Annotated in this window: 53 protein-coding genes (2 of these 53 only partly in view); 26 read left to right on the top strand and 27 right to left on the bottom strand. The window is 70.1% G+C overall.

All coding sequences use genetic code 11. The features are described 5' to 3' along the window. Together N8I84_RS17540 and N8I84_RS17535 are read left to right on the top strand one after the other, a co-directional pair. Window positions 1–819, top strand: partial view of an SDR family oxidoreductase gene (locus N8I84_RS17540; RefSeq protein WP_263230413.1) — the 3' portion only. It extends 66 nt beyond the left edge of the window; only the last 819 of its 885 coding nucleotides appear in the window; its start codon lies beyond the left edge, outside the window; the stop codon is at window positions 817–819. Window positions 820–895: 76 nt separating this feature from the next. Then, entirely contained in the window at window positions 896–1090 is a 195-nt protein-coding gene (locus N8I84_RS17535; protein WP_263230412.1) for a hypothetical protein, read from the top strand. A gap of 135 nt (window positions 1091–1225) precedes the next feature. On the opposite strand, the gene N8I84_RS17530 is transcribed toward N8I84_RS17535, so the two are convergent. After that, a complete protein-coding gene (locus tag N8I84_RS17530) occupies window positions 1226–4606 on the bottom strand; it encodes a S41 family peptidase (RefSeq protein WP_263230411.1) in 3381 nt (1126 codons plus the stop codon). A gap of 212 nt (window positions 4607–4818) precedes the next feature. Here N8I84_RS17530 and N8I84_RS17525 point away from each other — a divergent pair, with 212 nt between their 5' ends. From N8I84_RS17525 to N8I84_RS17490, 8 genes are all read left to right on the top strand, one after another. Then, window positions 4819–5418: a TetR/AcrR family transcriptional regulator gene (locus N8I84_RS17525; protein WP_263230410.1), complete on the top strand. Its 600-nt coding sequence runs from the start codon at window positions 4819–4821 to the stop codon at window positions 5416–5418. A gap of 100 nt (window positions 5419–5518) precedes the next feature. Further along, window positions 5519–7756: an MMPL family transporter gene (locus N8I84_RS17520; RefSeq protein ID WP_263230409.1), complete on the top strand. Its 2238-nt coding sequence runs from the start codon at window positions 5519–5521 to the stop codon at window positions 7754–7756. Window positions 7757–7854: 98 nt separating this feature from the next. After that, a complete protein-coding gene (locus tag N8I84_RS17515; protein ID WP_263230408.1) occupies window positions 7855–8400 on the top strand; it encodes a YbaK/EbsC family protein in 546 nt (181 codons plus the stop codon). After that, window positions 8397–9242, top strand: coding sequence for a DMT family transporter (locus N8I84_RS17510; protein WP_263234795.1), 846 nt, complete (start codon window positions 8397–8399; stop codon window positions 9240–9242). Before N8I84_RS17515 ends, N8I84_RS17510 begins: the two co-directional genes overlap by 4 nt. 43 nt (window positions 9243–9285) lie before the next feature. Next, window positions 9286–9825, top strand: a complete 540-nt coding sequence (locus N8I84_RS17505) for a hypothetical protein (RefSeq protein ID WP_263230407.1) — start codon at window positions 9286–9288, stop codon at window positions 9823–9825. 36 nt (window positions 9826–9861) lie between these two features. Continuing rightward, window positions 9862–10635 (top strand): enoyl-CoA hydratase-related protein, encoded by a 774-nt coding sequence (locus N8I84_RS17500; RefSeq protein ID WP_263230406.1) that lies wholly within the window; start codon window positions 9862–9864, stop codon window positions 10633–10635. Between the two features lie 229 nt (window positions 10636–10864). Further along, window positions 10865–11755, top strand: coding sequence for an NAD(P)-dependent oxidoreductase (locus N8I84_RS17495; protein ID WP_263230405.1), 891 nt, complete (start codon window positions 10865–10867; stop codon window positions 11753–11755). A 95-nt stretch (window positions 11756–11850) separates the two neighbouring features. Further along, window positions 11851–12126: a DUF1876 domain-containing protein gene (locus N8I84_RS17490; protein ID WP_263230404.1), complete on the top strand. Its 276-nt coding sequence runs from the start codon at window positions 11851–11853 to the stop codon at window positions 12124–12126. A gap of 94 nt (window positions 12127–12220) precedes the next feature. On the opposite strand, the gene N8I84_RS17485 is transcribed toward N8I84_RS17490, so the two are convergent. The 6 genes from N8I84_RS17485 to N8I84_RS17460 all read right to left on the bottom strand — a co-directional run bounded on the left by N8I84_RS17485 (window position 12221) and on the right by N8I84_RS17460 (window position 17026). Further along, window positions 12221–13378: a serine hydrolase domain-containing protein gene (locus N8I84_RS17485; protein ID WP_263230403.1), complete on the bottom strand. Its 1158-nt coding sequence runs from the start codon at window positions 13376–13378 to the stop codon at window positions 12221–12223. Between the two features lie 87 nt (window positions 13379–13465). Next, window positions 13466–13912 (bottom strand): organic hydroperoxide resistance protein, encoded by a 447-nt coding sequence (locus tag N8I84_RS17480; RefSeq protein ID WP_263230402.1) that lies wholly within the window; start codon window positions 13910–13912, stop codon window positions 13466–13468. Between the two features lie 106 nt (window positions 13913–14018). Continuing rightward, window positions 14019–14480, bottom strand: coding sequence for a MarR family winged helix-turn-helix transcriptional regulator (locus tag N8I84_RS17475; RefSeq protein WP_313884266.1), 462 nt, complete (start codon window positions 14478–14480; stop codon window positions 14019–14021). Next, the gene (locus N8I84_RS17470; RefSeq protein WP_263230401.1) at window positions 14477–15235 is read right to left on the bottom strand and encodes an energy-coupling factor ABC transporter ATP-binding protein; all 759 of its coding nucleotides are present in this window, start codon (window positions 15233–15235) and stop codon (window positions 14477–14479) included. Before N8I84_RS17470 ends, N8I84_RS17475 begins: the two co-directional genes overlap by 4 nt. Beyond that, entirely contained in the window at window positions 15223–15984 is a 762-nt protein-coding gene (cbiQ, locus tag N8I84_RS17465; RefSeq protein WP_263230400.1) for a cobalt ECF transporter T component CbiQ, read from the bottom strand. Before cbiQ ends, N8I84_RS17470 begins: the two co-directional genes overlap by 13 nt. Before the next feature lies 1 nt (window position 15985). After that, on the bottom strand, window positions 15986–17026 hold the full coding sequence (locus N8I84_RS17460; RefSeq protein ID WP_263230399.1) for an energy-coupling factor ABC transporter permease: 1041 nt from the start codon (window positions 17024–17026) through the stop codon (window positions 15986–15988). 186 nt (window positions 17027–17212) lie between these two features. Here N8I84_RS17460 and N8I84_RS17455 point away from each other — a divergent pair, with 186 nt between their 5' ends. Further along, window positions 17213–17557: an SsgA family sporulation/cell division regulator gene (locus N8I84_RS17455; protein ID WP_263230398.1), complete on the top strand. Its 345-nt coding sequence runs from the start codon at window positions 17213–17215 to the stop codon at window positions 17555–17557. Window positions 17558–17657: 100 nt separating this feature from the next. On the opposite strand, the gene N8I84_RS17450 is transcribed toward N8I84_RS17455, so the two are convergent. The 15 genes from N8I84_RS17450 to N8I84_RS17380 form a co-directional block, all read right to left on the bottom strand. Beyond that, entirely contained in the window at window positions 17658–19328 is a 1671-nt protein-coding gene (locus N8I84_RS17450; protein ID WP_263230397.1) for a penicillin-binding transpeptidase domain-containing protein, read from the bottom strand. Window positions 19329–19422: 94 nt separating this feature from the next. Continuing rightward, a complete protein-coding gene (locus tag N8I84_RS17445; RefSeq protein WP_263230396.1) occupies window positions 19423–21051 on the bottom strand; it encodes a penicillin-binding transpeptidase domain-containing protein in 1629 nt (542 codons plus the stop codon). A 416-nt stretch (window positions 21052–21467) separates the two neighbouring features. Continuing rightward, entirely contained in the window at window positions 21468–21995 is a 528-nt protein-coding gene (locus tag N8I84_RS17440; RefSeq protein WP_390898907.1) for a restriction endonuclease, read from the bottom strand. Window positions 21996–22155: 160 nt separating this feature from the next. Continuing rightward, a complete protein-coding gene (locus N8I84_RS17435; RefSeq protein WP_263230395.1) occupies window positions 22156–23418 on the bottom strand; it encodes a tyrosine-type recombinase/integrase in 1263 nt (420 codons plus the stop codon). Between the two features lie 85 nt (window positions 23419–23503). After that, window positions 23504–23770 (bottom strand): helix-turn-helix domain-containing protein, encoded by a 267-nt coding sequence (locus N8I84_RS17430; RefSeq protein ID WP_263230394.1) that lies wholly within the window; start codon window positions 23768–23770, stop codon window positions 23504–23506. A gap of 26 nt (window positions 23771–23796) precedes the next feature. Beyond that, on the bottom strand, window positions 23797–25236 hold the full coding sequence (locus tag N8I84_RS17425) for a DNA primase family protein (RefSeq protein ID WP_263230393.1): 1440 nt from the start codon (window positions 25234–25236) through the stop codon (window positions 23797–23799). Continuing rightward, window positions 25233–25571 (bottom strand): hypothetical protein, encoded by a 339-nt coding sequence (locus tag N8I84_RS17420; protein WP_263230392.1) that lies wholly within the window; start codon window positions 25569–25571, stop codon window positions 25233–25235. The genes N8I84_RS17425 and N8I84_RS17420 overlap by 4 nt, the downstream gene beginning before the upstream one ends. An 86-nt stretch (window positions 25572–25657) precedes the next feature. Next, window positions 25658–26563 carry a bifunctional DNA primase/polymerase gene (locus tag N8I84_RS17415; RefSeq protein ID WP_263230391.1) on the bottom strand — a complete coding sequence of 302 codons (906 nt, stop codon included), beginning with the start codon at window positions 26561–26563 and terminating at the stop codon, window positions 25658–25660. Window positions 26564–26647: 84 nt separating this feature from the next. Next, window positions 26648–27112 (bottom strand): hypothetical protein, encoded by a 465-nt coding sequence (locus N8I84_RS17410; RefSeq protein ID WP_263230390.1) that lies wholly within the window; start codon window positions 27110–27112, stop codon window positions 26648–26650. A gap of 204 nt (window positions 27113–27316) precedes the next feature. Next, entirely contained in the window at window positions 27317–29443 is a 2127-nt protein-coding gene (locus tag N8I84_RS17405) for an FtsK/SpoIIIE domain-containing protein (RefSeq protein ID WP_263230389.1), read from the bottom strand. 133 nt (window positions 29444–29576) lie between these two features. Then, a complete protein-coding gene (locus N8I84_RS17400; protein ID WP_263230388.1) occupies window positions 29577–29894 on the bottom strand; it encodes a hypothetical protein in 318 nt (105 codons plus the stop codon). Then, window positions 29894–30235 carry an RRQRL motif-containing zinc-binding protein gene (locus N8I84_RS17395; protein WP_263234793.1) on the bottom strand — a complete coding sequence of 114 codons (342 nt, stop codon included), beginning with the start codon at window positions 30233–30235 and terminating at the stop codon, window positions 29894–29896. The genes N8I84_RS17400 and N8I84_RS17395 overlap by 1 nt, the downstream gene beginning before the upstream one ends. Further along, a complete protein-coding gene (locus N8I84_RS17390) occupies window positions 30235–31095 on the bottom strand; it encodes a protein spdB (RefSeq protein ID WP_263234792.1) in 861 nt (286 codons plus the stop codon). The genes N8I84_RS17395 and N8I84_RS17390 overlap by 1 nt, the downstream gene beginning before the upstream one ends. 8 nt (window positions 31096–31103) lie before the next feature. Further along, a complete protein-coding gene (locus N8I84_RS17385) occupies window positions 31104–31373 on the bottom strand; it encodes a DUF6284 family protein (protein ID WP_263230387.1) in 270 nt (89 codons plus the stop codon). Between the two features lie 87 nt (window positions 31374–31460). After that, window positions 31461–31640, bottom strand: coding sequence for a hypothetical protein (locus tag N8I84_RS17380; RefSeq protein ID WP_263230386.1), 180 nt, complete (start codon window positions 31638–31640; stop codon window positions 31461–31463). 397 nt (window positions 31641–32037) lie between these two features. Here N8I84_RS17380 and N8I84_RS17375 point away from each other — a divergent pair, with 397 nt between their 5' ends. Together N8I84_RS17375 and N8I84_RS17370 are read left to right on the top strand one after the other, a co-directional pair. Continuing rightward, window positions 32038–32832 (top strand): GntR family transcriptional regulator, encoded by a 795-nt coding sequence (locus N8I84_RS17375; RefSeq protein WP_263230385.1) that lies wholly within the window; start codon window positions 32038–32040, stop codon window positions 32830–32832. Further along, a complete protein-coding gene (locus tag N8I84_RS17370) occupies window positions 32829–33503 on the top strand; it encodes a YdcF family protein (RefSeq protein WP_263230384.1) in 675 nt (224 codons plus the stop codon). The genes N8I84_RS17375 and N8I84_RS17370 overlap by 4 nt, the downstream gene beginning before the upstream one ends. Before the next feature lie 154 nt (window positions 33504–33657). Here the strand turns inward: N8I84_RS17370 and N8I84_RS17365 are convergent, their stop codons facing one another. Together N8I84_RS17365 and N8I84_RS17360 are read right to left on the bottom strand one after the other, a co-directional pair. Further along, complete coding sequence (locus N8I84_RS17365; protein ID WP_263230383.1) at window positions 33658–36075, bottom strand: hypothetical protein; 2418 nt, start codon at window positions 36073–36075, stop codon at window positions 33658–33660. 276 nt (window positions 36076–36351) lie between these two features. Continuing rightward, window positions 36352–38091 carry a dolichyl-phosphate-mannose--protein mannosyltransferase gene (locus N8I84_RS17360; protein WP_263230382.1) on the bottom strand — a complete coding sequence of 580 codons (1740 nt, stop codon included), beginning with the start codon at window positions 38089–38091 and terminating at the stop codon, window positions 36352–36354. A gap of 62 nt (window positions 38092–38153) precedes the next feature. Between N8I84_RS17360 and rsmI the strand changes: the two genes are divergently transcribed. From rsmI to N8I84_RS17330, 6 genes are all read left to right on the top strand, one after another. Next, complete coding sequence (gene rsmI / locus N8I84_RS17355; RefSeq protein WP_263230381.1) at window positions 38154–39029, top strand: 16S rRNA (cytidine(1402)-2'-O)-methyltransferase; 876 nt, start codon at window positions 38154–38156, stop codon at window positions 39027–39029. 401 nt (window positions 39030–39430) lie between these two features. Next, complete coding sequence (locus N8I84_RS17350; protein WP_263230380.1) at window positions 39431–39886, top strand: hypothetical protein; 456 nt, start codon at window positions 39431–39433, stop codon at window positions 39884–39886. Window positions 39887–39943: 57 nt separating this feature from the next. Continuing rightward, window positions 39944–40864: a TatD family hydrolase gene (locus N8I84_RS17345; protein ID WP_263230379.1), complete on the top strand. Its 921-nt coding sequence runs from the start codon at window positions 39944–39946 to the stop codon at window positions 40862–40864. A gap of 130 nt (window positions 40865–40994) precedes the next feature. After that, the gene (locus tag N8I84_RS17340) at window positions 40995–42314 is read left to right on the top strand and encodes a resuscitation-promoting factor (protein WP_263230378.1); all 1320 of its coding nucleotides are present in this window, start codon (window positions 40995–40997) and stop codon (window positions 42312–42314) included. Window positions 42315–42361: 47 nt separating this feature from the next. Beyond that, window positions 42362–43228 carry a 16S rRNA (adenine(1518)-N(6)/adenine(1519)-N(6))-dimethyltransferase RsmA gene (rsmA, locus tag N8I84_RS17335; RefSeq protein ID WP_263230377.1) on the top strand — a complete coding sequence of 289 codons (867 nt, stop codon included), beginning with the start codon at window positions 42362–42364 and terminating at the stop codon, window positions 43226–43228. After that, complete coding sequence (locus N8I84_RS17330; RefSeq protein ID WP_263230376.1) at window positions 43229–44122, top strand: 4-(cytidine 5'-diphospho)-2-C-methyl-D-erythritol kinase; 894 nt, start codon at window positions 43229–43231, stop codon at window positions 44120–44122. It abuts the gene before it with no gap. A 12-nt stretch (window positions 44123–44134) separates the two neighbouring features. Here the strand turns inward: N8I84_RS17330 and N8I84_RS17325 are convergent, their stop codons facing one another. Further along, window positions 44135–44752 carry a Uma2 family endonuclease gene (locus N8I84_RS17325; protein ID WP_263230375.1) on the bottom strand — a complete coding sequence of 206 codons (618 nt, stop codon included), beginning with the start codon at window positions 44750–44752 and terminating at the stop codon, window positions 44135–44137. 157 nt (window positions 44753–44909) lie between these two features. On the opposite strand from N8I84_RS17325, the gene N8I84_RS17320 reads away from it, so the two are divergent. The 4 genes from N8I84_RS17320 to N8I84_RS17305 all read left to right on the top strand — a co-directional run bounded on the left by N8I84_RS17320 (window position 44910) and on the right by N8I84_RS17305 (window position 51589). After that, the gene (locus N8I84_RS17320) at window positions 44910–46715 is read left to right on the top strand and encodes an ABC-F family ATP-binding cassette domain-containing protein (protein ID WP_263230374.1); all 1806 of its coding nucleotides are present in this window, start codon (window positions 44910–44912) and stop codon (window positions 46713–46715) included. 223 nt (window positions 46716–46938) lie between these two features. Beyond that, window positions 46939–48798 carry a PQQ-like beta-propeller repeat protein gene (locus N8I84_RS17315; protein WP_263230373.1) on the top strand — a complete coding sequence of 620 codons (1860 nt, stop codon included), beginning with the start codon at window positions 46939–46941 and terminating at the stop codon, window positions 48796–48798. Window positions 48799–48859: 61 nt separating this feature from the next. Next, window positions 48860–50653 carry an outer membrane protein assembly factor BamB family protein gene (locus N8I84_RS17310; protein WP_263230372.1) on the top strand — a complete coding sequence of 598 codons (1794 nt, stop codon included), beginning with the start codon at window positions 48860–48862 and terminating at the stop codon, window positions 50651–50653. A gap of 252 nt (window positions 50654–50905) precedes the next feature. Next, complete coding sequence (locus N8I84_RS17305) at window positions 50906–51589, top strand: helix-turn-helix transcriptional regulator (protein WP_263230371.1); 684 nt, start codon at window positions 50906–50908, stop codon at window positions 51587–51589. Window positions 51590–51723: 134 nt separating this feature from the next. On the opposite strand, the gene N8I84_RS17300 is transcribed toward N8I84_RS17305, so the two are convergent. Both N8I84_RS17300 and N8I84_RS17295 read right to left on the bottom strand, forming a co-directional pair. Beyond that, a complete protein-coding gene (locus N8I84_RS17300) occupies window positions 51724–52032 on the bottom strand; it encodes a hypothetical protein (protein ID WP_263230370.1) in 309 nt (102 codons plus the stop codon). Between the two features lie 20 nt (window positions 52033–52052). Further along, window positions 52053–53732: a sodium:solute symporter family protein gene (locus N8I84_RS17295; RefSeq protein WP_263230369.1), complete on the bottom strand. Its 1680-nt coding sequence runs from the start codon at window positions 53730–53732 to the stop codon at window positions 52053–52055. A 178-nt stretch (window positions 53733–53910) separates the two neighbouring features. Between N8I84_RS17295 and galT the strand changes: the two genes are divergently transcribed. The 3 genes in view from galT to galK are tightly spaced (each overlapping or abutting the next) and all read left to right on the top strand, a layout consistent with a single transcriptional unit that may run on beyond the window. After that, window positions 53911–54972, top strand: a complete 1062-nt coding sequence (gene galT / locus N8I84_RS17290) for a galactose-1-phosphate uridylyltransferase (protein ID WP_263230368.1) — start codon at window positions 53911–53913, stop codon at window positions 54970–54972. Further along, entirely contained in the window at window positions 54969–55946 is a 978-nt protein-coding gene (galE, locus tag N8I84_RS17285; protein ID WP_263230367.1) for a UDP-glucose 4-epimerase GalE, read from the top strand. The genes galT and galE overlap by 4 nt, the downstream gene beginning before the upstream one ends. Further along, window positions 55947–56948, top strand: partial view of a galactokinase gene (galK, locus tag N8I84_RS17280; RefSeq protein ID WP_263230366.1) — the 5' portion only. 141 nt of this gene lie beyond the right edge of the window; 1002 of the gene's 1143 nt are visible here — the first part of the coding sequence; the start codon lies at window positions 55947–55949; its stop codon lies off the right edge, out of view.

Raw genomic sequence — 56948 nt, 5'->3', positions numbered from 1 at the left:
CTGCTGGCCCGCAAGCTGTCGGCGCGCGGGGCCACGGTCGCCCTGGTCGGCCTGGAGGCGGACGCCCTCAAGCGGGTCGCGGAGCAGCTGTACGGGGACGGCGGGCACTGGTGCGCCGACGTCACCGACCACGAGGCGATGACGCGGGTCGCGCGGGAGGTTCAGCAGCGGTTCGGGAAGGTCGACATCGTGGTCGCCAACGCCGGTGTGGCGGGCGGTGGGCCGTTCACCGAGTCCGACCCCGAGGCGTGGCGGCGGGTGATCGAGGTGAATCTGATCGGCTCCGCGGTGACGGCCCGCGCCTTCCTGCCGGCGTTGATCGAGAGCCGGGGCTATCTCCTCCAGATCGCCTCGCTCGCGGCGATCACTCCGGCGCCGATGATGACGGCGTACTGCGCGTCCAAGTCGGGCGTGGAGGCGTACGCGCACAGCCTGCGCGCCGAGGTCGCGCACCGGGGCGTACGTGTCGGCGTCGGGTATCTGTCCTGGACGGACACGGACATGGTGCGGGGCGCCGACCAGGACGAGGTGATGAGGGAGCTGCGGCAGCGGCTGCCGTGGCCGTCCAACAAGACGTATCCGCTGGGGCCCGCGGTGGACCGGCTGGTGGCCGGGATCGAGCGGCGGTCGGGCCATGTGTACGGGCAGGCGTGGCTGCGCGGGATGCAGGTGGTGCGCGGGTATCTGCCGGGAATCATCGCGACCGTGGGACAGCGGGAGATGCGGCGGTTCGAGCCGCGGCTCAAGAAGGTGCGCACCGGGCTCGTCGGGGCCGGTGGCCAGGCCGATGAGCAGCGGCGGAGTACGCTCGGTAACTGATCGAAATGCGTGCTGTGTTCCTGCGTGTCAGTCTGGTCGAGCCCGATCCCCTCACGTACTTCGGGAGTGAGCCCACATGGGTATGAAGGACAAGTCCGAGCAGATCAAGCAGCAGGCCAAGCAGAAGATGGAGCAGGCCAAGCAGCAGGCGCAGCAGCGCGGCCAGCAGGCTCAGCAGCGTGGTCAGCAGCGGGGCCAGCAGTCGCGGGAAGAGGCGCAGCGGATGCAGGAGGAAGCGGAGGACCGCTTCGACCAGGACCGCGAGCGGTAGCCTGCGGTCGGCCTGCGGCCGGCTTCAGCAGCGACGAGTGGGGCGCCCTTTGCATTGAGGGCGCCCCACTTGCTGCCCACAGCGGTGGCGGCAACCGGCAACCGGAAAAGCGGCAACCGGCAACCGGCAGCGGGATCAGCCCGTTGGCCTCGGTGGGAGTTTCGGGCGGGTTCTGTCGGGGACCTGGCTGTAGTCCGGCGGGGTTGCCGCCGGCTGGGTGTCCAGGAGGTTCAGCGCCACCTCGACCGCGTCCGACAGTTGCCTGTGGCGGCCCTCCGCCCAGTCCACGGGGGTGCGCTCGATCTCCAAGTCCGGGGTGACACCCCGGTTTTCCACGGACCACCCGTACGCGTCGAACCACGCGGCGTTCATCGGCACCGTGATCACCGTGCCGTCGCCCAGGCGGTGACGGCCCGTTATGCCGACCACGCCGCCCCAGGTGCGCAGGCCCACCACCGGGCCGAGCTTCAGCAGTTTGAACGCGGCCGTGATCATGTCGCCGTCGGAGGACGTGGCCTCGTCGGCGAGGGCCACGATCGGTCCGCGCGGGGCGTTCGAGGTGTACGACACCGGCTGGGCGTTGCGTGTCAGGTCCCAGCCCAGGATGGTGTGCGTCAGCTTCTCGATGACGAGTTCGCTGATGTGGCCGCCCGCGTTGCCGCGTACGTCCACGATGAGAGCCGGCCGTGAGACCTCCTTCCTGAGGTCCCGGTTGAACTGGGCCCAGCCGGAGCCGCCCAGGTCCGGGATGTGCAGGTACCCGCAGCGGTCGCCGCTCAACTCCTTGACGACCGCGCGGCGCTTGGCGACCCAGTCCTGGTAGCGCAGCGGCCGTTCGTCGATCAGCGGCATCACGGCCACGCGGCGGGGCCCGCCCTCCCCGTCGGCGGGCAGGAACGTCAGCTCCACCGTCGTACCGCCCGCCCCGGCCAGCAGCGGATACGGTCCCGTCACCGGGTCCACGGGCCGCCCGTCCACATGGGTCAGCACGGCGCCCTCGCGGATGCCGGTGCCCGCAAGCGGGGAGCGCGCCTTGGAGTCCGACGACTCGCCCGGCAGGATCCGCTTCACCACCCAGCGCCCGTCGCGGCGCACGAAGTTGGTGCCCAGCAGGCCCTGGTAGCGCTGGTAGTGCGGCGGGCCCTCGTTGCGCCGGGCCGCCGCCACGTACGCGTGCGAGGTGCCCAGCTCGCCCAGCACCTCGCGCAGCAGGTCCGCGAACTCGTCCGGGGAGGCGACCCGTTCGACCAGCGGGCGGTACTGCTCCAGGATCGCGTCCCAGTCGATCCCGCACATGTCCGGCTCCCAGAAGTAGGCCCGGATGAGCCGGCCCGCCTCCGCGTACGCCTGCCGCCATTCCGCGCCCGGGTCCACCTCGTGCATGATCCGGCGTGCGTCGATCCACACCGTCGTGTCGGAGTCGCCGGCCTCCGTCGACGGCACCGCCCGCAGGTCGCCCTCGTCGACGACCACCAGCCGCGTCCCGTCCCCGCTCACCGCGAACCAGTCCAGATGGCCGACCAGTTCGGACTTCTTCGCCTTGCTGAGGTTGAAGTGCTCAAGGGTGGGGCGGCCGGAGACGTCGTCCGGGTTGACGAATGTCTCGCCCAGCGCGCCCGAGATCGGCCAGCGCAGCCACACGAGGCCGCCGCCCGCGACGGGGCGCAGCTCCGAGTACTTCGAGGCCGGGACCGGGAACGGCGTCACCCGGTTCTCCAGCCCCTCGACCTCGACGGTCACCACACCGCCACCCTCCTCCTCTTCCTCCAGCGGGTCGAGGCCGCCGGCCGCGGGACGCCCCTCCGGGTTCAGGGCGAAGGGGGACGGGGTCGCGGAGGACAGCGGGACCAGGTACGGGCGGCAGCCGAGGGGGAAGGACAGGTCGCCGGTGTGCACGTCGTACACGGGGTCGAAGCCGCGCCAGGACAGGAACGCCAGGTAGCGGCCGTCCCGGGTGAACACCGGGTTCTCGTCCTCGAAGCGGCCGTTGGTGACGTCGACGATCAGCCGGTCCTTTATGCGGGCCATCCTGATCTGCCTCAGCGACCGGCCGATCCCCGGGTGCGACCACGTCAGCCACGCGCCGTCCGGGGAGAACGCCAGGTCCCGTACCGGCCCGTTGTCCGAGCGGACCAACTCCGCGACCGCGCCCTCGGACTTCTCGCGGCCGGGCTCCTCGTCGGCGGGCTTCTCGCCGCCGGGCTCCTCGTCGGCGGGCTTCTCGCCGACGGGCTCCTCGTCGGCGGGCTTCTCGCCACCGGACTCCTCGTCGGCCACGGTGACGAGCAGCAGGCGTCCGTCGTCCGAGGCGATCGCGAGCCGTTCGCCCTGGGGGTCCGCCACCATCTCCAGGACGCGTCCCAGTTGCCCGGAGGCCAGCCGGCGCGGCTCGCGGTCGCCCGAGGCCCGCGGCAGATACGCGATCTCGACGGCGTCCTCGCCCTCGGCGTCCGTTACGTACGCGATCTGTCCGCCGACGCCCAGCATCTCCGGCAGCCGGATGCGCACCCCGGGGGTGTCCGTGATCGTGCGTGCGGGGCCGTCCCGGTGCGTGAGCCAGTACAGGCTGCCGCGGACGACCACCGCGCTTGCCCGCCCCGTGTCGTCCACCGAGATCCCGTCCACGTGCTGCGCCGCCGGCACCTGGTACTTGCGGCGCCCGGCCCGCGGCCCGCCCAGGCGCACGTCCAGGCGGCGCGGGATCGAGTCGGGGGACAGGTCGTCGACGATCCACAGGTCGCCCGCGCATTGGTACACCACCCGCGTGCCGTCGCTCGCGGCGTGGCGGGCGTAGAAACTGTCGTGGTCGGTGTGGCGGCGCAGGTCGGAGCCGTCGTAGGCGCACGAGTACAGGTTGCCGACGCCCTCGTGGTCGGAGAGGAACGCGATCCGCCCGCCGACGAACATCGGCGAGTCCAGGTGGCCCTCGAGGTCGGCGAGCAGCCGCTGTCCGTGCAGCCACAGCCGGCCCATGGCGCCGCCGCGGTAGCGCTTCCAGGAGGCCGGTTCGTGCGGTGGTTTGCCGGTGAGCAGCAGCGTTCTGCGTTCGCCGTCGATGTCGGCCACCGCTATGTCGGAGACCGGGCCCCAGGGCAGCTTGCCGCCGGGGTCGCCGTCGGTCGGGACCTTGTAGGCGAAGGTGTAGTGCGAGAAGGGCTCGCCGTGCGAGGCGACGGCGAGGAGGTCGCCCTCCGGAGTCCAGCCGCACACCCGGGTGTCGACGCTGCCCCAGTAGGTCAGGCGTCGGCCGGGGCCGCCGTCCACCGGCGTCAGATGGATCTCCGGGACAAGGCTGCGCCAGCTCGTGTAGGCGATGAACCGGCCGTCCGGCGAGAAGCGGGGATGCCCGATCTTCGTACGGTCCACGGTGAGTCGCCAGGCACGGCCGGACCCGTCCAGCGGAGCCGTCCACAGGTCGTCCTCTGCGGCGAAGCACAAGCGGTCGCCGTGCAGGTGAGGGAAGCGGAGGTAGCCGGGTGCCTTCTCGTTCTCGTACTCGTCGCGCGCTTCATTCACCTACCCATGCTTCGTCCGGCGACGGGCCGCGGCAACTCGTAGGGAGGGTGTGTCGGCGAGGGCGTCGGCAGCCGCGTGACCCATGACACGTACGAAACTGTTTCGTTTCGCTTGGCTGTCGGGGTATCGTCATGGCGTACGAAACAGTCTCGTTCGGAGCCCTGCCGCTCCGGGCGGGAAGCAGGAAGCACCGAGCAGGAGAGGTGAGTCGCATGACCGATGTCGCGACAGGGCGTCGTAGTCGTATCACCCCCGAGCGCGAGGCCGAGTTGTACGAGGCCGTGCTCGACCTGCTCCGTGAAGTCGGCTACGACGCCCTGACGATGGACGCCGTGGCCGCCCGCACCCGGTCCAGCAAGGCGACGCTCTACCGCCAGTGGGGCGGCAAGGCCGAGCTGGTGGCGAAGGCGATCCGGCACGGCAAGCCGAGCCGCTTCGCGGAGGTCGACACCGGGTCCCTGCGGGGCGACTTCCACGCCCTCACGGCACACCAGGACGACTGCACCATGGAGCAGAACCACGCCCTGATGCGGGGTCTGGCCATGGCGACGCACACCAACCCCGACCTTCTGCGGGCGTTCCGGGAGCACCTCGTCGAACCGGAGAGGGAAGAGTTCCGGCGCGTGCTGCAGCGGGCCGTCGACCGCGGGGAGATCCGCGCCGACAACCCCGCGCTGCAGTTCGTGGTGCACATGTTGATCGGCGCCTTCGCCACGCGCTCCCTCGTCGACAACCAGCCGCCCACGCAGGCGTTCCTGCGCTCGTACATCGACGCCGTGGTCCTCCCCGCTCTCGGCGCGCCCACCACCTGACCTGTCCCCCGAGCTAGCCCCCACCTGACGTCACCGCTCACGTCGTCGGGCTGATCACCCATGCCCTGAAAACCCCACGACTGACCGGGAGTACGCCCTCGTGGCCACTTTTCTCTACAGACTCGGCCGTCTCGCCTTCCGGCGACGGCACTTCGTCGCCCTGATCTGGGTGGCGCTGCTGACGCTCGCGGGCGTCGGCGCCGCCGGCGCCCCGGCGGCGGGCTCCTCCTCCTTCTCCATCCCCGGCACCGAGGCCCAGAAGGCCTTCGACCTGCTCGAACAGCGCTTCCCGGGGATGAGCGCCGACGGTGCGACCGCCCGTGTCGTCTTCAAGGCGCCCGGCGGGGAGAAGGTGACGGCCAAGGACAACAAGGCGGTCGTCGAGAAGACCGTCAGGGAACTGCGCTCGGGTTCCGAAGTGGTGTCCGTCGCCGACCCGTTCACCGCGCACGCCGTCAGCAGGAACGGCACGATCGCGTACGCGCAGGTGAAGTACAAGGTCTCCGGGATGGAGCTGAAGGACTCCTCCAAGGACGCCCTGAATCAGGCCGCGCAGGACGCGCGGGGCGCCGGGCTGACCGTCGAGATCGGCGGTGACGCGCTGCAGGCCGCACCGGAGACGGGCGCGACAGAGGTCATCGGCATCGCGGTCGCCGCGGTCGTCCTCGTCATCACCTTCGGTTCGCTGGTGGCGGCCGGGCTGCCGCTGCTCACGGCCCTGATCGGCGTCGGCATCGGCGTCTCCTCGATCACGGCGCTGGCGAACGCCCTGGACCTCGGCACCACGACCTCCACGCTGGCCATGATGATCGGCCTCGCGGTCGGCATCGACTACGCGCTGTTCATCGTCTCCCGCTACCGGGCGGAGTTGGCCGAGGGCCGTGAGCGCGAGGAGGCGGCGGGCCGGGCGGTCGGCACGGCGGGTTCGGCGGTGGTCTTCGCGGGGCTGACCGTGGTGATCGCTCTGGTGGGCCTGTCGGTCGTGAACATCCCGATGCTGACGAAGATGGGTGTCGCGGCGGCCGGCACCGTGGCCATCGCGGTCCTGATCGCGCTGACGATGGTCCCGGCGCTGCTCGGCTACGCGGGCCGCAGGGTCAAGCCCGCGGGAGAGAAGAGCAGGCTGCTGGGCGGCGGCCGGGCCGCGGCCGGCACGAAGGACAAGCCCAACATGGGCACGCGCTGGGCGAGCTTCGTCGTCCGCCGCCCGGTCGCCGTCCTGCTGCTGGTTGTGATCGGCCTCGGTGCCGCGGCCGTTCCGGCATCCCGGCTGGAACTGGGTCTGCCGGACGACGGTTCCCAGCCGACGTCCACTACCCAGCGCCGGGCGTACGACCTGCTGTCGGAGGGCTTCGGGCCCGGCTTCAACGGGCCGCTGATGGTGGTGGTCGACGCCAAGGCGAGCGACGACCCGAAGGCGGCGGTCGCGACGGTGACCGACGACATCAAGGGCCTGAAGGACGTCACGACGGTCACGCCGGCGACGTACAACAAGGCGGGCGACACGGCGATGATCACGGTCGTCCCCGGCTCCAAGCCGTCCTCGGCGACCACCGAGGACCTGGTGCACGGCATCCGGGACACCGGCGCCGGGCTGGGGGCGAAGACGGACGCCAAGCTGCTGGTCACCGGCACGACGGCGATGAACATCGACTTCTCGCAGAAGCTCAACGACGCGCTGATCCCGTATCTGGCGCTGGTGGTCGGCCTCGCCTTCCTCCTCCTGATCGTGGTCTTCCGCTCGATCCTGGTCCCGCTGAAGGCGGCGCTCGGCTTCCTGCTCTCGGTGACGGCGGCGCTCGGTGCGGTGGTCGCGGTGTTCCAGTGGGGCTGGCTGTCCGGTCTGCTGGGCGTCCAGCAGACGGGCCCGATCATGTCGATGATGCCGATCTTCATGGTGGGCGTGGTGTTCGGCCTGGCGATGGACTACGAGGTCTTCCTCGTGACCCGTATGCGTGAGGCGTACGTCCACGGGGAGACCCCCGGCCAGGCGATCGTGACCGGCTTCCGGCACGGTGCGCGGGTGGTGACGGCGGCGGCCGTGATCATGATCGCGGTGTTCTCCGGTTTCATCGGCTCCAGCGAGTCGATGATCAAGATGATCGGCTTCGGCCTCGCGATCGCGGTGTTCTTCGACGCCTTCGTGGTCCGGATGGCGCTGGTTCCGGCGGTCCTGGCGCTGCTGGGCCGCCGGGCGTGGTGGCTGCCGAAGTGGCTGGACCGGGCACTGCCGAACGTGGACGTCGAGGGTGAGGGCCTGCGGGCGGCGGCCGACGCGGCCGATCGCCGGAACCCGGACGCGGATCCGGACCAGGACCGGGAGCTGGTACGGGTCTGAGCGACGGCTCCTGAACGAAAGCAGGGCGCCTCACCGGTGGGTGGGGCGCCCTGTAAGTCGCTCGCACGCGGCGGACACCCGCCGCTAGCGTGACGTCCATGACGACGACGCCCGCTGGAGAGTCCGGAGCCCATCCCCGTTTCGCCGCCGCCCTCGAGGAGCTGGGGCTCGGTGAACTGAGCACGCGCATCCGCCGCTTCCCGGACGCCACCCGTACCGCCGCCGAGGCCGCCGCCGCGATCGGGTGCGAGCTCAGCGAGATCTGCAAGTCGCTGGTCTTCGTGGCGTGGGGGTCCCCCCTGCTCGAGCGGAGCCGAGAGCTTGGGGGAGGGGAGCCGGTGCTCGTGCTCATGGACGGGGCATCGCGGGTGGACGTGGCGCGCGTCCGCGAGGAGCTCGGCGCCGAGAAGGTCACCCGGGCCAAGCCCGATGTCGTACGGGAGACCACCGGGTACGCGATCGGTGGCGTGCCGCCCTTCGGGCACCGTACGAGGACGCGGGTGCTCGCCGACCGTGCGCTGCTCGACCACGACACCGTGTGGGCCGCCGCCGGCACTCCCCACGCCGTGTTCCCGATGGACCCGAAGTCACTGATCGCCCATGCGGGCGGCACGCTGGTGGACGTGTGCGAGCAGACCTCGTGACGCCCGCCGTCGCCATGGCGGTGCTGCTCGCCGCCGTGACGCACGCCAGCTGGAACGCCATCGCCCACCGCATCACCGACAAGCTGGTCGGCTTCACTCTGATCTCGGGTGGCGGGGTGCTCATCGGACTCGCGATCGCCCTGTGCGCGGCGTTCCCGGCGGCCCGGGCATGGCCGTACCTTCTGGCCTCCGCGGTCATCCACATCGCCTACATGGCGCTGCTGATGCGCTCCTTCCGGCTGGGCGACTTCGGGCAGGCGTACCCCATCGCGCGCGGCACCGCGCCCCTGGTCGTCACCGTGCTCGCGGCGGTGTTCGCCCACGAGGTGCCGGACGGCTGGGCGGCGGCGGGCGTCGCCGTATCGTGCGCCGGGCTGACCGGGGTCGCGCTGTGGGGGCTGCGCGGGCGCCGGCCGAACTGGGCGGCCATCGGCGCCGCACTCGCCACCGGCCTGACGATCGCCGCGTACACCCTGGTGGACGGTCTGGGCGTACGGGCCTCGGGGTCCTCCCTCGGCTACGTCGCCTGGCTGTTGGCCGTGCAGGGGGTCGTCATCCCCGCGTACGCCTGGTACCGGTGGCGGGGCGAATTCACCGCGCGGCTCCGGCCGTTCGCGGCGCTCGGGCTGCTCGGCTCCGCGCTGTCCGTGGCGGCGTACGCCCTCGTGCTGTGGGCGCAGACCCGGGCGGAGCTGGCGCCCATCGCCGCCCTGCGGGAGTCCTCGATCATCGTCGGCGCGGCCATCGGTGCCGTCTTCTTCAAGGAGCGGTTCGGCGTTCCGCGGATCGCGGCGGCCGGGCTGGTGATGGTCGGGATCGGGCTGATGCTGCACGCCGGTTAGCCGAAGCGTCGGGCTCGGTACCCGTAGCCGACTGGGAGGTCCTGTGAGCACCAGCAAACCGTCGTGGTCCGAGCGTGAGCTGCCGGCGTTCTTCAGGCAATGGCGCACCGACTGGAAGGACGAGGAGCTCTCCCCGGAGAACTACCTCGACCTCGAGGGCGGCCTGCGCTTCGTCCTGGCCGCGGCCTGGCTGTTCTGCCCCGAGACGGTCCAGTACCGGGGCTGCGTGTTCCTCAAGGAGCGCTTCCGTCAGGACACTGTCGACAACTGGTTCACGAACCTGGGCGGCGATCGGAAACGCATCGAAGCAGTCACCAACCACGTCGAGTTGTGGGCCACTTTCGGCAACACCCCCTTGGCGGACGACGATCGGCTGGGCGAGGAACTGCCCCAACTCGCGCTGGCTCTGGGGGAGTGCTGGCAGGGAGTCCTGTCCGCGCGCCATCCCGACCGGGAGATCACCGTCGAGGTGAGCGACGAGGAGGACGGCTCGTACGGGCCGACGGTGACCTTCTGGACATCCCCGGCTCTCTCGAACTTCGGCTGGTACTGCAGGCCAATTCCTCCCGCGGGCCACGGTTGAGTTTTCCTCCGGCTGCGGGCGACGTAACGTCGGGGTATGGGCGAGTACGAACACATTCTGCTCAAGCGCGAGGGTGACACGGTCACCATCACCATGAACCGGGCCTCGCGGCGCAACTCTTTGTCCGCGGATCATCTCGCCGAGCTGCTGGCGGCTTTCCGCGAGACGGCGGAGTCCGACGCGTCCGGGGTCGTCCTGGCTGGTGCGGGGCCGGTGTTCTCCGCGGGGCACGACTTCGGCGACGTCGCCGTTCGGGATCTGGCCGGGGTCCGGGAGCTGCTGCAGCTGTGCACCGAGCTGATGCGCACCATCGAGTCCGTGCCGCAAGTGGTCATCGCCCGGGTGCATGGCCTGGCGACCGCCGCGGGCTGCCAGCTGGTGGCGTCCTGCGACCTGGCGGTGGCTGCGGAGTCGGCCGGTTTCGCGCTGCCCGGGGGCAAGGGCGGCTGGTTCTGCCACACCCCGGCGGTGCCGGTGGCCCGGGCGGTCGGCCGTAAGCGGTTGATGGAGCTTGCTCTGACCGGCGACGTCATCGACGCCGCCACCGCGCTCGACTGGGGACTGGTCAACCGGGTCGTGCCGGACACCCAACTCGACGAGGGGGTCGCCGGGCTGCTGGCCAGAGCGACACGGGGCAGTCGCGCGAGCAAGGCCCTGGGCAAGCAGATCTTGTACGCGCAGCTCGACCGCCCCGAGGCCGACGCCTACACGATTGCCCTCGAGGTGATGGCGGCTGCTTCCCAGACCCCTGCGGCCCGGGAGGGCATGGCCGCCTTCCTCGAGAAGCGCAAGCCGGACTGGACCGATTAGGACCTCGACCGGGCCGGCAGATCCAGGAAAGCCACCCCACCGACCCCGAGGCCGAAATCGCCTGTGGCCTCCGTCGTAGGAGTGGCTGCGACGGATGCCACGGCCGGCCGCCGGTCCGGCGGTCGGATGCGGAGTGATGCCGCACGCCGGGTGGGCGACGACGGAACGCTCGCCCGCTGGGGGAGCATGGGGAGCGCATCAGTCACCGTGGGATCAGGAAGTTGACGTCATGAAAGACAAGCTCACCGTGAGCGTCCTCGGTACCGGCATCATGGGCGCCGCGATGGCCCGCAACATCGCCCGCGCCGGACACACCGTCCGCGCCTGGAACCGCACCCGTGACAAGGCCGAGCCGCTCGCCGCCGACGGCGCGCAGGTCGCCGGCACCCCCGCCGAGGCGGTGCGGGATGCCGATGTCGTCCTGACCATGCTCTACGACGGCGCCACCGTCCTGCAGGTCATGCGGGAGGCCGCCGACGCCCTGCGCCCCGGCACCGCCTGGGTGCAGTCGACCACCGCCGGGATCGAGGCCACGGGCGAGCTGGCCGCCTTCGCCCGCGAGCACGGCCTGGCCTTCTACGACGCCCCCGTGCTCGGCACCCGCCAGCCCGCGGAGGCCGGGCAGCTGACCGTCCTCGCCGCCGGGCCCTCCGAGGGGCGGGAGACGGTGACGCCCGTCTTCGACGCCGTCGGCGCCCGCACGCTGTGGACCGGTCAGGACGGTGCGGCGGGCAGCGCCAGCTGTCTGAAGCTGGTGGCCAACAGCTGGGTCCTCGCCGCCACCGCCGCGACCGGCGAGGTACTGGCCCTGGCCAAGGCCCTGGACGTGGACCCGCAGAAGTTCTTCGACATCATCGCGGGCGGCCCGCTGGACATGGGCTACCTGCACGCCAAGGCCGGCCTCCTTCTGAACGGCACGCTGACCCCGGCCAGTTTCGCCGTGGCGACGGCCGAGAAGGACGCCCGCCTGATCGTCCGGGCCGGGGAGGAGCACGGCGTCCGCCTCGACGTGGCCGCCGCGACCGCCGAACGCCTCGCCCGCGCCGCCGCCCAGGGTCACGCCGACGAGGACATGGCCGCCGCGTACTTCGCCAGCTTCGACGAGAAGTCCGGTTCCTGAAGGCTCCCAAGGATTCCGAAGGTGCCCGCGCCGTGCATCGGGAGACGAGGAGGAGCACCCTGGAATCAGCGGTTCCGGAGGTGATCGTCATGTCTATGAACACCGCAGTCGGATGGCATGTGGAACTCGAATTCGAGGAGGACGATCAGCGGACGCGGGCGGCGGCGCTCGTCCGGCTCCCCGACGGCAAGGAGGTCCGGGCACGCGGGTACGCCAGCCGCCACCGCTCGGACTCGAATCAGCCGCGCGTCGGTGAGGAGATCGCGGGGGCCCGTGCGCTGAACGAGCTGGCGATGCAGCTGCTCACCAAGGCGCACGACGAGATCGACGAGGCGTCAGGGAGGACGTCGCATCCGCTGACGTTCCACTGACGCGCACAGTGAGATCGAACAGCGAGAGCGAGGAGTACCGATTTCGGCGGTGCCCGCACGTCGAGGCGTGCGGGCACCGCCGCGTCGTGCCCGGCTACGCCGGCGACGTCCGCACCGCCCGTACCAGCGCCTGTGCCCGCGGGTCCGCTGTCACGCTCTTGTGGAAGCCGTTCGTCACATACCCGAAGGCGATGCCCGACTCCGGGTCCGCGAAGCCCAGTGCGCCGCCGCGGCCCGGGTGCCCGAAGGAGCCGGGGGCGAGCAGCGGGGACGCGCTGCCATGGAGCATGTAGCCGAGCCCGAAGCGGGTGGGGACCACCAGCACGCGGTCCGGGCCCGAGGAGGCCTCCCGGCGGGCCAGTTCCACCGTCGCGGGGGAGAAGAGGCGTACGCCGTCCACCTCGCCGGTCAGCGCCGCGTAGAACCGGGCCAGCGCGTCGGCCGTCGCGATGCCGTTCGAGGCGGGCAGCACCGCCGCCCGGTAGGCGGGGTCGTTCTCGTCGGGCTGCGGGGTGATCGCCGCGAAGGCACGGCGGGTCAGGCTCTCCGGGTCCGCGTACGCGTCGGCGACCGCGCGCTTGGGGCGGGTCCGCAGGGCGCTTTCCCGGGCCGGGGCCTCGATGCGGCCGACGCGGCCCACCCGGTGCGCCTCCGCCTCCGGCAGGCCCACCCACAGGTCCAGGCCCAGCGGCCCGGCGATCTCGGTGGCGATCCACTCGCCGATCGAACGGCCCGTGGCCCGCCGGACCAGCTCACTTGTCAGCCAGCTGTACGTCTGTGCGTGGTAGCCGTGGTCCGTGCCCGGCTCCCAGACGGGGGTCTGCCCGGCCAGCACCGTGGCCGCCAGGTCGGGGTCGGCTGCCTCGGCCGGTGTGAGCGGGCGGTCCAGGACCGGCACACCCGCCCGGTGCGCCAGGACGTGGCGCACCGTCGTGTGCTCCTTGCCCTGCGCCTTGTACTCGGGCCAGAGGTGTCCGACCGGGGCGTCCAGGTCCAGCTCCCCGCGCTCGGCCAGCATCAGCGGCACGGCCGCCGCGACGCCCTTGGTCGCCGAGCGCACGATCTGCGCCGTCTCCCGCTGCCAGGGCGCCGTGCCGTCGACGTCCTTCGTGCCGCCCCACAGGTCCACGACCTTGCGCCCGTCCCGGTAGACGGCGACGGCCGCCCCGCGTTCGCCGAGCGCCTCGAAGTTCCGTACGAACGCCTCCCTGACCGGCTCGAAGCCCTCGGCCACAGTGCCGTTCACGTCCACGTCCGCACTCCCGTCCCGCTCTCGATTGTGGATCGCCTGCGACTATGGGCGTAACGCGTGCCTGGAGCCTGCGATTCCTGGGGTTCCTCAGCCCAGCACAATCGTTACATCGATGTTCCCGCGGGTGGCGTTCGAGTAGGGGCACACCTCGTGGGCCGCCTCCACGAGCCGGGCCGCGACCTCCTGGTCGAGCACGGGCAGCGAGACGCTCAGGGCGACCGCGAGGCCGTAGCCGCGCTGCCTGTTGGGACCGATGCCGACCTTGGCGGCCACGGTCGAGCCGGTCAGGTCGTACCCCTCGCGGTTGCCGACGAGGATCAGCGCGTTGTGGAAGCAGGAGCTGTAGCCGGCCGCGAACAGCTGCTCGGGGTTGGTGCCGCTGCCGTCGCCGCCCAGCTCCGGCGGCATCGCCACCTTCAGCGCGATGTGGCCGTCCTGGCTGGTCACGTACCCGTCCCGGCCGCCGTGCGCGGTGGCCTCGGCGACATACATGATCTTCGTCGGACGGGTGTCGACAGCGGTGCCGTCAGACATGGTCGGCCTCCCCCAGAACAAGTGTGCGCAAGTACATCGCGCACAAGGTACCGGCTGGTAGGTAGACCGCCGTTACCAGGGGGTGGCAACCGTGGGTAATCCGAGATCAGCGGGTGCGGGCCGCCGCGGCCTCCGCCCTCTCCGCCAGGCGCAACAGCTCCTCGCGCAGCCGCGCCATCCCCGGGCCGTCGAGCCCCGTCGCCGTGAGCAGGGCACCGGGCACGCGCGCCGCGCGCTCCCGCAGCTCCTCCCCGCGCGCGGTGACCGCGACGAGCACCGACCGCTCGTCCCGCGCCGACCGCTCACGCCGGACCAGGCCCGCCGCCTGAAGGCGCTTGAGCAGCGGGGAGACGGTGCCGTAGTCGAGGCGCAGGGCGGCCGCCAGCTCCTTGACCGTCGTCTCGCCGCGCTCCCACAGGACCAGCAGGACGAGGTACTGCGGGTAGGTGAGACCGAGGTCCTCCAGGAGCGGGCGGTACGCGGCCGTCACCGCCCGCTGGGCGGCGTACAGCGCGAAGCACAGCTGGTCGTCCAGGAGCAGCGAGCCGTCCATCTCCTCGTTCGTCACGCGCCCATTGTCACGGACCGCGGATCGAAGCCGAAGGGCAGTTCCAGGCGGTGGGCGCGCATCAGCTCGTCGTCGGCGAGCAGGTCGGCGGTCTTGCCGTCCGCCGCGATCACACCGTCGCTCAGGATCAGGGAGCGGGGGCACAACTCCAGGGCGTACGGCAGGTCGTGCGTGACCATGAGCACCGTCACGTCCAACGACCTGAGGATGTCGGCGAGTTCGCGGCGCGAGGCCGGGTCGAGGTTGGAGGACGGCTCGTCCAGGACCAGGATCTCCGGCTCCATGGCGAGGACGGTCGCCACGGCGACCCGGCGGCGCTGACCGAAGGAGAGGTGGTGCGGCGGGCGGTCCTTGAACTCCGCCATGCCGACCCGCTCGAGGGCGCGGTCCACGCGCTCCTGAAGTTCCGCGCCCTTCAGCCCGGCCGCGGCCGGTCCGAACGCGACGTCCTCACGGACCGTCGGCATGAACAACTGGTCGTCCGGGTCCTGGAAGACGATCCCGACCCGGCGGCGGATCTCCGCCATGTGCCGCTTGTCGACCGGCAGTCCGGCGACCTTCACCGTGCCCGTGCCGCCGGTCAGGATGCCGTTGAGGTGCAGCACGAGCGTGGTCTTCCCGGCGCCGTTCGGCCCGAGCAGCGCGACCCGTTCGCCGCGCTCGATGCGGAGGTCCACGCCGAACAGGGCCTGGTGGCCGTCCGGGTAGGCGAAGGCCAGCCCGGCCACTTCGAGTGAAGGTGTCACAGCATCCATCCCAGCAGGCAGACGACGAGGGCGGCGAAAGGCAGGGCGAGGGCGTACGACCACTGCGTACGGGACGCGGTCACCTCGTCGATGACCGGCATCGAACCGGAGTAGCCCCGGCTGACCATGGCCAGGTGCACGCGCTCGCCCCGTTCGTAGGAGCGGATGAACAGCGCGCCCGCCGACTTCGCGAGCACGCCCCAGTGGCGGACGCCGCGCGCCTCGAAGCCCCGCGACTCCCGCGCGATCCGCATCCGCCGCATCTCGTCGGTGATGACGTCGCCGTAGCGGATCATGAAGGAGGCGATCTGCACCAGCAGGGGCGGGAGCTTCAGGCGCTGCAGGCCGAGGAGCAGTTCGCGCAGCTCGGTTGTGGCGGCGAGCAGGACGGAGGCGGCGACGCCGAGGGTGCCCTTGGCGAGGACGTTCCACGCGCCCCACAGGCCGTTCACGCTCAGCGAGAGCCCGAGGACCTCGACGCGCTCGCCCTCGGCCACGAACGGCATCAGCACGGCGAAGGCGACGAACGGGACCTCGATCAGCAGCCGCCTCAGCAGGAAACCGGCGGGCACGCGGGCCGCGTACGCGACGAGGGCGAGGAGGCCGGCGTACAGCGCGAACGCCCACATCGCCTCGCGCGGGGTGGAGACCACGACCACCACGAACGCGAACGCGGCGGCGAGCTTGGTGTGCGGCGGCAGGGCGTGCACGGGGGAGTGCCCGTGACGGTACAGCCGATGGGCATGGCCGGCGCCCATGTCAGCTCGCCTGCGACGGCTCGGCCGTCCGCCGCCTGCGGACGGTCCAGAAGACCGCGCTGCCCGCGACCACGGTGACCCCGACGCCGATCACTCCCGCGAGACCGCCGGAGAGGCGGGCGTCGGCGATGTCCTTGACGCCGTAGTCGGCGAGCGGGGAGTCGGCCGCCGCGTGCGGTTCGGTCCTCCGGTCGATGCCCTGGTCCTTGGCGACCTTCTCCAGACCGTCCGGGCTTGCGGAGGCGTAGAAGCTGACGAAGCCGGCGAGGAGGAGAGAGACGACCAGGCCGGTGGCCCACAGCTTGCGGTGGTGTGAGAGGGCGGCCGCCGGGACGCCGGGCTCGGCGGCGGGCGCGTCGACCAGCTGACCGTTGACCCGCAGCTTGAGCTTCCGCTCCAGGCCCCGCGCGCCGTACACCAGGTCGGGTCGTACGGCGATGACGGCGCCGACCGTGAGCGCGGTGATCGTGGCCTCGCCGATGCCGATGAGCACGTGGACGCCGATCATCGCGGTGGCGACCTTGGGGATGGCCACGTCGGTCGTACCGCCCACGGCGTAGATCAGCGTGAAGGCGACCGCGGCGGCCGGCACCGACACCAGCGCGGCGACGAAGGAGGCGACGGTGACCGAGCGCCGCCTGCGCGGCAGCACCTTCACCAGGCCGCGGAAGACGGCGTACGACACGACGGTCGTCACGACCGCCATGTCGGTGATGTTCACGCCGAGCGCGGTCAGACCGCCGTCCGCGAAGAGGATGCCCTGCATGAGCAGGACGACCGAGACGCACAGGACCCCGGTGCAGGGTCCGACGAGTATCGCGGCCAGCGCGCCGCCCAGCAGATGCCCGCTGGTGCCCGCGGCGACGGGGAAGTTCAGCATCTGGACCGCGAAGATGAACGCGGCCACCAGGCCGGCCAGCGGGGCGGTGCGCTCGTCGAGCTCACGCCGGGCGCCTTTCAGGCTGACGGCAAGGGCGCCGGCGGCGAGGACACCGGTCGCGGCGGAGGTGGGGGCGTCGATGAATCCGTCCGGGACATGCACCGTTCGAGGATAGCGGCTTATTGCGACCTTTTTGCAAGAGCTTGCGTGTCGTAGAAGGCGCATTGGAGGCGCGCACTGTGGCAAGCGACACTCGCATCGGAGGCCCGTGGCGCCCATATGCGCGACATTGGATGGGTAGCGGATTCACAGCTTCTGCTTGGGTGACGCAGCGTGAGGAGTGGTCCGATGTCCGTGGTGGAACAGTACGCGCGAGCCCATGTCGTCACCGACTCCCCGGAAACTCCTGACGCCGTCCCCGTCGTCCTGCGCTACGACCCGGACGCCGACCCCCGCTCGGTGCGCATCGGCCTGCCCGGCCCGCACGAGTGGGCCTTCTCCCGGGACCTCCTGGAGCAGGGCCTGAACGCTCCGGCGGGGACGGGCGAGGTCCGCATCTGGCCGTGCGGCCGGGTTCAGGCCGTGATGGAGTTCCATTCGCCGCAGGGCGTGGAAGTGGTGCAGTTCGAGTCGAAGGCCCTGATGCGGTTCCTGCGCCGGACGTACACGGTGGGGGCGGGGCCGGGGCGGTAGGGCGTCCGCCTGCGGGGCCGGGGCGGTAGGGCGTCCGTCCGCGGGATCGGCTTCCCGCCCGGCGGGACAGTCCGGCTGGGGACGGCTCCCGCGCCTGGGCTCAGCCCCCCATGCGCAGGAGCGCCGCCACGATCGGGCCCGCCGTGTCGCCGCCGTGGCCGCCTGCCTGGACCACGCCCGCAGCGGCAAGGTCGCCCTTGTAGGCCGTGAACCAGCCGTTCGGCTTCTTCTGGCCGTCGACCTCCGCCGAACCCGTCTTCGCGCCGGCGTCCGGGCCCAGCCCCGCCATCGCCTTGGCGGCCGTGCCGTACGCCGCCGTGTACTGCATGACCTCCTTCAGCTCGGACTGGGTCTTCGCGGACATGGTGCGCGAGGCCTTCGCGAGCGTCCGGTCGTCCACCGTCGGGGCCACCAGGTACGGCTGATGGAAGACGCCGGTCTCCACCGTCGAGGCCACCGACGCCATGTTCAGCGGGTTCATGCGCACCCCGCCCTGTCCGATCAGTGAGGCGCCCATCTGCGCGCCGCTCTGCACCGGGATCGAGCCGTCGAAGGTGGGGACGCCGATGGACCAGTTGTCCAGGCCGAGGCCATAGACCTGCTGGGCCTCCTCGGTCAGGTCGCTGTTGGACAGCTTCGGCGCGAAGTTGATGAAGGCGTTGTTGCAGGAGGCCGCGAAGCTCAGCTTGAACGAGCCCTGCTTGATCTCGGAGTCGTCGTCATTGTGGAACGTCCAGCCGGCCAGCTTGTACGTCTTGGGGCAGGGGTGCGACGCCGCGGGGCTGACGAGCCCCTTCTCGAAGAGCATCGTCGACGTGATGATCTTCATCGTGGAGCCGGGGGCCAGCGAGCCCTGGAAGGCGACGTTGAAGCCGTGGCTGGTGTTGGCGACGGCGAGGATCTCGCCGGTCGACGGGCGCATGACGACGACCGAGGCGTTCGCCTGCTTGGCGACCTGCTGCTCGGCAGCCGCCTGGAGCGTGGGGCTCAGCGTCGTCTTCAGCGTGCCCGGCGTGCCCTCGCTCAGCGTCGCCAGCGTCTTGTCGGGCGTCTTCTCCTTGCCCTTCGCCGCCGCCTTGCGCACGATCCGCAGCTCGATGCCCGCCTTGCCGCCGGCTTTCTTGCCGTACTTCTCGCGCAGGCCGTCCAGCACCGTGCCCAGCGACGGGTACTTGGCCACGGTGATCTCGCCACCGTCGCGGTCGGTCGCCTTGACCGGGGGTGTGCCCGCCTCGCCGGTCACCAGGCGGTCGCCTTCCGTCAGGTCCGGGTGCACCACCGACGGCTGCCATCGCACCAGCGGCACGCCGTCGTTCTCGCGCCGCACGACGGTCAGCTTCGAGTCGTACGTGAACGGCTTGCTCACGCCCTTGTACGACACCGTGGCCTTGACGGAGAACGGGACCGTCGCCCCGGTGGGGGTGCCGGGAGTCAGCGTGACGCCCGTGATGTGCGCGTCCTTGCGGTAGCCGGTCAGCGCCGCGTTCGCGGCGGCCGAGTCGTCCGTGGCACCCGCCGCCTTCGCCGCGTCGCCCCGCTGCCAGGCCGTGAGGAACGCGGTGGCCGCCGTACGGACCTCGGAGGCGGACGGCGGTCCGATCCTCACGAGCTTCCGGTGGCCCGAGGCCGCGTTGCGGTCGTCGGCCGCCGCGCCGCCGCCGAGCAGGCTGTAGGCGCCGACGGCGCCGCCCAGCCCGACGACGGCGATCAGCCCGCCGATCACCAGCGGCCGGCTGTTGTTGCGCCCGGCGACGCGCCTTCTCTTGCCCACAGCTCCCGGTCCTCCGCAGTCCCCAGGTCCCCCAGTACCCTCACAGTCCTCAACGAGAACAACACACTAGAGTCCCGCAGTGACACGGGTGACTTCAGCTGCCCGTTCGTAGCACAGCTGCGACAATAGGACCGGCCGCGTCGCCGCCGTGCCCGCCCTCCTGGGTCATGGCCGCCGCCGCGATGTCGCCCCGGTAGCCGGTGAACCAGCTGTTGGACTTCGCCTGCCCGTCGACCTCCGCGGACCCGGTCTTCGCGCCGATGTCACCGCTGAGCCCCGCCATCACGTGCGCGGCGGTGCCCTGGGTCGCCGTCAGCCGCATCATCGCCCGCAGCTGCGCGACCGTGCTCGCGGACAGCCCCTTGGCGGTGGCCAGTTCACGGTGGTCGAGGTCGGGGGAGACCAGGTACGGCTGCCGGAACGTGCCCGTGATCGCGGTCGCCGTGACCGACGCCATGTTCAGCGGGCTCATCTGGACCTGGCCCTGGCCGATCATGTTGGCCGCCGTGTCCGGGCCGCCGGAGGCGGGCACCGAGCCGTCGAAGGAGACGATGCCGGTCTTCCAGTTGTCCTGCCCGAGCCCGAAGCGGTCCTCGGCCTCCCTGGTGAGCGAGTCGACCTTCACCTCGTCCGCGTACTTCACGAACGCCGTGTTGCACGACCGCATGAAGCTGTTCGCCAGTGTGGCCCCGTCGTTGGGGACCAGGCCCTGGAGGTTGTGGAAGGTCTGGCTCTGCCAAGTGGCCGTCGGCGGGCAGGGCGCGGGGCCGTTCATGGTGGTGATGCCGTTGTCGATGAGCGTCGCCGCACTGATGATCTTCATGGTGGATCCCGGGGCGAGCCGCCCCTCGAACGCCGCGTTGAACTCGTCCCGGCGGTGGTTGGCGACCGCCAGCACCTCCCCGGTGCTCGGCTTGACCGCCACCACCGACGACTCGGCGTAGTTCTGCACCGCCCGCTCGGCGGCGGCCTGCACGGTGGCGCTGAGCGTGGTGTGGAGCTTGCCGGGCTTGCCCTCGACGAGCGTCAGCAGGGTCTTGCCGGGCGTGTTGGCATCGGCACGCTGGACGGACAGCTCGATGCCGGGGGTGCCCCCGGCCGTGTCGCCGTACTTCTCGCGCAGGGCGTCCAGGATCGGCCCGAGGGAGGGGTACCTGTCCTTCGTCAGCACCGCCCCGTTGCGGTCCACCGCCTCGATCGGCGGGGCCTTGGCCTCCCCGGTGACGAGCGTGTCGCCCTTCTGCAGGTCCGGATGGACGAGGGACGGCTGCCAGTCGACCAGCGCCCGCCCGGTGGTCACGCCGCGCACGACGGTCAGCCTGCTGTTGTAGGCGAGCGGCTTGGACTTCCCCTCGTAGGACACGGTCGCCTTCACGGAGAACGGCACGGTGTCCCCGCTGGGCGCGCCCGGCGTGATGTGCACGCCGGTGATGTGCGCACCGGACCCGTAGGCGCCGAGCAGCTGCCCCGCGGCGTCGGCGTTGTTCGTGTAAGAGGCCGCGGTGGCCGCGTCGCCCTTCTCCCAGGCGGCGAAGAACTTGCCGGTCGCCTCCTTGACCTCACCGGCCGACGGCGGCCCGGTCTTCACCTGCGCTGCCCCCTGGGGTCCGCCCCCGGAACTCTCGTTCAACGCGCTCAGCACGTTGTAGGCGCCGTATCCGGCCCCCGAGACCATCACCGCGAACACCCCGCTCACGATGACGACCTTGACCCCCTTGCGCATGGCACGCAGCCCCTCCCCGTAGGCCTTGCACTGTAGGCAGGCCGAGGGGCGGTTGGGAGCTGTGTGGTCGTTCGTTGTCGAAGAGTGATCAGAAATATGACCTGAACTCACATATCCAGCCACATACGTGAATGCCGGAGACGTGACGGGGGGCGGCCCCGCCGCCCCCGCCGCCCGGCAACGAGGACGAGGGCGCGGCCGCCGCCGCGCCCTCGTCGTGTGTCCGCGCGACTAGACCCAGGTGTCCAGCCACATCCGCGACCGCCAGGAGTCGATCGGGATCGCCGTGCCCGTGTAGATGGGCCAGAAGTAGATGAAGTGCTCCCGCGGGGACTCGTGAGCTACCTGACCTGCGCGTTCGTGACGTCCGAGAGCCGGAATCACCTCCGTGGGCCGTCTCGGGGCCGTGATCATGATTAGTTGAACGCGTCGTCATCCATTCGCTGCCAGGGCGTAGGCCCAGCGCCCGTGGTCCATGCCGCAAGATCATGCTGGTCGAACAGCAGGATTTTCTGCCTCGCCGCGTACTCGATTGCTGGCGTTGTGAACACATTTGTGGTCACGACGACGGCGATGTCTGCGCGATGGATGCTGAAGCAGGTACCGCCGAAGCGCTGCAAGTCCTGGGAGCCGACCCTGCTGCTCGGTCCATAGCGCTTGCACTGGATGATCAGGCGGCGACCGTCGGGAGCAGTTGCGACCACATCGGCTCCGAGATCACCGGATCCTCCAGCGGCATGAGCATCCCGGCACCCATCCCTCATGCAGAGGCGGGCGATCGCCTCCTCGAACGCTCTGGCGTTCATTTCCTGGTAGGAGACGGGGGCTAGGGGATCGAATGCGTCGTCCCAAACAACGGGGAGGTCGTCGCGGGCCCTTCTTCGTCTAGGCCACCTACGTCGGGTGAGAGCGACTAGCCAAGTACCCGCGATGAGCAGGGTCAAGAAGAACTGCGTAGCCCCTCGCGCAACCTGACCTTGCTGCCAGCCGAAGATACCGGCTACCCCTGACAGCAGGAGCAAGAGGCCGAAGCAACCGCCAGCGAACGCGCGACGATCATCTGATGACAGGCTTCGTGAACGCGCCATATCCCCCACTCACTTCTTACGGCGTCATCCTGGCATCAGCAGAGTGGGCCCGGGCGCCGTTGGAGTACAGGGTGTCGACGGCGCTGCGTGTACGTCCCTCACTGCTCGGCATCAGGTGCGTGTAGGTCCGGAGCGTGAACCCCGGATCGCTATGACCGAGGTACTGGCTCAGGGCCCGGATGTTCTCGCCCGCGTCCAGCAGTACGGACGCGTAGAAGTGCCTGAGGGCGTGCATGCCGTGCTCCGGGGCGGACGCGTAGCGCTCGCCTGCCTTCCGTGCCGGGATGACGCCCACGGTGGCCAGAGCGGGCTTCCAGTGGTGGTCATTGAAGTTGCTCACGCGGACGTGGTTGCCCTCCGGGCCGCTGAACAGGAGCCGCTTGGTAACGAGCGGGCCATCCGGCGTGCGCCACGGAAGCGTCACGTCGATCGGCTCGAACTCCTTCGAGTGGTCCCGGAGCGCGGTGGCCACGGCCGCTGGCAGCGGCACGTCCCGGATCTTGCCTCCCTTCGGTAGAGCAAAGACGTACTTGCCCCGGATGCGCTTGAGCTGATGGCCCACGGTCAGCCAACTCCCCTCGTAGTCGAGCTCGTCTACTGCCAGACCGAAGATCTCCCCCTGTCGCAGCCCGCAGCCTGCGCCCGCGTCCACAGCGGCCTGGTAGCGCCGGGGGAGGGCGGCGCGTACGCCGAAGACCTGCGCTGTCGTCCACGGGACGACACGCGGCTTGCCCGGTTTCGGGAGCTGGACCGTGCGTGAGCGGCAGGGATTCTTGCTCAGCAGCCCGTCGTCGACTGCCGCGCTCAGCGCTGCGGAGACGGTACCGACGATGATGCGCCGATGCGACTCCGCCGGCACGGTGGCTTCCAGGTCGGCGATCCAGGCGCGGATGTGCTCGGGCTTGAACGAGCCGAGCGGACGAGAGCCGATGTGGGGATAGGCGTGCAGTCGGAGTCGGCGTTCCGCAGCCTCGCGGCTGTTGATCTCGCCCGTGTGCGTCTTGACCCATCGCTCCGCGTACTGCCGGAACGTCGTTCGCCCGGCGCGCGGGTCGACGTACTGACCGCGGGACATGTCTGCTTCGATTTGGACGAGCCACTGTTTGGCGAGCCTCAGTTCCTTATCACGGAACGACTTGCTCTTCTCGGTCCCGTCCGGGCCGATGTACCGGGCGCGGTACCGGAGCCCCGTTCCGTGGCGGTCGCTCTTGACCTTGACGGGCTTGCCGTCGGGGGCGGGGACGGTCTTGAACCATCGGTCTTGGATGTGACCTGCCATGTACGGCGTGGTCCCTTCTGGGCATGGGACGGGGAGGGCCACTGTGTGGCCCTCCCCAGTTGTGTGGTGCTGTGTGTGGGCCGCGTCAGGCGGCGTCGGTGTTCTTGCGGCTGGTGACGTAGGCGCGTACGTCGGCGGGGTCGTAGCGAAGGTGCTTGCCGATGCGGAAGCCGGGCGGGCCGATGCGCTTCTTGCGCCACTGGTAGACGGTCTCTTTCGGCACCTCGAACATCTCAGCGATGTCATCGGGGGTGAGGTACCGGTCCGGCAGGCCACCCCGGAGGGTGGCGCGGGGGTCGTCGTGGACGGGTGCGGGCGCGCTCACTGTGTCCTCCGCGAGTTGGAAATACATTGCGCTGAGTCGCGACTCATCGGCACTCAGCGGCTCTCAGAGGGGCTTTGAGACGCGATGAGTCGCGACTCAGGCAAATGTGGTTCGGACACGTTCAGCGTGATCCCGTTGTAGGTGACCACCTGTCGGCCGTAGGCGTCGCGGGGGCGGGTGCGGTTGAGCTGGGGGACGACGGAGAGCAGGTTGCGGCCGAACATCTGCTTCGTGCCGGGCCTGACGCCGTTGTCTTCCGCCCACTCCCGCCAGACCGTCCACAGCGTGTCCACGGGGATGCTGCATGTGGGGCCGGTGGTGCAGCGTTCGCGGATGAACGCGCTGGTGGGGGAGGCGGTGTCCTGCATGGTGGCTACCGCTTCGCGGCTGGATGCCGGTTCGGTGATCCGGCCCTTGGTCTCCAGCCGGGCGAGTCCGTCCAGGGCCCAGTTCAGGATGCCGGGCATCTCGGCCACAAGCCGATCGAACAGGGTGGGGTCTTCCTTGCCCAGCCACGAGACGGTCATGTTGAGCACCACGAACCGGCGGGCGATGACTCCGGAGGAGTCGCCGAAGTGCGGCAGCTCGTTGGACAGGATCATCAGCCGGGTGGGGAGCTTGCCGGTCCACACTTCGCGGTATTTGCGGTCGATGTCGATCGTGTCCTCACCGGAGATGGTGAGCAGCCGCTCCACAACCTGGCTGTTGTCGTTGCCGGACAGCCGGGCGTCGGAGATGACCGCGAGCGGCTTGCCGATCAGCGTGGACAGCCCGAAGTTGGTGCCGAGTCCGGCGAGGGTGGGTCCGGCAAGGTTCTCCTTGCCAACCAGCTCTTTCAGCACGCGAGCGATGGTTCCCTTGCCGGAACGGGACGGGCCGACCATGAGAAGGATCTTTTGCTGGTCGGTGCGGCCGGACAGGACGTAGCCGAACCACTCCTGCACTGCCTGGATCGCGTCGGGGTCGTTGGGCCAGATCTGCCGCAGGAACCATTGCCACGTCGGCGCGGTCGCGTCCGGGTCGTAGGCGAAGGGGACGGAGACCAGGTTGAAGAATCCGGGCCTGTGCGGCAGTAGCGCGCGGTCCCGGATTCGCAGCAACCCGTTCTGGCACGCCACGATCGGACTGCCGTCCTGCTTCCCCGCCTCCTGGTCGATCCACGCCGGGGCGTCTACCTCGGTGGACAGCAAGGTGATGGCCCCGAGCGCGTCCAGCAGGTTGCTGATCTTCTGCTTCGTGGGCGCCCAGTCGCGTTCCTCGGTCTGTCCGTCCTTGCCGGGGGCCTGGTAGACCGCGTGTTCGAGGCGCGTGTACATGTGGGCGCGCATCTGCGCTTCGTCCAGCTCGCGCCAACTGGTGCCGTTCCAGCGCATCCACGAACCTCGCCAGCGTCGGCACGTCAGGTGCCCGTCCTGGGTCTGCCAGTCGGGCAGGAGTCGCCGGGCGACGGCGAGCGGGTTGGAGGGTGCAGGCAGTTCTTCGGCGCCGGTCATGCGGCGGTCCTCCTTTCAAGGGGTGGTGCGGGCGTTCCGGTGCAGGCGGACTTGTGGGCGTCGTACTCGTAGGCGAGAGCGGCGACGGCTCGGGGGCCGGTGGCCGTGCCGGTCTGCCCGCAGGCGCAGGCATAGGCGGCGGTGGGGGTGTCCCCGTGGCGCTTGGACCAGCGGGCCCCGTCCCAGTGGGAGCGGTAGACCGCTGGGGCGTAGATGCGGATACCGGGCCGGTCGGGCGTCGGGTCTTCCGTGCCGCGCGCGTCGTCGGCCGGGAACCGGTCAGAACGAAGAGCAGTTCGGACGCCCTTGCGGGCGGCGCCTTTCGGCTCGCCCACGGTCGCTGGGGGCGTTGCCGGTCCGGCGGCGTGCGGGGGCGTTGTGGTGTCAGTGGGGCTCTTCAGAGGGGGATGGGGACGGGTGCTCATGCCGCATCCCGCCTGATCTGGTTGTGGGCGATGGACCAGTTCAGGGCGCTGCGCAGGGTGGAGCGGCACTCGGACGCGGTGAGTCCGGCCGCCTCGCCCGCCTCCTGAAGAGCCTGTTCAACCACACTTCTCGGGAGGTCGCCCCACGCGACGAACCGCCCCAGGGCGCGCGCCGCGCGGAACAACTTCGCTTCCCGCTCGCCGACTTGGGCTGAGGCCACGTTCCGCAACTCGTTGGCGAGTGCTACATCCGCGTATTGGCGAGATTGCCCCGTTAAGGCCATCGAGGGGGCCTCAGACGCCTTGGCGGCCGGTTGCAGGATGGTTTGCAGCCAGGCGGGCAGAGGGACCGCCTCGGAGGCGCACAGGGCTTCGTACGGTCCGGCGGGGGTGATGCTGCCCGCTGCGACGACGTAGCCGCCCCAGGCGCGGGTGTCCACCGCATCGGCGACGGTGCCCGCGGTGTTGGTCAGCCGGACGCCGTCCGGGGCGGTGAAGTACAGGTGCTCTCCGCCGCTCGCGGTCCGCGTCCGGTAGGTGGTGGGGACGGCGTGCCCGGCGCGCTCGCAGAGCGCTCCAAAGGTCGTCGCGCCGCAAGGCGCGTCCGAACTGCCCATGTCCTTGGGCACGTCCAGGTCGACGACGACCAGTCCCGAGGGGCCGGTGGCGATGCCGACGTTGAACGGTGCCCGTGACCAGGCGGCACGGATACGGTCCGGGTCGGTGGTCGCGCGTTGCTCCCACTTCCGGTGCCCGCTCGCGCATGGCCCGGTGCGGGGGCAGGCGGCCTCCCCGTGCAGGGCGGGCCGCTTGGTGCCGGGGCGCAGCGGGAAGACGTGCCAGCCGCGCGCGGCGGCGTCCAGCGCGGCGGAGAGCAGCGCGGAACGGTCGTCATGGGTCATGCTGGAGGTCTCCAGTTCCTTGGATGGGTGCTGGTGGCCAGGGCGGCCCGGTTCTTGGCGGAATGGGGGCCGCCCTTGGCGTAGCTAGCCGTGGAAGTGGTTGCGCTTGAAGACGGCTTTGCGGATGTTGACCGTGGTCCGGCCGCGGTGGCCGCTCGCGGTGAAGACCTGCACGGCGATCCATCCGCCGAAGATGACGGCGGCGAGGATGATGAGTTGGTGGATGAGCGCGGCGAGCGCGGCGATGAACGTGGTCAGCAGAATCAGCCCGCCGCACACGGCGCCGAATCCGATGCCTCCGAGGGCGATGTTCACCGCCGTACGGGACACGGCCGGCTTGGCCGCTACCGGTTCGGGCTTGGAGGGGTCGATGGCGTAGCCGGTGACGACCCGCCCGTCGGGCAGGACCACGCTCGCCACGCTGGGCAGGGTGCCCGGCTGGACGGGAACGAGCGGCGCCGCGACCGGAACAGCAGGCGGTATCGGGGCCGGGTGGTGGACTTCCACGGCCCACTGGACGGGCGCGCGGCCGGTGTGGTGGGGGTACATGCGGAATCCCTTCCGGTGGTTGGGCAGGGAGGCAGACACAGCCCCTGCCGGGGTGGCTGTGGAGGGGGTTTCACGGGTGCTGACCTGCGGTCCTCCCTGACTCCCTGAGTGATCATTTGCGCAGGTCAGGGCCAGGGAGGCGGGTCAGGGAGGCATTTAGGGAGTTCTCCCTGCCTCCCTGACCCGGGAGGGGTGCGGCTCCCTTTACTCAGAGGCGGAAGCGGAATCCATCTCCGCGCGGTTGGCGAGCGCTTGGGCGACGCGATCGGCGGCGACGACCATGCGGCCGTCGGACTTGTACGGCTCGGCCCCGGCGTCGTCCAGGACGCGCTTGAGGTCGATGAACGACCAGCCGCTGTAGGCGTCCGGGTTGAGCGCGGCAAGCCGGGTGATGACTTCCTGGGTGCGCACGCGGGCATCGCTGCCCAGCACGGCCTGGATGTCGGCGAGCGGGTCTCGCTTCTCGCTTCGCTCGATGGCGTGCAGGGTGGTGACGTTGCCGCGCAGGGCCTTGGCGCGGTCGGTGATGGCCTTGGCCTGGTCGTCGTCGATGTAGTGCGTGCGTACCGTGATGGAGGACTGGCCGGCGGGGATCTCGATGCCGTCGGATGCGACGACCAGGGTTCCCTTGTCCAGGCCCTGACGCAGCAGGTGGGGGGCGGCGCCACCGTCGACGGCCTTGTCTCCCAGCGCCATACGGGCCTGCGATTCGGTGCCCAGTGCGAGCGATGCGCGGGTGTGGGCGCCTTCCCGGACGAGCTTGGGAAGGTTCTGGTCGGTGGGGTCCTGGGTGCCCTCCCACAGGATCACGTCCACCGCGCGGCCCTGGTTGTGGACCTTGCGCACCGCCATGAAGTACCGCGAGGTCGCCTTGCTGCCGCCGTAGGGGCGGCCGTCCTCGTCCTTGACCGGGCACATGAACGCGACTTGCGCCTCGTCCACGATGCCGATCAGCGGCGGGAAGACGGCTTTCGGGTCGGTCCGGCGCGCGTCGATGCGGCGGTTCATCTCCTCGACCAGGCCTTCAACCATCTCGGTGGCCTCGATCACGTTCTCATCGGCCGGGCCCTGGATCAGGACGGTGGCGAGCCCGTCGAACATGGCCCAGTCGCCTACGCCCTTGAGGTCGGCGATGCGGAACTCCACCGTGCGATCCAGCGCGGCCCACAGGGCGAGCGCGCGCAGGGAGGCGGTCTTGCCCTGGTTGGACAGGCCCGTGATGAGCAGGTGCCGCTGATACAGGCTGAGCGCTGCCGCGTCGCCGCGCAGGTCCTGGCCCCAGGGGGCGCGGCCCTTGGCGTAGCTGGCGGTCAGGGTCTCGTCGGTGACCAGCGGAGAGGGGCCGATCGGCTCATCCAGCGCCCCCGAGTCGGCGATCCACAGCCGGACCGTGCGGGCAGCCTGCGGGATGGTGATGAACACCTCGTGTTCGTGCCTCGTGAGGTTTTCGGCGAGCTTGCGGCGCCGCTGCTGCACCTCGATTGTCGACACCCCGGACGGAAGCGTGACGTCGACTTCCACCCCGCATCCGGCGATCCGGATCGGGGACAGCATCGATGCGCCGGCATCTCCCATCTCCTTGATGGCGTTGCGCAGCGCCGGAACGCCGAGATCCCGCAGGGCCTTGACCACGATGGACGGCGTGATGGGCTCGCCCTCTCCGGAGCGGACGTTTGCGGGCAGTGCCCAGTTCGGGGCGGCCTTTTGGTGGGCGCCGACCGACCACAGGGCGAGCAGGGCGAGGAACGGGCCGATCGTGATCAGCGGTCCCCACACCATCTGCACGATCGTGATCATCAGGTTGATGAACTTGATGACCGCCATCAGCGGGGTGACGACCTCGGTGGCGTCCTTGGTGGCGATGGCCATCGCGATCCCGAGCAGGACCAGGCCACCGATGCCCATACCGGCGCTGACGGCCGCGCCCTTGGCCGCGTCGAGCGGGGAGTGGAGCAGGTCCATGCGGCGGCGGTGGCGGGCTTCGCGGTAGCGCTGCCCGCGCTCCTCCCACTCCGCGGCCACCTCGTAGTTCCCGGCGGCTTCGGCGGCGCGGAGCATGCGCTCGTAGCGGGCGGCGGTACGGCCGTCCCAGGTGCGGCGGGCCACGATCCGCGCCCCGCCAGCCACGTAGAGGCTGTGGCGGGCCACCGCGCGGGCGGCGGTCTTGGTGTTGTCGTGCGTGACGGCCGTCTTTATGGCGCGCGCGGAGCGCACCCACAGCGGCACCACCGGCGCGGCGGGCGCCTCGGGGACCACGGTAAGGGTGGTCACGGTGGCCGGTTCGGTAGACGGTTTGGTGTCCTTGTGCAGGTGAACGACGTTGTCGCTCATGATGGGAAGGCTCCTGACTGCCCCGAAAGGGGCGGGAAGTTGAAGGGTCGGGGTGGCCGGGTCCGTGGCAAGGTGCGGCCACCCCGATCAGAAGCGCGGGGTCAGACGACGCAGGCGCGTAGCGCCCGTCCGGTCACCACCAGCTGGAGGACTTCTTCGCGGCCTTGGCGGCAGCGGCCTCGTTCACAACCCGCTGCCGCTCGGTGTGCAGGGCGGTGATCTCCGCGATGAGCCGGGTCTCCGCCGCGCTCCACGCGCTCTCCAACCGCCGGTCAGCGCGGTCCGTGCTGCGCCCCCGGGCGATCCGGTAGGTGCCGCCGGCCAGCGCGGCGAGGATGGCGCGCCGTTCGGATCCGTTCAGCGGCCACATCTCGCGCTCGCGGACCGCTTCCAACTTGCGGTTGGCCTGCCGGATCTCCCGGTCCAGGCGGCGGGTATCGGGCTTGCCCATCACGCACTCCTAGGCGAGGTAGAAGGGAAAGCGCAGGGCACACAGGTGCCGAGCGAAGTGGGGATGACGTAGCCCGCATCGCTGCGGCACTGCGGGCAGGTGCGGCGAGCGGCGTTGGCCTTGGCCAGAGCCGCCCATTTCGCCGGCGTCATCGGCCGGACAGGTTGGGCCAGGTCGAGGCGGTAGAGGTAGGCGACCAGCGGCCCACGACGACGGCGCGGCCGTTCGAGCTGAGCGGCCACGTCCTGACCGCCGGGGCGCAGACCGCGCGCCCGGAGCTGTCGGCGGGTGGCGTATCCGTCCGGGGCCAGGCGCCACCGGAACACCGGCAGCGCCCCCATCACGCGGCCACGCGCTTCCACGCGGCCCGCAGGCGGACCTCGGAGGCGGAGTGGCCTGCCGCGCGGAAGCGGGTGGCCATCTCCCGGTAGGACAGGGCGGGGGTTTCGCTGTGACGGATCTCCTCGACCAGGGCGTCAAGGGCCTCGTCGGTGAGCGCGGGTCCGGAGTCCAGCGCGGGAACGGGCTCCGTGGGGCCCCACACGGGCAGTTCCCAGCGGGGCGTGACTCCGGGCGTGACGCGGTTCGTCACGCTGGTGAGCGCCCTTCCGGTGTCCTCCCCGCTGCGGGTCGTCTCCAGCGTCGACCACGCTCGCGAGAGGGTCTGTGCGGTCTTGGCCTGTACGCGTGCGACGCGGGCCCCTGCCTGCGTCACGGCCGTCAGCCGGGTCTCCTCGGTGGTGGCTTCGGCCCTCAGTCGGGCGCGGGCCACGGCCGCTTCGTCGCGGGCTTCTTGCTGGATACCGCGGATGGCGTCCAGCGCGGCCGGGGTGAGGGCGGTGCGCTCCCACATTCCGTGCACCAGCCACAGTGCCTTGGCCGCGATCGGGAGCCAGGCGACGGCCAGCCACGCGGCGCGGGCGGAGCCGTCGGCGGTGAGCGCGTGTGCGACCAGGACCCCGGCGGCGACCAGGCCGAAGAACCAGCCGACGGCGGTGACCGCGTGGCTGTGGTCGCCCTGCGCGGCGAGGCGGCGTTCGTAGGCGAGGGTGGCCAGCCATCCTCCGTCGATGCCGAGACCGACGACCAGGGCGACGGGCCACGGCACCGCCTGCCCGAGCCACATCACGACTACGGCGAGGGTGAGGACCATGGACACGGCCGTCATCGCGACGGCGGGCAGCACGGTCTTCGCGCTCATCTTGGCGCTCACGCGGCGCCCCCCGGCATGCTCGCGCCTGTCGTGCGGTTGGCCAGGTCCCGGCGGGCGGCGAGCAGGCGGCGCCGGGCGCGGCGGATGCGCTGGGTGTCCAGGTCGGTCGGCGTGCGGTCCAGCGTGATGATCTGTGCGTCGATCAGGTCGACGTCCGCGAGGATCGCGGGCATCTCCTGTTCGATGGCGTTCAGCTCCGCGTCCGTCGGCTCCATCCAGTCGGCGAACGCGGTAACAACGTCCTGAACAGTGACGATGTGGCTCATTGGGTCGTGGTTCCTCTCAGCAGTGGAACGGCCCGAACAGCGCCCCGGAGTTGCCGCTCCGGGGCGCGCGCCGTTGTGGGTGGGTGGTCAGTCGGTGATGGTGATTCCGGTACCGGGGCGCCGCTGACGGCTCAGCTCGTTGCGGATCGCGGTCAAGGCGTCCGCCCTGCTGACTGGGTGGTCGAATTGCGCCGTGTCCGTGACCTGCTCCCGCTTGCCGGTGTCGAGGTCTGTGACGGTGGCGGTGAAGCGGTAGCTGCGCTTCATACGAGATCTCCCGTCTCACGGGTGATGCTGCATCTGGGATGCAGTGGAAAGAGCGGCCATGAGCGAGGGGCCGCAGTGCCCCGGACCGGACTCGAACCGGTCGGGCTGCCGTACGGGGCACGCCGGTCTTCTCCGCCTTGTTTCGACCCCTTCGGGCAGGCGGACCACGGGTTACCGGCAGTTCCCTGTGTGAAGTTGTCAAGGACCCAGCAGCTCAGGGCCCCACGTGGAGGAGAGCTATCCCGAACCGCACGGCCTGAAGTCAGCCCAAACGAGGCCCCTTCCTGCTCGCTGTCCTAGGACTGCGAGCGGCCTGAGAAGACGATGGCATGCAGTCCTAGGACTGTCAACAGTCCTAGGACTGTGCTTCACTGGTTCGCGTCGAGAGGAGTTCTGCGTGGCACCGAAGTGGCGCGACCTGGCGGACAGGTTCGCGGAGCAGATCAAGAGCGGTGAGTATCCGCCGGGCGCCCAGTTGCCCCAGATCAGAGACCTAGTAGAGGCGGGGGAAGGCTCCAAGGAGACCGTTCACAAGGCGTACAAGGCTCTGGAGGCTGAAGGTCTCGTGACCTCGACGCGCGGACACGGCACCGTGGTGCGTCCGCGTACTCCGCTCAAGCGGCTCGGCATCGCACGGTACGACAAGGCGAAGTGGCGCGACGGCGACGAGGTCGCGTTCATCGCTGACCGCGTCGCATCGGGTCGCGCCTACAAGCGCGATGAGCAGACGCAGACCGTGAGCCGCGTCCAGGCGGACAGCCTTGTAGCAGAGGGGCTTGGCGTCCCAGTTGGCGCCGAGGTATACGCGCGAGCACGTCTCGTGAAGGAAGGAACGCAGCCGACTCACACTCTGACCAGCTACTACAGGCCGGAGCACGTCGAGGGGACGCGCATCGTCGACCCGACCCCGGGCCCTGCCGGCCGTGGTGGTGGGTACCGGGTCCTCTACGACGCCGGATACGAGATCGACCACATGAGAGAGGCCCTGTTCGCCCGCAACCCCACGGCTGACGAAGTGCAGCTCCTACAGCTCCCGGTCGGTGAACCCGTAGTCGAGCTGCACAGGACCACGTATACGGCAGACGGCACGGTGGTCGAGTTCGCGGTGGGCGTCCACTCGGCTTCTCGATTCGCCTGGGAGTACGACTTCAAGGTTCCGGACTCAGCACACGAGAAGAGGGGGCAGGAATGATCTCGGCACAGGCGCGGGTGGATGCCCGGCTTCTGTGGGACTACCACCACATGCACCACGATCCACGGCCCTGTTCGGTGGCCGTCGGTCTGGGCAGTCACGATCTAGGGGTGGCTGACGTGACGGCGGAGTTGTATCACCAGGGCATGGCGCCGGTCATCGTGTTCACGGGGTCCACCAGCCCCACGACCCGGGCGCGTATGCCACGCGGTGAGGCTGTCCACTACCGGGAGCGAGCGTTGCAGCTCGGCGTGCCCGACTCGGCCGTGCTCCTGGAGCCGCACGCGACGAACACCGGTGAGAACATCGCGTTCACGAAAGCGGTGCTGGCAGAGGCCGGCGTCAAGGTCTCGTCCGTCCTGCTCGTGAGTAAGCCGTACGAAGAGCGACGCTCGTACGCCATGATGCGAAAGCTCTGGCCCGAGATCGAAGTAGTGTGCGCGTCCACGCCGCTGGGCTTGGCGGACTACGCCGACTCCATCGGAGACGCTCGCATGGTGATCGACATGATCGTGGGCGCCCTGCAACGCGTGCTCGTCTTCCCCGGCTTGGGTCTGGCCATCGACCAGGAAGTGCCGAATTCCGTCGTTGCCGCCTACGAGCGGCTGTGTGCCGACGGCTTCACCAGTCGACTCCTGCCAGCCGACGTTGCCGCCCGTCCTGACGTGTGAGGCCAGCGCTGGCGGCAGGACTGCACCGACCGCCCGCGCGTCTCACAGGCGAGTGCCGGCGGCGAGCCAGCGACTGAGTTACAACCTTCTTCACGGGTTCGAGACCCGGACAAAGAGTCCGGGTCTCTGATGACGGCTTAGTGCTCGCAGGGAACTACGGGAGTGCGGAGAGCCCTGTGTCTCCGGGAATCCCTTGTTCCCTAGACCCTCCTGCCACTCCCTCTAGGGCGTGTCTTGCCCTCTGCGAGCGAGGCTTGCGCCTTGGGTAATCCCCCCACATCTCTGCGTATGGAGAATTACTTTCTGAGACGAAACGCAGGAAGTTGTTCGGGGCGGCGAAGCACGCAGCCGTCATCACATGTACTTGCTCATAGACACTTGGCAGCCCTAGCCAGGCGAATGGTGAAGGCGCGTGCACTTCCAGCGATACACCACGAGCGTTCTCGATCGTCGTGACGCTTCGGCCAAGTCCGTCTGACCTTCGCTCTGTAGCGGCGAAGGTGATACGGACGAAGCCACAGTCCTCCAACAGTTGCATCGCTCCTCGCACTGCCAGGAGAGCCGACCTGACGTTTGCGAAGTCGAGATCTTTTCTGCCTCCGTGAAGCCAGTTGTTTCTTGCATCGTAGACCTTTTCTGAGACGAGCATCCGGCTGATCTCTTGGAGGTTCTTTATGATCGCTTCACGAGAATCGTCCGTCAGGTCCAGGAAGGGGATGACGTGGGAGAAGGGGAAGCGCTGAAGAGACTGCTGACTCACCCAGTCGGGGAAATCCGAGGAAGCCCGCTGATAGGCGTCTCTATCCGCTGCAATTACCTGAAGCTCGGAGCCGATGCATTGAAATCCGCGACACAGGGCATACAGCGAGTTTTTGTCGCCGTAGGTGAGTTCAGTATCACCCTTCCTGGTGACAGAGCTTTGGAGCCACCGGTAAGACTCGGCGCGCTGGCGTTCCGGTTCGAATACGAACGGCCGGCGGTCGGTAACATGGTCGTGGATGAGCGCCCAGATCACGAAAGATATGGCGTCATCGAGGGCGTTCTCTAGGGCTACGAAGTAGTTCACGGCGGCGCTACGGAACTCCTCGACAGAGGGCGACATGGGGCCCCCGGGTCCCAACCGTGCCATTCGTTCCATGTCTTCATGGTGCCGCCAAAAGTCGGCATGAGGATCGCCGCTCGATGAGGACGTGAAGCCGAGCTTCCAGAGGACGAGTGAGATGAAATCTTCACTCTCCACTGCTCCTTCTCGCAGCCCCAGAAGCTCGCAGGCCGCTACTGCATTGCTTTTACGGGCAAGCACGAGGCTCTTTACGACGGCGCGCGGTTCCTGTTCCCGAAGGTAGTTCTCAAGCCGCGCCTCCAAGGTTTCCCCAGTGGCCGTTCGGAGTTGCCACTCCAACTCTTCGCGGTCCCCGACGTCCGTTAGCCTGTACATCTTCTCAATCAGGTCACGGAGGCGCAGCGGAGCTAGATTCAACCTGTCGGACACGATTCTCACGCCATGGCTCCCTAGCTCCGCGGACATCTGGAATGTGCCGAAGCTGGAATCGCCGTTAATGGGAGGTACGCGCACTTCTGTGGGAGGCACGCTAATGACGCCCTCGTGAACCAGAGTGTCAATTCCTTGGATAATGTCACGGTCGCTCATCGTCAGGCACAGTTGCATCAACTGCGCGCGGTCCATCCCGTCCACAATGTTGTTCGCACTGCCGTGGATGTTGAGCTCTGAGCAGATTTCCCGAAGAGCCCCCTGAGTGTTGTCGAGCAGCCAAGCTGTGAGGGCGCTAATCTCCGCGTTCGTGAGACAATCGCCCAACAGTGGAATGAGGGTTTCGCTCACGTTGTCACGGGCTGGGTGCACGGTTTCCTTAAAAACCTCTGCAATAAAGGAGGCCCACGCGCTCGGAATCTCGCTATCTCGTTGGAGGACGCGCACTGCTTCGACGCGGTGCTTATTGACAGGGGCTTCTGAGGCCGTCGAAAATTGCACTTTGTGGATCCTGTGGCAGTTGGTGTCGCTGCAATGCAGCAGATTAGCCTCCCGTTGGGGCTGATAGAACCGCAGTTGCTTGCTGTTGAGTAGGCCAAAGGGACCGGTTACGTATTCATGCAGTTGGAATACGCCTTGGGGTGTGCCGTCGAGAAATTCGAGAGTGTCCGCAAGGTCCAGCGTTCGATCGTCCGAGTCGATCTTTTCGTATGCTTTGTCATACAGCTCGCGCCCGAAGATGAACGGGAAAATGATCGATCTGTCCTTGATCTGCTTGCTGATAGCTTTCTGGACGTTCCTAACGTCAGTTGCCATCGGGTCTACAAGTAGATCGACCCAGGAAAATTCCAGGAAACAAATCGCTCGTGCTTCTGGAATGGGGATTCTCTTGCGAGCGAAGTTTTGAACCTTCTCCATTCCATATGGAGTAAGCTTGATCTGGTCATTCAAAAATGTGGGGGGCTTGTAGTCTCGCGCAATAATGCAGTAGCCCAAGATGTCGCTCAGGGTAACTAGGCGGAGGATCTTCTGTCGTTCCTCATCACTTGAGTGCGCCGTCAGAAGTTCCTCGCGTGACAACGGTTGCAAGTCGCCCTCCCCATGCGTTGCGCGCCGTACCGGGTACCTACGTTAGAGAAGGTGCAGCAGCCAAGCAGTCAACTTGGTAAAAGAGCTGCTCCCCGCTGCCGCGGGGCGCGGCATCCCGGGGGGCCTCTGGGCCTCTGTGGGTCTGTTGGTTGTTCCGAGCCGGGCCGTCTCCGGGCCGTCCGAGGGGGGCCAGCAGCAGCCACTAACGACCAACAACGACCACGAGGGCGCGGCTGGCCGCCGCGCCCTCGTGATGTGTCCGCCCAGCTAGACCCAGGTGTCCAGCCACATCCGCGCCCGCCAGGAGTCGATCGGGATCGCGGTGCCCGTGTAGATGGGCCAGAAGTAGATGAAGTTCCACGCGATCAGCAGGACCAGGACGCCCGCGCCCGCCGCTCCCGCGATCCGGCGGCGTTCGTCCGCGCCGGGTGGGCCGAGGAGGGCGCCGATCATCATCGCGACCGCAAGGCACAGGAACGGCACGAAGACGACCGCGTAGAAGTAGAAGATCGTGCGCTCCTGGTACAGGAACCAGGGCAGGTAGCCGGCCGCGACACCGCACGCGATGGCGCCCGCCCGCCAGTCGCGGCGGAACGCCCAGCGCCACAGCACGTAGACGAGTGCGAAACAGGCCGCCCACCACAGCAGCGGGGTGCCGAGTGCGAGGACCTCGCGGGCGCACTTCTCGCCCGCGTCCGTGGGGCAGCCCGCCTCACCCGGGTTCGGGGACTCGTAGAAGTACGAGACCGGGCGGCCCACCACGATCCAGCTCCACGGGTTCGACTGGTACGTGTGGGGCGACGTCAGACCGACGTGGAACAGGTAGACCTCGTGCTCGTAGTGCCACAGGCTGCGCAGCCAGTCGGGCAGGAAGGTCCAGTCGCCGCCCTTGCCGTCGGTGGCCGCCCAGTTGCGGAAGTAGCCGCCGGAGCCGTTGGCCGGGGACATGATCCAGCCGGTCCAGGAGGCGAGGTACACCGCGAGCGCGACCGGGACCGTCGCCAGGAAGGTCAGGCCCGTGTCCCGCTTGAGGACCGTGACGTAAGGGCGGCGGGCGCCCGCGACCCGGCGCGCGCCCACGTCCCACAGCAGGGCCATCACACAGAAAGCGGCCAGGAAGTACAGGCCGTTCCACTTCGTGCCGATCGCGAGGCCGAGCATCAGGCCCGCCAGCCAGCGCCACGGACGCCACCCGAGGCGGGTGGTCTCGGCGGTGTGCGCGTCCGGGCGCACCCGGCCGTCCGCGTCCACGGGGAGGGCCGCCGCCAGCTTGGCGCGCGCTCTGTCCCGGTCGACGAGCAGGCAGCCGAAGGCCGCGAGCACGAAGAACTCCAGCACTCCGTCGAGCAGCGAGGTGCGGCTCATCACGAACTGCAGCCCGTCCACCGCCAGCAGCCCGCCCGCCAGGCAGCCCAGGAAGGTGGACCGGAACAGGCGGCGGCCGATACGGCACAGCAGCAGCACCGCCAGCGTGCCGAGCAGGGCCGTCATGAAGCGCCAGCCGAACGGGTCGAAGCCGAAGATCAGCTCGCCCAGGCCGATGACGTACTTGCCGACGGGCGGATGCACGACGTACGCGGCGTCCGTCGGGACCGGCACATGGCCGTTGTGCTGAAGGATGAGGTCGTTGGCGTCCTTGGCCCAGTTCGCCTCGTACCCGTTGTGGACGAGCGCCCACGCGTCCTTCGCGTAGTACGTCTCGTCGAATATCACCGCCCTGGGGCTGCCCAGGTTCCAGAACCGCATCAGCCCCGCGAGCAGTGTCACGAGCAGCGGGCCGCCCCACGCCGACCAGCGCGTGATCCGCTCGGCGACGTCCGGCCGCAGGCCGATCGCCGTCCAGATGCGCGGGCTGGGCCGGTTGTACGGCGGCACGAGCCGGTCGCGGACGTCGCTTCTCGGGCGCGCCGCGTAACCGAAACGGCGCAGCCGCTGCTGCCACGACGGCGGCGGCTCTTCGGCGGCCTGGCCCTGCCAGGTGTCCGTGGAGGACGCGGTACTGGTCACCGCGCCATCGTAGGGAACACGTCTGTGTGAGTCCCGCGTACGGCGCCTGCGAGGATGGAAACGTGACAGTTGCACCTGGGACTACGACCGGAACCCTGGTCCTCGCCGGAACCCCCATCGGGGACATCGCGGACGCGCCGCCGCGGCTCGCCGAGGAGCTGGCCACCGCCGATGTGATCGCCGCCGAGGACACGCGCCGGCTGCGCCGGCTCACCCAGGCGCTGGACGTCCAGCCGACGGGGCGTGTCGTGTCGTACTTCGAGGGCAACGAGTCCGCCCGGACACCGGAGCTGGTCGAGGCTCTGGCAGGCGGGGCGCGGGTGCTGCTCGTCACCGACGCGGGGATGCCGTCCGTGTCGGACCCCGGGTACCGGCTGGTGGCCGCCGCCGTGGAGAAGGACATCCGGGTGACCGCCGTGCCGGGGCCGTCCGCCGTGCTCACCGCACTGGCGCTGTCCGGGCTGCCGGTGGACCGGTTCTGCTTCGAGGGGTTCCTGCCGCGCAAGGCGGGGGAGCGGCTGTCAAGGCTGCGCGAGGTCGCCGGGGAGCGGCGCACCCTGGTGTACTTCGAGGCCCCGCACCGGCTCGACGACACGCTCGCCGCGATGGCGGAGGTGTTCGGGGGCGACCGGCGGGCCGCGGTGTGCCGTGAGCTGACCAAGACGTACGAGGAGGTCAGGCGCGGCTCGCTGGAGGAGCTGGCGGCGTGGGCCACCGAGGGCGTACGGGGCGAGATCACGGTCGTGGTGGAGGGCGCCGGCGAGAAGGGCCCCGAGGAGCTGGACGCGGCCGAGCTGGTGCGCCGGGTGCGCGTCCGGGAGGAGGCCGGGGAGCGCCGCAAGGAGGCCATCGCGGCGGTCGCGGCGGAGGCGGGCCTGCCCAAGCGGGAGGTCTTCGACGCGGTGGTGGCGGCGAAGAACGCGAACGCGGCGGGCTGAGCCCCGGCGCTCCCGCTCCCGGCCGGCGGGCGGTCCCGCCCCCTCGGTGCGGCGTCCTGGCGACGCGGGCCGTCGTGATCGCCGGATTCATGATCGCCGGATACCCCTGTGAGGGGGCTCATACCCGCTCTGAGCAGGGCGCATCTCTCCTGAGCGTGCGCCCCATAGGGCGGCAAAGGGCTGTCGCCGAAGGCAAAGCCGGAGTGGGGCGATCGGGTGAGTTTGGCAAGCGAAGTCCAAATCGCCCCCAACACTCGACAGGTCCGCTCCCGTTCCCGCTCGTGAAGGCGTCCACTGGGGGACAGGGACGCACCCGTCCCTCGCCACCGTGGGGCCGCGCGGGGTTCCGGGGGGAAGCCCGCACCGCGGAGGCGCTTGTCCAGCGGACAAGAGGAGCTGGAATGAGTGAGATATCAGGGCGGACCGGCCAGGCCACAGCGGCCGGCCAGGTCACAGGGCAGCCCGACCGCAGCGCGGCGACCGCCGTCGTCCACGAGTCCTATTCCTTCGCGTGCATGCGCTGCGGGCACGGTTGGGAACAGTCGTACGAGATAGAGCACCACCTCGACGCGGACGGCAACGAGTTCGTGATGTACGTGGCGAACGGCCGCGTCGTCCCCTCGCCGCTGAGCCGCCCGTCCTGCCACAACTGCGACAGCCACGTGGTGCGCATCATGCGCCCGGGCCAGGTGTCCTCCGTGCAGAACTCCCTGCACCGGCACCATGCCCCGGCCCGGGAGGCCGACGGCGAGGACCGTGAGGCGCCGCGCACGCAGCCGGAGGGCACCGACGGCCACCACCACTGGCACCTGTCGGACCTGCTCCACCCGTTCCAGAACCACCGCAGGGCGGGCTGACGGTCCTGCCGTGAGGCAGGCCACGGGCGCAGCATGCCCCTTTCGTAGGATCGGGGCATGCCTTCCCGAGCGTCCGACCAGTCCGCAAAGAACGCGCCGCCGCCGCTTCCCGCGCCCCTCGGCGTGCCCGTCGCCGACTCGCACACCCACCTCGACATGCAGTCCGGCACGGTGGAGGAGGGCCTCGCCAAGGCCGCGTCGGTCGGTGTGACGACGGTCGTGCAGGTCGGCTGCGATGTGCGGGGCTCGCGCTGGGCCGCCGAGACGGCCGCGGCCCACGACTCCGTGCACGCGGCGGTGGCCCTGCACCCGAACGAGGCCCCGCGCATCGTGCACGGCGATCCTGGGGGCACCTCCCAGCCCCATGGGGCTGGGGGAGGGCGGTCCCGGCAAGGCGCGCGGGAGCCGGGCGGGGACGCGGCGCTGGACGAGGCGCTCGCCGAGATCGACCGTCTCGCCGCCCTGCCGCAGGTCAAGGGCGTGGGCGAGACCGGGCTGGACTACTTCCGCACCGGGCCCGAGGGCAAGGCCGCCCAGGAGCGCTCCTTCCGTGCCCACATCGAGATCGCCAAGCGGCACGGCAAGGCGCTGGTGATCCACGACCGCGAGGCCCACGCCGACGTGCTGCGCATCCTCAAGGAGCAGGGCGCGCCGGAGCGGACCGTCTTCCACTGCTACTCGGGTGACGCCGAGATGGCCGAGGTGTGTGCGCGGAACGGGTACTTCATGTCGTTCGCCGGCAACGTGACCTTCAAGAACGCCCAGCCGCTGCGTGACGCCCTCGCCGTGGCGCCCCTCGACCTCGTCCTGGTGGAGACCGACGCGCCGTTCCTGACGCCCGCGCCGTACCGCGGACGGCCGAACGCGCCCTATCTCATTCCGGTCACGGTCCGCGCCATGGCCGCGGTGAAGGGCGTCGAGGAGGACGCGCTGGCGGCGGCCGTCGCGCGCAACACGGCCCGCGCGTTCGCGTACTGACCGACCCGCCCGGCCGGGGTGTCCACCGGGGGCCCGTGTCGCGACACCGAGTAACGACGTTGCTTTGGAGAGTGACGACCAGCCGCTAGGTTCTGGTCGCCGTGTCGGAACCTCTCTGGAGCGTGTCGTCGTGAGCAACCGGCAGTACTCGCCGTACGGGGCGTATCAGGACCGTGAGGCCCCCGGTCGCGCCCACCCGGACACGTACCGGCCCGCGTACGAGGCGCGTGCCCGCGCGGCCGCGAGGGTCACGGAGACAACGGTCCACCCGCCCCGCAGGCAGCCGGAGGCCGCCCCGCGCCCCTCGGGGCGCGCCCAGGCCCGGCACGCGGCGCGCGGCAGAAAGGGCGGCGCACGCCCCGACTCCATGCGCCGTCTGATCCCGCAGGCGCTCGTCGTCGCGTTCCTCGCCGGCGGCACCACCGCGTTCGTCGCCAACGACAAGGCCGTCGAGCTGACCGTGGACGGCCGCACCCGCACGCTGCACACCTTCGCCTCCGACGTCGGCGAGCTGCTCGCCCAGCAGGGCGTGAAGGTCGGCGATCACGACCTCGTCGCCCCAGCGCCCGGGACACCGCTCATGAGCGGCGAGGAGGTCGCGGTGCGCTACGGCCGCCCCGTGCGGCTCACCATCGACGGCATCCAGCGCGAGGTGTGGACGACGGCGCCCACGGTGGATGCCGCGCTCCAGCAGCTCGGGGTGCGCGCGGAGGGCGCCTACGTATCGACCTCGCGCTCCCAGAGGATCGGCCGGGTCGGGCTCGAGCTGGACGTCCGCACCGAGCGCACCGTGACGGTCCTCGCGGACGGTCAGGCCCGCACCATCCGGACCAACGCGGCGACCGTCCGCGAGGCCGTCGCCCAGGCCGGGGTCGTGCTCTACCGGCAGGACGCGACGTCCGTGGCACCGGACAGCCTCCCGCGCGACGGGCAGACGGTGACCGTGCTGCGGGTGATGGGCTCCCAGGAGGTCCGCGAGGAACCGATCGCGTTCGACGTACGGCGCACCAAGGACCCGAACCTGCTCAAGGGCACGGAGGTGGTCGCGCGGCCCGGGCAGGCGGGCGCGCGCCGGGTCACGTACGCCCTGCGCACCGTCAACGGCGTGAAGGAGAGACCGCGGCGGATCAGCGACGAGGTGGTGCGGCAGCCACAGACCCAGCTCGTCCGGATCGGCACCAAGCCGCGCCCGGACCTGGTGGAGGGGGCGGAGCACCTGAACTGGAAGGGGCTCGCGGCCTGCGAGTCCGGCGGCCGTGCGCACGCGGTGGACCCGTCGGGCACGTACGGCGGCCTCTACCAGTTCGACCGGCGCACCTGGCGCAGCCTCGGCGGCTCGGGCCGGCCGCAGGACGCACCCGCGGAGGAGCAGACGTACCGGGCGAAGAAGCTGTTCACGCGCCAGGGGACCAGCCCGTGGCCGCACTGCGGGTCGCGGCTGTACCGGTGACGGTGCCACCGGCTCAGGGCCCGGGCACCGCCCCGTAGGCTTGCCCCGTGAGCAGCCCCACCCCCGACGCCCTGTTGGGCCCCGCCGACGTCCGTGAGCTGGCGGCGGCCCTCGGCGTACGCCCCACCAAACAGCGCGGCCAGAACTTCGTCATCGACGCCAACACCGTGCGGCGCATCGTCCGCACCGCCGACGTGCGGCCCGACGACGTCGTCGTGGAGGTGGGACCAGGGCTCGGCTCGCTGACGCTGGCGCTCCTCGAGGTCGCGGAGCGCGTCACCGCCGTCGAGATCGACGACGTGCTGGCGGGGGCGCTGCCCGCCACCATCGCGGCGCGCATGCCGGAGCGCGCCGAGCGGTTCGCGCTGGTGCACTCCGACGCGCTGCACGTCCGGGAGCTGCCGGGCCCCGCGCCCACCGCGCTGGTCGCGAACCTGCCCTACAACGTCGCCGTCCCCGTCCTGCTCCACATGCTCGACACCTTCCCGAGCATCGAGCGGACGCTGGTGATGGTGCAGTCCGAGGTCGCCGACCGGCTCGCCGCCGCGCCCGGGTCGAAGGTGTACGGGGTGCCGTCCGTGAAGGCCAACTGGTACGCGGAGGTCAAGCGCGCCGGGGCCATCGGGCGCAACGTCTTCTGGCCCGCGCCCAACGTCGACAGCGGGCTGGTCTCGCTGGTGCGGCGCGCCGAGCCGATCAAGACCTCCGCGTCGAAGGGCGAGGTGTTCGCGGTCGTGGACGCGGCGTTCGCCCAGCGGCGCAAGACGCTGCGGGCCGCGCTCGCCGGATGGGCGGGGTCGGCCGCGGCGGCGGAGACGGCGCTCGTGGCCGCCGGCATCTCACCGCAGGCGAGGGGCGAGTCGCTGACGGTGGAGGAGTTCGCGCGTATCGCCGAGCACAGGGAGTCCGAGTAAGTGAGTGTCAGGGTTCGCGTCCCGGCCAAGGTGAACGTGCAGCTCGCGGTGGGCGGTGCCCGCCCCGACGGCTTCCACGACCTGGCGAACGTCTTCCTGGCCGTCGGCCTGTACGACGAGATCACGGTGACCCCGGCCGACGAGCTGCGCGTCGCCTGCTCGGGACCGTACGCCGCGCAGGTGCCGCTCGACCGTACGAACCTGGCGGCGCGGGCGGCGCTGACGCTCGCGCAACGCCGCGGCCTTGATCCGGCCGTGCACATCCACATCGCCAAGGACATCCCGGTCGCCGGGGGCATGGCGGGCGGCAGCGCGGACGGGGCGGGCGCACTGCTGGCGTGCGACGCGCTGTGGGGCACGGGAGCCTCGCGCGAGGAACTGCTGGAGATCTGCGCCGAGCTGGGCAGCGATGTGCCGTTCAGCCTGGTGGGCGGGGCGGCGCTGGGCATCGGGCGGGGCGAGAAGCTGACGGCGCTGGAGGTCGGGGGCACGTTCCACTGGGTGTTCGCGATGGCCGAGGGGGGCCTGTCCACCCCGGCGGTCTTCCGGGAGTTCGACCGAATGGCACAGGGGCGGGAGGTTCCGGAGCCGGTGGCTTCAGCGGAGCTGCTGGAGGCGCTGGCCGAGGGCGACGCGGACGCGCTGGCCGCCGCAGTCTCCAACGACCTTCAGCCGGCGGCGCTGTCCCTGTTCCCGGAACTGGCTCAGACGCTGGAGGCGGGGCGGGAGGCCGGCGCGCTGGCCGAACTGGTCTCCGGCTCCGGGCCTACCACGGCGTTCCTCGCGCGGGATGCCGAGGCGGCGGAGAAGGTGGCCGAGGCCCTGCGGGCGTCGGGGACATGCAGAGCGGTGCGGGTGGCGGCGGGGCCGGTGGCGGGGGCGACGGTTCTCTGACGGGCGGACGCCTCAGAGGGAGTCGATCTCCGACAGGTCGATGTCGATCTCGAACGGGACGGAGACCTTCAGCCGGTCGTGGTGGATGCCGGTGACCGTGTAGCTCTTGGTCACCGGATCGCGCTCATACACGTAGACGACCGGCCGCTCCTCCTCTCCCACCATCTCCACCAGCCAGAAGTGGTCGATCCCCGCGGCGGCGTACTTGCGGGGCTTGGTGTCACGGTCGCGGGACTCCGAATCCGGCGAGACCACCTCCACGGCGAGGACGACGTCGGCGGCCCGGAACAACGTCTGGCTGCGGCCGGTGACCGCCTCCCCATGGAGCACGGAGATGTCCGGCTCGGGCCCGTTCTTGCGGTCGATGACCACGGTCATCTCGCGGCGGACCTTGAACCTCGGAGGTACTGTACGGCGGAGGCCACCCACCAGCAGGTCGATGACAATGCTGTGGAAATCCCGCTGCGGACTCACGAAGACCAGGCTCCCGTCGATCAACTCGGTGTGCGGCGGGAGGTCGGGCAGGGTGAACAGGTCGTCCACAGTCCAGCCGTCCGCCGGAGGCACCGGCCACCGCGAGGTCGGCTCGGCGTCGGGCACGGCGGCCTCGGAGATCGGCTCGGCAGTCATGGTTCCTCCCATGGACGGGATCCTGCGGCCTGCCTTCCCACCGTAGCCGTCGATCACCGACCACGTCACCACGAAGAGTGACGACCCCCACGCGCCCCGCCCCCTCCCCCGGAGGCCCTACGCTTGAAGGCTGATCGATCCCCGCGTCAGGAGTGAAATGGCCGTCAACCTGGTCAATGTCGAGAACGTCAGCAAGGTGTACGGCACCCGTGCCCTCCTCGACGGCGTCTCGCTCGGCGTGTCCGAAGGGGACCGGATCGGGGTCGTCGGGCGCAACGGCGACGGCAAGACCACCCTGATCCGGATGCTCGCCAAGCTGGAGGAGGCCGACACCGGCCGTGTCACCCACTCCGGCGGACTGCGCCTCGGCGTGCTCACCCAGCACGACTCCCTCGACCCGGCCGCCACCGTCCGCCACGAGGTCATCCGGGACATGGCCGACCACGAGTGGGCGGGCAACGCCAAGATCCGCGACGTGCTCACCGGCCTGTTCGGGGGGCTCGACCTGCCCGGGTTCCCCCAGGGCCTCGACACCGTCATCGGTCCCCTCTCCGGCGGCGAGCGGCGCCGTATCGCGCTCGCCAAGCTGCTGATCGCCGAGCAGGACCTGATCGTTCTCGACGAGCCCACCAACCACCTCGACGTCGAGGGCATCGCCTGGCTCGCCCAGCACCTGCGCGAGCGCCGCTCCGCGCTGGTGTGCGTCACCCACGACCGCTGGTTCCTCGACCAGGTGTGCACCCGCATGTGGGACGTGCAGCGCGGCGAGGTCTTCGAGTACGAGGGCGGCTACTCCGACTACGTCTTCGCCCGCGCCGAGCGGGAGCGCATCGCCGCCTCCGAGGAGACCAAGCGGCAGAACCTGGTCCGCAAGGAACTCGCCTGGCTGCGGCGCGGCGCCCCCGCCCGCACCTCCAAGCCCCGCTTCCGCGTCGAGGCCGCCAACGAGCTGATCAAGGACGTGCCGCCGCCCCGCGACAGCAGCGAGCTGATGAAGTTCGCCTCCTCACGGCTCGGCAAGACCGTCTTCGACCTGGAGGACGTCACCGTCCAGGCCGGCCCGAAGGTGCTGCTCAAGCACGTCACCTGGCAGCTCGGCCCCGGTGACCGCATCGGCCTCGTCGGGGTCAACGGCGCCGGCAAGACCTCCCTGCTGCGCGCCATGGCCGACGCCGCCCGCAGCGAGGGCGAGCAGCAGCCCGCGGGCGGCCGGATCGCCGTCGGCAGGACCGTCAAACTCGCCTACCTCTCCCAGGAGGTCGCCGAACTCGACCCCACCTGGCGGGTCCTCGAGGCCGTGCAGCGGGTCCGCGAGCGCGTCGACCTCGGCAAGGGGCGCGAGATGACCGCCGGGCAGCTGTGCGAGACGTTCGGCTTCAACAAGGAGAAGCAGTGGACGCCGGTCGGCGACCTGTCCGGCGGCGAGCGGCGGCGGCTGCAGCTGCTGCGCCTCCTCATGGACGAGCCCAACGTCCTCTTCCTCGACGAGCCCACCAACGACCTCGACATCGAGACCCTCACCCAGCTCGAGGACGTCCTCGACGGCTGGCCCGGCTCGATGGTCGTGATCTCCCACGACCGCTTCTTCGTCGAGCGCACCACCGACAAGGTCTACGCCCTCCTCGGCGACGCCACGCTGCGGATGCTGCCCCGCGGTATCGACGAGTACCTGGAGCGGCGCCACCGCATGGAGGAGGCGGCAGCGGCGGCCGCGGCACCGGCACCCGCCGTGGCCAGGCCCGCCGCATCCGCCGCCGACGCCCGGGCCGCGAAGAAGGAACTCCAGCGAATCGAGCGGCAGTTGGACAAGATCTCCGAGCGGGAGTCCAGGCTCCACGAGCAAATCGCCGAGAACGCCACGGACTTCGAGAAGGTCGCAGGACTGGACGCGGAGCTCCGGGAGTTGGCCGGTCAGCGCGAGGAGCTGGAGCTGCGCTGGCTCGAACTCGCTGAGGACGCCTAGGTGTTGGCGGGCACGGTGCGCGCGCCGCGAGTGGCGCGGGAAGGCGCGTAACGAGGGCATCACGGGCCGGTCCTCCCTTGGGAACAGGGGCAGGACCGGCCCCGTGTTCGAGGACGTCCCAGTGATAGAAAGGTCCGTCTGAGAACAGCCTGAGTACCACCGGCGTGGCGGAAACGAGCACCACGGGCGTGGGGACGCATCAGTTTTGAGGGGGAAAGCGCTGATGACTCAGCCGCCCGGCCGGCCGCCTCATGGGGGCAGTTCCGGGATACCGCAGAATCCGCCGCCGCAGGTCGGTTCCGGTGCCCCGCAGGACCCCCGGCAGGCGACCCCGCCGCCGCCCGTCCAGCCCCCCGCGACCCCACCCCAGCCGGGGTACGGCCACCCGCAGCCACAGCCACAGCCACAGCCACAGCCGCCGCAGCCGCCGCCTTCCGGCCCGTATCAGCAGCCAGGCGCTTATCCGCAGCCGGGCCCGTACGGTGGTCCGGGCCCGTACGGCGGTCCGGGTCCGTACGGCGGTCAGCCCGGTCCGTACGGCGGTCAGCCCGGTCCGTACGCCCAGCAGTCCGGCCCCTACGCCGCTCCCCACCCCGGCTACGGCTACCCGCAGCAGCCGCACCAGTTCCCCGGCGCGCCCCTCCCGCCCCCCGGCGGCGGCTCCAGCAACCCCTTCAAGGGCAAGCCCGCGCTGGTCGTGGGCGCCGCCGTCGCCGTGCTGGTCCTCATAGGCGGCACCGTGTACGCGGTCAGCGGCGGCGGGGAGAACGAGCCCACCGCCGGCAAGAACCAGAGCTCAGGGCCGTCCTCCACCGCCTCCGCCCCGGCCGACGCGGGCGGTGGCAGCGGCGGTGCGGACCCGGAGAACCTCAACCAGGGCCGCAGGTCGGGCGAGGACAGGGTCCTCTGGTACCAGCAGGCGCCCGACGCGCCCGGTCACGGCGCCGACGCCCCCGGCATGTGGATCACCGGCAGGACGGCGGTGAAGGCCGCGTACAAGCAGGTCTTCGCCTACGACGTCGCGGGCGGCAGCCCCGCCTGGAACCCGATCTCCTTCCCGCAGAAGATCTGCGCGGTCACTCCGCAGAAGACGGCCGACGACAAGGTCGTGGTCGCCTACATGAGCGGCGTGAGCGACAGCGCCAAGTGCAACCACATCCAGGAGATCGACCTCGACACCGGAAAGAAGGGCTGGAGCGCGCAGATTGCCGACGGTGCCCTGTTCGACAGCGCGCTCGCCGTCGACCTGACCGTCACGGGCAGGACCCTGCTGGTCGCCCGCGCGCAGTCCGGCCTGGCGTACGACGTGGCCACCGGCAAGAAGTTGTGGGAGAAGCAGCGGTACGGCGCGGCCTGCTTCCCGACCGCGTTCGCGGGCGGCGCCAAGCTCCTCTCGGTCGCCTCCTGCGGCGCCGGCGGTTCCGACCCGCACGACGAGGTGCAGGAGCTCGACCCCACGACCGGCAGGGCGAAGTGGACCAAGAAGATCCCCAAGGGCTGGACGCTCGCCCGCATCTACTCCGTCGACCCGGTCGTCCTCTACCTCACCAACGAGGACAAGACGCGGTGGAACGTCTCCACCCTGAAGAGCGACGGCAGCCTGCGCTCCCAGCTCGACGTCAACGAGTCCTTCGCTCCGCAGTGCGGCTGGGCCATCCTCAATCGTGACCTGCAGGGCTGCACGGGCGCCGTGGCGGACGCGAGCACCCTGTACCTGCCGACCGACGCGAAGAGCGGCCCGAACGAGATCGTCGCGATCAGCCTGGACACCGGCAAGGAGAAGTGGCGGGTGAAGTCCCCGGCGGACGAGTCGATGCTCCCGCTCAAGATGGACGGCACCCATCTGATCGCGTATGTCGAGCCGTCGTACGACACGGGCGGCCAGGTCGTCTCCATCGCGACGGCAGGCGGCAGCCACACCGCGGCGAAGCTGCTCCAGAACCCGGCGGGCGCCGCGCAGGTCGAGAGCGGCTTCTTCTCCAAGGCGATCGACTACGTGGACGGGCGCCTCTACCTCTCCACCACCCGGCTGACCGGCGGTACCCGGTCCAAGGAGAAGCTGATGCTGGCCTACGGCAAGTGAGCGGTCCGCCGACCCGCCCGTCCCCGCCCACTGTTCCTGTGTCATTCGAGGTCCTCACGCCATGAGCCAGCCGCCGCCCCCTCCCCACCAGCCGCCCCCGCCGCCCCACCAGCCGCCGCCGGGCGGTGGTTTCGGCGCCCCGCAGAACCCGGCCCCGGGCGGTGGTTTCGGCGCCCCGCAGTCCCCGCCGCCGGGCGGCTTCGGCGCACCCCAGCCGCCGCCCCAGGCACCCCCGCCGCCCGCCCAGGGACCCGGCTACGGCTACCCGCAGCCACCGGCCCCGCCGCAACCGGGATACGGGTATGCCCAGCAGCCCGGGTACGGCTACCCGAACCAGCACCCCGGCTACGGCTATCAGCAGCCGCCGATGATCCCCGTACCTCCGCACGGGACCCCGGGCGGCGGCCGCAAGGGGCCGAGCGCCACGCTGTGGATCGTCGTCGCGGCGGTCGCGGCCATCGCGCTGATCGTCGGCGTCGGGGCCTGGTACGCGAACAGCTCCTCCGGCAGCGACACGGGCGGCGGCTCCGCGTCCGGTGCCGACAGCGGCCAGGGCGGCCAGGGCAGCGGCACCGGCTCCGGTGCAAGTTCCGGTTCCGGCAAGGAGAAGGCGCCGGCCGACCCCAGCGCCAAGGTCCTCTTCCGGATCCCGGCGCCGCGGATCACGGACGGACAGGAGCTCGACAACGTCGCGGGCTCCTGGCTCACCGACTCCGTCTACGCCAAGGCCGGCATCAACAAGATCGTGGGCTACGACCCGGACACCGGCGCGACCAAGTGGACGCTGCCGCTGAACGGCCAGACCTGCGCGGGCTCCCCCGAGATCAGCTCCTCGGGGATCGCCGCGGTGGTCTCGGAGTCGGGCAAGCGGGCCGACGTGCGGGACCGCAAGCCGTGCAGCGACGTCACGGCGTTCGAGGTCGCCACCGGGAAGAAGCTGTGGACGAAATCGGTCGGCACCGGTGGTGCCCCGGTCCCGTTCGGTGAGGTCTCGATCAGCGGCACGACGGTCGCCGCCGGCGCCGGCCTCTACGGCGGTGCCGCCTTCGACCTGACCACCGGCAAGGTGCTGTGGCAGCACCAGAGGGGCTCCTGCACGGACGTCGGCTACGCGGGCGGCGATCAGCTCGTCGCGGTGCGCAAGTGCGGCCCCTTCGGCAAGGAGTCGTACGAGGTCCAGCTGCTCGACCCGAGGACGGGTGGCGCCAGGTGGAGCTACAAGCTCCCCCAGGGCATCGACAACGCCAAGGTGATCTCCACCAAGCCGGTGGTGTTCGGTGTCGACTCGGGCGGCATCACCGCCTCCGGCGCCACGGACGTCTTCTCGCTGGACGACACCGGCGGGCTGCGAACGAAGATCGCGCTGGAGGACGGCAAGTACGGGCACCACTGCGGCGTCGGCAAGGTGCACGACTGCCAGGCGATCACGGTGGGCAACGACAAGCTGTACGTGCCGACCAACGACCACGACGGCTCGGCACAGGGCGCCCGCACCAACGAGATCATCTCGTTCTCGCTGGCCACCGGGAAGACCACCGGCGACCGGATCGACGCCGGCGACGGCTACGACATCTTCCCGATCCGCATGGACGGCGGGAACGTGCTGGCGTACAAGAGCGGCCCGTACAACAAGGGCGCCCAGGTGGTCTCGGTCGACGGCGGATCTCTGAAGCAGACGAGACTGCTGGAGACCCCGGCCTCCCGGGAGGTGCTGGGCGCGATCATGAGCATGGTGCCGAAGACGTCCGAGCTGCTCTACACCGACGGCCGGCTGTTCCTCGGCAAGGACCTGGTCGGCAAGCCGTTCACGGCCGATCAGAAGTCGTACACCGCGCTCGGCTTCGGCGCCAAGTAGCGCGTACGCGGCGCACGGCGAAGGCCTCGCTCCTGTTCGGGTGCGGGGCCTTTCACGTACCCGTCATCAGGCGCCATTGGGCGGGATTTCCGTAATCCGGGGCACTTCTGGCCGGTAGGGGAAGCGCGATGTCGAACAAGCGTGTAGCTTCCGGGGGCATGAAGGACAGGGGGTGCGCCGGGGGACTTCTGTCCATGCGGGCCAGTGGGCATCCATAGTGGGCATCCACGGGGGGGACTGGGGGGTTGCTCGATGGGAGTGCGGCTCATGGTGGTCGACGACCACCGATTGCTCGCCGAGGCGCTGGCCTCGGCTCTGAAGCTGAGGGGACACCGGGTGCTCGCCGCTGCGGCGCCCGCCGCGGGGGCGGCGGACCTGGTGATCAGCAGGGCGCCCGAGGTGTGCCTGCTGGGCACGGCGGCACCCGCGGAGCCGGGCGCCTTCGACCCGGTGGTGCGCATCAAGCGGGAGCGCCCGCAGGTGGCGGTGCTGGTGCTCGGCCCGGTGCCGAGCCCGCGCGGGATAGCGGCCGCGTTCGCCGCCGGCGCCTCGGGCTACGTACGGCACGACGAGCGCATCGAGGGCGTCGAGCGGGCCATCATGAAGGCGCGGGCGGGCGAGGCGGCCGTGGCGCCGCAGTTGTTGCAGGGCGCGTTCAACGAACTGCTCAATCCGGCGGCGCAGCCGGACGACGAGGGCCAGCGCCTGTTGCAGATGCTGACCCCGAGGGAGGTCGAGGTCCTGGTCCGGGTGGCCGACGGCGAGGACACCCGCCTGATCGCGGCGGGCATGGGCATCGCCCCGTCCACGGCTCGCACCCACGTCCAACGCGTCCTGATGAAACTGGGCGTGGGCTCCCGCCTCGAGGCCGCCGCGCTGGCCGCCCGGACGGGCCTGCTGGACCGGGCGGGGCCCGTCCAGCCCGGGAGCGATTAGCCCGAGGATGTGCCCGGACAGGGGGCGGGGCCGTATCGACATGCGGCTCCGCCGCGCGGGCGCCGTCGGCCACGGATCACCCGTAGCCGACGTGCGACGCTCAGCTCCCCGGCGCTCGGCGAAGCGTGGCCGCGCTACTCCGGCTTCTCGTCCGACCCCGCGTCAACGGCCGGCGGAGCTATCGGCCTCAGCTTCAGCCACAGCAGGAACAGCAGGCCCAGGATCAGCATCCCGAGGCCCGTCCACAGGTTGATGTTGACGCCCTCCGCCTTGCGGATCGCCGCGTCGGAGGCCGTGAAGCCCGCGATCATCACGATGACGCCGTAGAGAACGAACAGGCCTCCGATGATGCGGCGGAGGTCGAAGATGCGTGCCGCGGTGGCGGACTTGCCTTCCAGCTCGGTGACTTGGTGCTGGACGTCGTGTTCGGAGTACTCGGACATGGTCGGTCAATCCTCCGCGGTCAGAGCGAGAACGGGATGTAGCAGGCGGCGGCGAGGACGACCGCGCCCCAGCCGAGCAGGGCGGGCCTGCGGTACCAGGCGTCGTCGCCCGCGGAAGGCGGCTCGGCCATGCCGGGCGAGCGGGTGCCGTAGACGAGGCCCTGGAGCTGGTCCTCCGGCTTGGGCTTGGTGAACAGCGAGACCGCGACCATCACGACCGCGCCGGCCACGAAACCGGCGATCGCCGAGACGAAGTTGGCGCCCTGGTCGGTGGGGATGCCGATGATGCCGTGCTTGTAGATGACGAAGTAGTTCACCATCGCGGTCACCGTGCCCGCGAGCAGGCCCCAGAAGCCGGACTTCGCGGACGCGCGCTTCCAGAACATGCCGACGATGAACACCACGAACATCGGCACGTTGAAGAAGGAGAACAGCGTCTGGAGGTAGCTCATGATGTTCGAGAACGACGACGCCAGGAACGCCGTGCCGATCGACGCCAGCACGCCGATCGCCGTGATGAGGCGGCCGAAGCGGACGTAGTACGCGTCCTCGCGGTCCTTGACGATGTACCGCGCCCAGATGTCGTTGGTGAACACCGTGTTGAAGGACGACACGTTGGCCGCCATGCCCGCCATGAAGGCCGCCAGCAGACCGGTCACCGCGATGCCGAGGACACCGTTGGGCAGCAGCTCCTGCATCAGGTACGGGATCGCGTCGTTGTACTGCAGGGACGAGCCGGGCGTGCCGATCTTCGGGACCAGGACGGCGGCCACCAGGCCCGGGATCATCACCAGGAACACGATGAAGATCTTCGGGAACGCGGCGATGAGCGGGGTGCGCTGGGCCGCGGAGAGGTTCTTCGCGGACAGGGCGCGCTGGACCTCGGCGAAGTTGGTGGTCCAGTAGCCGAAGGACAGCACGAAGCCGAGGCCGAGGACGATCGTCAGCCAGTTGGCACCCAGCGGGTTGGCGTGGCCGATCCCGGTGCCGCCCCAGGCGGTGACGAAGTCGTGGCCGTGGGTCTGGGTGAGCTTGTCGGTCAGGCCGCCCCAGCCGCCGACCTTCTTCAGGCCGAGCACGGTGATCGGGATGAGGGCCGCGAGGATCACGAAGAACTGCAGCACCTCGTTGTAGATCGCCGACGACAGGCCGCCGAGGGTGATGTACGCGAGCACGAAGAAGCCGGCGACCACGATCGCCACCCACTGCGGCCAGCCCAGCAGCGCCTCCACGACGATCGCGAGGGCGTAGAGGTTGACGCCCGCGATGAGGATCGCGGCGAAGGCGAACAGGATCGAGCTGAGCAGATGCGCCCCCTTGTCGAAGCGCAGCAGCAGGAACTCGGGCACCGAGCGGACCTTGGAGCCGTAGTAGAACGGCATCATCACCAGGCCCAGGAAGACCATGGCCGGGATGGCGCCGACCCAGTACCAGTGCACGGTGTAGGCGCCGTACTGGGCGCTGTTGGCGGCCATGCCGAGGATCTCGGTGGCGGCCAGGTTGGCGGAGATGAACGCGAGACCGGTGATCCAGGCGGGCAGGGAGCGCCCGGACAGGAAGAAGTCGAGGCTGGTCTTCACCGAGCGGCGGGCCGCGAAGCCGATGCCGAGGACGACCGCGAAGTAGATCCCGAGGATCGCGTAGTCGAGCCCGTTTGTGGGGAGTCGTAGCCCGGCTGCCAGATATGTGGGGGTATCCATTGAGTGCTCGCTTCGTTGCATGAACCAATCAGTGCGGAACCGTACGCCCCCGCGTTCGATATTTGAACACTCCTGATGATGGTCTTTGTTGGATTGTGACGTTGACGCAGGTGGTGACTTGTGTTTTGGTGTGTTGGGTTATGTTTGAAGGGTGAGTGGCTCGAATGGAGAGTCGAACGTGAAGAAGACCTCGACCCGGCTGGCCGACGGTCGTGAGCTCATCTACTACGACCTGCGCGACGACGTCGTGCGGGACGCGGTCGACCGCCGGCCGCTCGAGCGGACCGTCACGACCTCCGAAATCCGCCAGGACGTGCTGCTCGGCGACTCGGTCGCCATTGCCTCGCACCGGCAGGGCCGCACCTACCACCCGCCCGCCGACGAGTGCCCGCTGTGCCCCTCCCAGGACGGCAGGCTCAGCGAGATCCCCGACTCGTCCTACGACGTCGTCGTCTTCGAGAACCGTTTCCCCTCGCTCGCCGGCGACTCCGGCCGCTGCGAGGTCGTCTGCTTCACCTCCGACCACAACGCCTCCTTCGCCGACCTGACCGAGGAGCAGGCGGGCCTGGTCCTGGACGCCTGGACCGACCGCACCGCCGAGCTGTCCCACCTGCCGGCCGTCGAGCAGGTCTTCTGCTTCGAGAACCGCGGAGCGGAGATCGGCGTGACCCTCGGCCACCCGCACGGGCAGATCTACGCGTACCCCTTCACCACCCCCCGCACCGCCCTGATGCTCCGTTCGCTGGCCGCCCACAAGGAGGCGACCGGCGGGGAGAACCTCTTCGACGCCGTCCTGGAGCGCGAACTCGCCGACGAGCGGATCGTCCTCCAGAGCGAGCACTGGGTGGCGTTCGTACCGTACGCCGCGCACTGGCCCTACGAGGTCCACCTCTACCCCCGCCGCCGCGTCCCCGACCTGCTCGGGCTCGACGAGGCGGCACGCACAGAGTTTCCCAAGGTCTACCTGGAACTCTTGAAGCGCTTCGACCGGATCTTCGGCGAGAGTGAGCCTCCGACGCCGTACATCGCCGCCTGGCACCAGGCACCGTTCGGCACACTGGACGAGTTCGACGGCGTGACCAGGGACGACTTCGCGCTCCACCTCGAGCTTTTCACCATTCGCCGCACTTCCGGCAAGCTGAAGTTCCTCGCGGGTTCCGAGTCCGGCATGAACGTGTTCATCAACGACGTGCCGCCGGAGGCCGCGGCCCGGCGACTGCGAGAGGTTGCGAGTTCATGAGTGGGAAGTACCTGGTCACCGGCGGCGCCGGCTATGTGGGCAGCGTGGTCGCGCAGCACCTGCTGGAGGCCGGCCACGAGGTCGTCGTCCTCGACAACCTCTCCACCGGCTTCCGCGAGGGCGTGCCGGCCGGTGCTTCCTTCATCGAGGGAGACATCCGCGACGCCGCCAAGTGGCTGGACGCCTCCTTCGACGCGGTCCTGCACTTCGCCGCGTCCTCGCAGGTCGGCGAGTCGGTGGTGAAGCCGGAGAAGTACTGGGACAACAACGTCGGCGGCACCATGGCCCTGCTCGGCGCCATGCGCGGGGCCGGCGTGCGCAAGCTCGTCTTCTCCTCCACCGCCGCCACCTACGGCGAACCGGTCAGCACCCCCATCACCGAGACCGACCCGACCGCGCCGACCTCCCCATACGGCGCCTCCAAGCTCGCCGTCGACCACATGATCACCGGCGAGGCGGCCGCGCACGGCCTGGGCGCCGTCTCCCTGCGCTACTTCAACGTCGCCGGCGCCTACGGCGCCTACGGCGAGCGCCACAACCCCGAGTCCCACCTCATCCCGCTCGTCCTCCAGGTCGCGCAGGGCAGGCGAGAGGCGATCTCGATCTTCGGCGACGACTACCCGACGCCGGACGGCACCTGCATCCGCGACTACATCCACGTCGCCGACCTCGCCGAGGCCCACCTGCTCGCCCTGGACGCCGCCACCCCCGGCGAACACCTGATCTGCAACCTCGGCAACGGCAACGGCTTCTCGGTGCGCGAGGTCATCGACACGGTGCGCCAGGTCACCGGGCACCCGATCCCCGAGGTCGTGGCCCCGCGCCGGGGCGGCGACCCGGCGGTCCTGGTCGCCTCCGCGGCCACGGCCCGCGAGAAGCTCGGCTGGAACCCGTCCCGCGCGGACCTCGCGGGAATCGTCGCGGACGCGTGGCAGTTCGCACGGCACGTCGCAAGCAACGCAAGGGAGCAGTAGGTGGGCGTACGCGAGGGCTTCGGGGAGATCTACGGGACGGCTCCCGAGGGCGTCTGGGCGGCACCGGGCCGGGTCAACCTGATCGGCGAGTACACGGACTTCAACGAGGGCTTCGTGATGCCGCTCGCGCTGCCGCACACGGCGGTCGCGGCGGTCTCGCGGCGCACCGACGGGGTGCTGCGGCTGCACTCGGCGGACATCGAGGGCCCGGTCGTCGAACTGCACGTCGACGAACTCCAGCCGCTGACCGACACCAGCTGGGCCGCCTACCCGGCCGGTGTGGTGTGGGTGCTGCGTGAGGCGGGCCACCCGATCACCGGCGCGGACGTCCACCTGTCCTCGACGGTGCCGACGGGCGCCGGTCTGTCCTCCTCGGCGGCGCTGGAGGTGGTCGTCGCCCTCGCGCTCAACGACCTGTACGAGCTCGGCCTGACCGGCCCCGAGCTGGCCAGGATCGCCCAGCGCGCCGAGAACGACTTCGTGGGCGTGCCCTGCGGGATCATGGACCAGATGGCGTCGGCGTGCGCCACGGACGGCCACGCGCTGCACCTGGACTGCCGTGACCTGTCCATCCGGCAGATCCCCTTCGACCTGGCGTCCCAGGGCCTGACGCTGCTGGTCGTCGACAGCCGCGTGAAGCACGCGCTGGGCGACGGGGCGTACGCCGAGCGGCGCGAGGGCTGCGAGGAGGGCGCACGGCAGCTCGGAGTCTCGCATCTGCGAGACGTGGCGTACGAGGAGCTCGACGCCGCGCTCGCGCGCCTGTCGGACGAGCGGGTGCGCCGCTATGTGCGCCATGTCGTCTCGGACGATCACCGGGTCGACCAGGTGATCCGGCTGCTGGACGCGGGCGAGGTCCGGGCGATCGGTCCCGTTCTGACCGAGGGCCATGTCTCCCTCCGCGACGACCTGCGGATCTCCTGTCCCGAGCTGGACCTGGTGGTGGACACGGCGAACGCCGCGGGCGCGCTGGGGGCGCGGATGACGGGCGGCGGCTTCGGC

The sequence above is a fragment of the Streptomyces cynarae genome (assembly GCF_025642135.1).
Lineage (GTDB): Bacteria > Actinomycetota > Actinomycetes > Streptomycetales > Streptomycetaceae > Streptomyces > Streptomyces cynarae.
This window is presented reverse-complemented; position numbering and strand designations above follow the sequence as displayed.

Bases quoted from the DNA above. Each gene is read 5' to 3' on its own strand.
- N8I84_RS17535 (WP_263230412.1), top strand. From the start codon at position 896: ATGGGTATGAAGGACAAGTCCGAGCAGATCAAGCAGCAGGCCAAGCAG.
- N8I84_RS17525 (WP_263230410.1), top strand. From the start codon at position 4,819: ATGACCGATGTCGCGACAGGGCGTCGTAGTCGTATCACCCCCGAGCGC.
- N8I84_RS17515 (WP_263230408.1), top strand. From the start codon at position 7,855: ATGACGACGACGCCCGCTGGAGAGTCCGGAGCCCATCCCCGTTTCGCC.
- N8I84_RS17500 (WP_263230406.1), top strand. From the start codon at position 9,862: ATGGGCGAGTACGAACACATTCTGCTCAAGCGCGAGGGTGACACGGTC.
- N8I84_RS17495 (WP_263230405.1), top strand. From the start codon at position 10,865: ATGAAAGACAAGCTCACCGTGAGCGTCCTCGGTACCGGCATCATGGGC.
- N8I84_RS17490 (WP_263230404.1), top strand. From the start codon at position 11,851: ATGAACACCGCAGTCGGATGGCATGTGGAACTCGAATTCGAGGAGGAC.
- N8I84_RS17480 (WP_263230402.1), bottom strand. From the start codon at position 13,912: ATGTCTGACGGCACCGCTGTCGACACCCGTCCGACGAAGATCATGTAT.
- N8I84_RS17470 (WP_263230401.1), bottom strand. From the start codon at position 15,235: ATGGATGCTGTGACACCTTCACTCGAAGTGGCCGGGCTGGCCTTCGCC.
- cbiQ (WP_263230400.1), bottom strand. From the start codon at position 15,984: ATGGGCGCCGGCCATGCCCATCGGCTGTACCGTCACGGGCACTCCCCC.
- N8I84_RS17455 (WP_263230398.1), top strand. From the start codon at position 17,213: ATGTCCGTGGTGGAACAGTACGCGCGAGCCCATGTCGTCACCGACTCC.
- N8I84_RS17445 (WP_263230396.1), bottom strand. From the start codon at position 21,051: ATGCGCAAGGGGGTCAAGGTCGTCATCGTGAGCGGGGTGTTCGCGGTG.
- N8I84_RS17435 (WP_263230395.1), bottom strand. From the start codon at position 23,418: ATGGCAGGTCACATCCAAGACCGATGGTTCAAGACCGTCCCCGCCCCC.
- N8I84_RS17430 (WP_263230394.1), bottom strand. From the start codon at position 23,770: ATGTATTTCCAACTCGCGGAGGACACAGTGAGCGCGCCCGCACCCGTC.
- N8I84_RS17425 (WP_263230393.1), bottom strand. From the start codon at position 25,236: ATGACCGGCGCCGAAGAACTGCCTGCACCCTCCAACCCGCTCGCCGTC.
- N8I84_RS17415 (WP_263230391.1), bottom strand. From the start codon at position 26,563: ATGACCCATGACGACCGTTCCGCGCTGCTCTCCGCCGCGCTGGACGCC.
- N8I84_RS17410 (WP_263230390.1), bottom strand. From the start codon at position 27,112: ATGTACCCCCACCACACCGGCCGCGCGCCCGTCCAGTGGGCCGTGGAA.
- N8I84_RS17405 (WP_263230389.1), bottom strand. From the start codon at position 29,443: ATGAGCGACAACGTCGTTCACCTGCACAAGGACACCAAACCGTCTACC.
- N8I84_RS17400 (WP_263230388.1), bottom strand. From the start codon at position 29,894: ATGGGCAAGCCCGATACCCGCCGCCTGGACCGGGAGATCCGGCAGGCC.
- N8I84_RS17395 (WP_263234793.1), bottom strand. From the start codon at position 30,235: ATGGGGGCGCTGCCGGTGTTCCGGTGGCGCCTGGCCCCGGACGGATAC.
- N8I84_RS17390 (WP_263234792.1), bottom strand. From the start codon at position 31,095: ATGAGCGCGAAGACCGTGCTGCCCGCCGTCGCGATGACGGCCGTGTCC.
- N8I84_RS17385 (WP_263230387.1), bottom strand. From the start codon at position 31,373: ATGAGCCACATCGTCACTGTTCAGGACGTTGTTACCGCGTTCGCCGAC.
- N8I84_RS17380 (WP_263230386.1), bottom strand. From the start codon at position 31,640: ATGAAGCGCAGCTACCGCTTCACCGCCACCGTCACAGACCTCGACACC.
- N8I84_RS17370 (WP_263230384.1), top strand. From the start codon at position 32,829: ATGATCTCGGCACAGGCGCGGGTGGATGCCCGGCTTCTGTGGGACTAC.
- N8I84_RS17350 (WP_263230380.1), top strand. From the start codon at position 39,431: ATGAGTGAGATATCAGGGCGGACCGGCCAGGCCACAGCGGCCGGCCAG.
- N8I84_RS17345 (WP_263230379.1), top strand. From the start codon at position 39,944: ATGCCTTCCCGAGCGTCCGACCAGTCCGCAAAGAACGCGCCGCCGCCG.
- N8I84_RS17325 (WP_263230375.1), bottom strand. From the start codon at position 44,752: ATGACTGCCGAGCCGATCTCCGAGGCCGCCGTGCCCGACGCCGAGCCG.
- N8I84_RS17320 (WP_263230374.1), top strand. From the start codon at position 44,910: ATGGCCGTCAACCTGGTCAATGTCGAGAACGTCAGCAAGGTGTACGGC.
- N8I84_RS17315 (WP_263230373.1), top strand. From the start codon at position 46,939: ATGACTCAGCCGCCCGGCCGGCCGCCTCATGGGGGCAGTTCCGGGATA.
- N8I84_RS17310 (WP_263230372.1), top strand. From the start codon at position 48,860: ATGAGCCAGCCGCCGCCCCCTCCCCACCAGCCGCCCCCGCCGCCCCAC.
- N8I84_RS17305 (WP_263230371.1), top strand. From the start codon at position 50,906: ATGGGAGTGCGGCTCATGGTGGTCGACGACCACCGATTGCTCGCCGAG.
- N8I84_RS17300 (WP_263230370.1), bottom strand. From the start codon at position 52,032: ATGTCCGAGTACTCCGAACACGACGTCCAGCACCAAGTCACCGAGCTG.
- N8I84_RS17295 (WP_263230369.1), bottom strand. From the start codon at position 53,732: ATGGATACCCCCACATATCTGGCAGCCGGGCTACGACTCCCCACAAAC.
- galE (WP_263230367.1), top strand. From the start codon at position 54,969: ATGAGTGGGAAGTACCTGGTCACCGGCGGCGCCGGCTATGTGGGCAGC.